This window comes from Leptolyngbya sp. CALU 1928 (assembly GCF_056784215.1).
The window spans coordinates 2,132,941-2,190,611 of record NZ_JBXBCE010000001.1; the positions used below are offsets into that span (position 1 = coordinate 2,132,941).

Below are 57,671 nucleotides of genomic sequence, written 5' to 3' on the forward strand. Positions count from 1 at the left end.
TCGCTAGTTTGAGGAGTGACTAACGTGGTAAGCAAGATTCCGATAGCACCAGGTAATCAGTAGCGCCCTATTTTGCAGTATCACCGTTTTTGTAAAAACTTGGACAGGTGAGCGTTTGATCATTGAGTTCAATAGAGCGATCGCTCTTCTCTTTGACAACAGTTATGTCATCAGACATTATCCTCATTGGTCCTATTGGTACTGGGAAATCCACCATTGGAGCGGTTTTAGCCGCTGGGCTTGGTCTTCCACAATGCTCGATGGATGAATTTCGATGGGGCTATTATCAAGAAATTGGCTACGACGAAGAATTAGCAAAACATAAACGGGAAACAAAAGGTTTCTGGGAAATTTACCAATACTGGAAACCTTTTGAAGCCTATGCAGTAGAAAGGTTGCTATCTGAGTGTAAAAACTGTGTCATTGATTTTGGGGCTGGTCACTCTGTATACGAAGACATTTCCCTATTTCAAAGAGTTCAGCAAGTTTTAGCTGATTATCCTAATGTTGTTCTTTTACTGCCTTCATCCGATTTAGATGAATCCGTGCAAATTTTGAATGAACGCAATGAATATGTGCCTGATGGCAGCCTGAATATTAATGAACATTTCGTCAGGCATCCTTCAAATTATGAACTGGCGAAATTTACGGTATATACCAAAGCAATGACACCGGAGGAAACTTGCAATGAGATTTTGCAATTAGTAGGCGCGCCATAATAACTTAGTCGCAGCCGACTTCCATAAGATGTTAGTGTGGACGCGAAAAAGTTGCAGCCGCGATTCAGAGCTTTAGATTGTCAGATTGCAAGCCAAAGTTAGATTGTAGGGGCGATCGCACAGCGACTCCCCTACTTACAGAATCATTACGCACTATCAGATTCAGTATTGGGAAGTGGGATGGCAATCAGCGTTTCGATTTTTTCGTTTTGATCCAAGTCAAGAATGCGATCGCCCGTTGTATCTCGTCCTTGCATGGGCACCGCATCCAAATCAAGGCGTACCATGCGGTCTTGGTTGGTCAGTAACATCACCTCGGTTTCAGAGGGCGCTGCCGCTAGTCCAGCCAAGGCATCTGTTTTTACTTTAAATTTCATTCCATAGGCACCTAGTTCTCCCGGCGTAGACAGTCGCAACATTGCAACTGGCATCCGTTTGGCATAGCCTCTTTCGGTCATCAGCAATAAGATGCCACCCTGAGACGCGATCGCCGCACCGACCAATCGTTCTCGCTTACCCAATCGCATCACCAATTGCCCTTGAGCCGTGCGGCTTTGCATCGGCAAATGGTCGTCATTCACCTCCACGCGCACCATCCGACCGCTGGATGCGGCAATCACCAGTTGTTCACCGGGTTGAGCGATCGCAATGCTGGCAATCTGATCCGCTTCCTTGAGTTTGAGGGCAGTTAACCCTCTGCCCGTCAAGCCCATAAAATCTTCCAAGGGCAAGCGCTTGACCCGCCCTTGCTGCGTCACGATCAGCAGGTTCTTCCCGTTGCAATCATCTGGCAAGATAAAACTGTCCACAATTCCAGCCGGATCGCTTTGGGCAGCCGCAGGCAACAGCGTGATCAAGGGTGCGCCTTTAGAGCGGGCTGTTGCTGGCGGGATATTTTCTACCCGTGTAGTGTAGGCTTTGCCGCTGCGAGTCAGGGCGATCAACTCTTTGGCAGTAGTCGTGAACTGAGTTTGCACAGTGAAATCGTCTAGTTCTGTCAACGTGGCAAAGGGTTTTTCGTCATTGCGATTGCGGGATTGCCGCTGAAAGGCTTTGGGTGTAATTCGTCTGGCGTAACCGCGTTGGGTCAGTTCCAGGACGGTTTCGGTGACTTCAACGTCCTCGAATGAAGGCATTGAAGTCAGAAGTGAGGACTCGATCGCTTGAGATTTTTTAGTTCTCGGTGCTTGGCTTTTAGTGTCTGGCTCTGGTTCAACGGGGGGCTGATTGCCGATCGCCAAAATTTTTGTGCGACGCGGATCACCAAATTTTTTCTTCAGCGATCGCAGGTCCTTTTTCAGCGCTTTTAGTAGTTCGTGGCGATCGCCCAACAGCGTTTGCAATCTTGACATTTCAGCCGTCAGTTCCTTGGCTTCGGTTTGCAACTTTTCGCGCTCAATCCCAGTGAGGCGGCGCAGCGGCATAGCGAGGATAGCATCGGATTGGCGATCGCTGAGGTCAAACCGCTGCTGAAACTCAGCTTTTGCGGTAGTGCCATCGGGCGCACTGCGAAGAATATCGATCACTGCATCCAGATTGTCGAGCGCCGTCAGCAAGCCTTGCAAAATGTGGTGGCGGTTTTCGGCTTCGTTCAGTTGATGCTGATAGCGCCGCGTTAGGGTTTCTTCCCGAAAGGCGATGAAACACTGGAGCATCTCTCGCAGCGGCATTTGGCGAGGCAAGCCGTGATCTAATGCCAGCATGGTGATGCCAAAGTTGCTTTGCAGAGCCGTTTGACGATAGAGGGCGTTGAGAATTCTTTGGGGATGGGTGTCTCGCTTCAGTTCGATCACGACCCGAATGCCATCGCGATCGCTCTCATCGCGCAAGTCAGCAATGCCCTCTAGCTTTCCCTGGTTCACCAAGTCTGCCATTTTCTCAATCCAGCCTGCCTTGTTCACCTGAAACGGCAGTTCCGTCACGATGATCGCCGTGCGGCGATTTCGTCCTCGCCCAAAGGGAACCTCTTCAAACCGCGACACCCCCCGCACCGGAACGCTGCCTTTTCCGGTGGTGTAAGCCTCCCAAATGCCCTGGGTGTCAATAATTTCACCGCCCGTAGGAAAGTCAGGTCCAGGAATCAGTTGCACCAGTTTCTCATCGGGCAAAGCAGGATTGTCAATTAGGGCAATCAGTCCATCCACCACTTCACCAAGGTTGTGGGGTGGAATATTGGTTGCCATGCCGACGGCAATCCCCGAACTGCCGTTGAGCAGCAGGATCGGCAGTTGGGCAGGCAACACTGTCGGTTCTTGTTGGGAGTTGTCAAAATTGCCAATAAAATCAACGGTGGCATCGCCAATCTCCGTCAGCAGTGCCTCATTGCCAATCGGGGCTAGCCGCGTCTCGGTGTAGCGCATGGCGGCGGGTGGATCGTCATCTACAGAACCAAAGTTGCCATGACCGCCCAATAAAGGATAGCGGCTAGAAAAATCCTGTACCAGGCGAACCAATGCGTCATACACCGATTGATCGCCATGGGGATGATATTTGCCCAACACGTCTCCCACCACCCGCGCACATTTTCGGTAGGGGCGATCGGGTACTAACCCTAATTCATGCATGGCATATAAAATGCGACGATGCACGGGTTTGAGTCCATCGCGCACGTCTGGCAAAGCGCGCCCGACAATGACACTCATGGCATATTCGAGATAGGACTGCTGCATTTCGGTATGCAAAGCGGTCGCAATCACCTGTCCACCAGAAAACACATCTAATTGTTTAGCCATGAGCTTTTCCTACTATCTGCACTTCTCACGCTCGTTGTGTAATCTAGAACTGACATCATTTAGCATAATGGCAACTTGAGAACTGATCGCCCTAATTCCTAGATATCAGGTCTTATTTGCTGTTTTGCCAACTTTCTGATGCTGGAGCCTATTAGTAAAGGACATATATGAAGACAGTTTTGATTGTGGAAGATGATTTGATGAATGCCAAGGTTTTCTCAAAGATTTTGCAGAAGCGTGGCGGTTTAGACGTAAAGCATACGGAGAATGTGGATGAGGTGATGCAGATTGCCCAAGGCGGCGAAGTAGATATTATTTTGATGGATGTGTCGTTGTCGCGCAGTGTGTATCAAGGAAAGTCGGTGGATGGTATTAAGATTACCCAAATGTTGAAAAGTGACCCCAACACGGCTACATTGCCGATAATTTTGGTGACTGCCCACGCCATGGAGGGCGATCGCGAAAATTTTCTGAAGCAAAGCGGGGCAGATGGCTATATTTCCAAGCCTGTGATTGACCATCAGGCATTTGTCGATCAGGTATTGGCACTACTGCCGTGAGGGTGGAGGGGTAAAGAAGGGAAGGAATAGAGGCGTTTGCAACATAAGAACGCGAGCAAATTAGGGGCATCACCAACAAAACTCTTCAAAGAACATAAGTACTACCTTAAACCTAATTAGTCAAGCGTTTCAAAAGTTTTCAGGGATAGATTTGATAAAAGAACGGGTGATGTGTAATTGGTTGCACATCGCATTAGCTTAAGTAGACAGCAGATCAACGATCGCCCTGACTAACGTTTCGGGTTCCACGGGTTTGCTGATATGCTGCTGAAAACCAGCCGCGATCGCCTGCTGTTGATTGACTTCCCCAGCATAGGCAGTCAGGGCAATGGCGGGAACTTGGCAATGTTGCTTTGATAAGCGGATTTGCTGCATTACCATATAGCCGTCCATCTCTGGCATTCCGATGTCGCTGACCATCAAATCAAAAGTAAACTGATCTAGCTTCTGAAGTGCCTCGATGCCCGATGGAAAACTCGTGACGATCGCACCTGCCTGTTCTAGGACAAAAGCCACGAAATCGCGGGAATCGGGTTCATCATCCACCACTAGGATTTGCAGACCGCTTAGATTGGGTGGGAAGGCGATGGATTGCTCTAGAGCAGAGATCTGAGTGGATGCGGAGGCAAGGGGAATTTGCACGATAAACGTAGCTCCCTGTCCTTCACCCAAACTTTCGACGCTGATTTGTCCCCCGTGCAGTTCCACAATTTGCCGCGCGATCGCCAGTCCTAGTCCTAATCCGCCAAACTTGCGGGTAGTGGCTCCATCTTCCTGACGGAAATGCTCAAACACGTAGGGCAGAAACTCAGGCTTAATGCCTTTACCGCTGTCTTTCACTTGAATCTGGGCATTCGTTCCTGCTTGAAATACCTCAACTTCAATCTGTCCGCCAGAGGGAGTGAATTTAACGGCATTGGATAAGAGATTCCAGACGACTTGCTGTAATCGTCCCGCATCTCCGTTAACCACGGGCGCTGAGGGCGAAAAAATGGGCTGAATGACGATCGCTTTAGCGTCTGCCGCCAGCCGAACGGTTTCGATCGCAGCCGAAATGACGCGACTGAGATCGACGGGCGCATTGTTTAAACTGAGCTTGCCTTGCAGAATGCGCGAAATATCGAGTAGGTCATCGATTAACTGCATTTGTAGCTGGGCATTGCGATCGATCACTTCTAGTGCCTGAGTTGCTTTGGCTGCATCGAGCTTGCCGTTGCGCAGCAGCTTTGACCAACCCAAAATTGGGTTCATCGGGGTACGGAGTTCATGGGATAGCACCGCCAAAAACTCATCTTTAATCCGGTTGGCTTGTTCGGCGGTTGCTCGTGCCGCTTGTTCCTGTTCTAGCAGCCGCAGACGGGCTTGCTCAATTTGCTTTTGCGGTTCAATATCAGTACAGGTGCCAAACCACTGATGGATGCGACCTTGCTCATCTTTGAGGGGAATGCTTTGTCCTAAGAACCAGCGATACGCGCCATCCGCTCGACGGAGGCGATACTCAACTTCGTAAAATTGACCGCTATTGACTGCTTCTAACCAACAGTTGTGCGTCATCTCCAGATCGTCTGGATGGATAATCGAGAGCCATCCTGAATCCAGCATTTCCTCAGACGTTAATCCGGTGTAATCATAAAACCGTTGACTGACGTATTCGTTTTGTCCTGCCGCATTTGTAATCCAAGTGAATTGAGGAATCGCTTCAGTTAATAGCCGATAACGAGCTTCGCTGTTGCGCAAATCAGTTTCGGCTTGTTTGCGATCGTGAAGGTCAGTTAAGGTGCCATACCACTGGGTGATCTGCCCGTGCTGATTCTGAATCGGCACTGCTCGACACAAAACCCAGCGATAAGCTTGATCCGACGGCTCCACTTCCGCCCGTTTCAGGCGAAATTCTGTTTGATACAAAGTCCCCGTTTCCAGACAGCCCTGCCAAATCTCATAGGTTGTTTCCAGGTCGTCGGGGTGAATGACCTGAGCCAGGTGGTGCTGCTTTGCCGTTTGTGCCAGCGTTAGCCCGGTACAGTCAACCCACCGTTGGTTAACATACTCCGGCTTGCCCTCAGCATCGGCAATCCACACCACTTGGGGCATCGCATCCGCCAGCCGCCGAAACTGTTGTTCACTTTGGCGGAGGGCTTGCTCACTGCGCAGTTTTTCCACTGCCAGCCAAGTGCGTTCGGCAATGGTGCTGAGCAGCGCAATCTCGGTTTCAGTCCAACGGTGGGGCTTCGTATCGTTAATAAAGAGAGTACCAACCCAAACCTGGTTGCGTAAGACGGGCTGTGCGGCGTAGGCGCGATACCCAAACGGTTGATAGTGCGTTTCATAGAGGGCAGCGGCTTGAGGATGTGTGGCGGTATCGTCGATCGTCACGGGCTGTCCGGCGCGATGTGCGGCAATGATCTCTGAGGGGTAATCGGAAAGCCGAAGGGTGCCGAGAAGGGAAGCCACCGTTTCAGCGCGATATTCGTGACTATTGATGCAAAGATCACGCTCCAGGTCAATCTGACCGAACACGCAATGAGACACACTATAGTGTTTGGCAGTCATTTCGCAAACAGTCATTAAGAGTTCGTCTACATCATTGGCATGGCGAATAATCTCACCCAGGTCGGACAGTAGAACCGCGTTCAGTTCGGCAGTTTTGCGATCGCTAATATCGTAGTTGATGCCATCGAAGAGAATGGGTGTTCCGTCCGGTGCGTAGGTTGCTTTTCCAGATGATCTGATCCAGCGAATCTCCCCGGTCTCTGGATTGACAGCCCGGTGGTCAATTTCGTATAACGTGCGATCGCGTAGGGCAGCTTCAACGGCAAGGCGGGTTGGTTCATGATCGTCCAGGTGGAGGCGGCTCCAGAACAGTTCAACCGTGGGTTCAGCTTCAGGCGGCACAAAAAACAGTTCTCTCGTGCGGCTGTCCCAATTTAGAGTGTTTAACGGCAATGCATTGAGCCATAGCCCAATGCCCGTTGACTGCAACACAAAGGAGAGGCGAGCGCGGCTCAGACGGAGGTCTTCTTCTGTTTGTTTGCGATCGCTGATATCTACAACCACTCCGATCATGCGATAGGGTTGCCCGTCTGCATCTAAATCAAAGCGTCCTCTGCCCTCGATCCAAAGGATGGAGCCATCCCGTTGAATAATGCGATACTCCGCCCGATAGTCGCTTTGTTGCCTCCAGGCTTGCTCGAACGCGGCTTCGGTAGCGGCGCGATCGTGTGGATGAAGATGACTTGCCCAAAGGTCATAGCTCGGCTCACACTCCTTAGAGTCAAGTCCTAGCAAGAGAAAATGTCCCTCTGACCAAATCAACGTGTTGGTGTGCAGATTCCAGTCCCAGGTGCCCATGCGCCCAGCGGTGAGGGCAAGCTGCAATCGAGCTTCACGTTCGGACAGCGCTACTTGCGTGGTTTGCAGTTCGGTCAGTTGGGACTCTAAGTTGCGGTTGAGGATGGCGATCTGCTGGTCTCGCTGTTCGAGCGCGTCTGCCATGTCGTTCACCGATCGTGCCAATTGCCCCAGTTCTCCAGCATCGTTTGCCAGGGTGGTGCGGGCGGTCAACTCTCCCTGGCGGAGTTTTTGCGTCGTGTTCAGCAATGACTTTACCTTGCGAACTAGAAATACGTCTCCCAAAACCCAGGCAGCGGCTAATGCCAACAGCGTCACTACCCCCAGATTCGTCAGGTTTTGGGCTAACAGTCGGTTGGCATTAGCGACAACAACGCTTTTAGGCACCCCAATGCGGATGGAAATCGCCCCATTCACTGGATCATCCCCCAGCCGAGTAAAGGCAAAGAGCCGCTCAATCCCATCCAACCCTCGCGCTTCGACCGTACCCTCAGCTTGAGCCAAAACAATTTGATTAATTTGCGCTTCGGGAATCGATTTTCCGAGCCATTGTTGCGAATCAGGATACCGGAGCAAAACTGCACTGTTGCGATCGACGACCGTGAGCGCTGCTCCTTCCGGTAGCTGTAGAGTCAAAATTGAGCGATTGATCTGCTCAAGATCCAATCCAGCCGATAGGACGGCTTGCAACTGTCCGGTGTCATCCAAGATGGGATAGCCAAACCCAAGCGTTGGCCGACGGCTCAACGTGTCAATCTGATAGCCGCCAACGGCAAAGCGTTTCGTCTCTCGAACCAATCGAAAAAACAACAGATCACTGGTATTAACGGGTTGAGTAAACGGCAGGGAACTGCACCATAAATTGCCGTTTGGATCGCTCACCCCAAAGCCCACATAGTTGGAGGATTGTTTTTGGATATCTGCAAGCAAGCGAGTGCAATCTTCCCGGTTGCCGCCGCGCAATTCTGGCAGTCGAGCCAGGGTCGTGAGCAGTTGCCGAGTGCTTTCAGTCAACTGTTTTTGATTGGCAGCCGCCAGCTTGGTTAAGCGTAGGAGATTTTCCTGAGTGTCGATCGCAGCCTCGCGCCGTTGTTCGGCTGCGGTGTACAAAATCAACCCCAATGCCGGAATCACCGCCAGCAGGACAAGCCCGATCAGCCGAGTCCGCAAGCTCGATAAAAATGTCGGTACGGGCTTATCGCTCATTCATCTGACCTTCTTCTACACTGCTGATCAAGTTGGCGATCTCGGAATCGTTACGCCTTGATCGAGTGGGCGCGAATTGCTTCGCAACGCCTCACGACTACGAATTTGTTAGGTCAGCATATAGCCATCCATGTTTGCCATGTTGACATCACTAACTAACAGAAGTAAAGGCAAGGCAAGTAATGCATCAGGTGAGTTTGCCTCTTGCGCGTCCGTCACTGGATTCAGCCGCACGGTTTGCCCCACGTTGCTGATAGAGAAATCAGTTGGAATACTGGACTAGAAACCACTTTAAGACTGAGACAAGCGCTTTACAACCTGTCCACCCAGCAATTCATGGGTTTGTTGCAGGATGGCAGGAATTTTATCCGCATGAGGGCTATTTTTTAGGTAAGGCTTTAGCGAGTTGAGATCGACTTGATCCACTTTGGCACCGGGGAACCAATGGCTTGCCTCACCTAGCAGGTTGTAGCGCATGGCAGCGTATTCAGTCATGTCGAAGGCGATCGCCAGGTTCCACAGCCACAGCACCACCGGAATATTCAACCGTCCCGGCGTTTGATCAAACGTGGGCAATCCTACATGCCAGGTTTTGTACCAATCTTCGCCCAGTCGAGCGATCGCGGCATCTTCTAGCCGCTGCAAAATGGGTGGCAGCACTTCATCGGCGCGATCTAGCAACTCCAAGGTTTTCAAATGTTCATCAAAATCTTGAGGTCGCGCTGCACCCACACTCAGCGTATGAATTTGGGGATGACTCAGACAAAATAAATCATTAAACACAATTGGGCTAAGCGGCGCACAGAGATCCACCAAGCGCTGAGGCGGACTGTACAGCATTCCGCCTTTGTCAGATGGGCTAATGATGAACACGCCCATATCTTGACGAGTGGCGGCAGCGACAGCCTCCCAGTTGCGCTGATTGATGTAGTACCAGTGCAGGTTCACATAGTCAAATTGCCCGGTTTCGCAAGCACGGACAATCACTTGCGGGTCGGCGGCGTGAGTCGAAAACCCCACATGACGAATTTTGCCCTGCCGCTGCAAGTCGTGAACCACCTCCATGCAGCCGCCGGGACGCACTGCCCAGTGTAAAATCTCATCGGTATTAATCCCATGCATTCCAAATAGATCAATGTGATCTAGCTTCAGGTTTGACAGGGATTGCTCAATCGTTTTGCGAAACTCTTTAACGTTCTCTTTGGGCGACGTTTTGGTTTGAATAATCAGTTTTTCGCGAGGAAACTGAGGCAGCACTTGCCCAAGCTGTAGTTCTGAACTGCCGTAGCCCCGCGCCGTTTCAATGTGATTAATGCCGACATTCAGCGATCGCGCGATCGTTGCCGCCAAATTTGCCTGATTGTCCGCTGGAATAGTCTTCAGTGCCACATCCTGCCATTTATATTGATATCGCATTCCCCCACAAGAGAACACAGGCATTTGCAGTTCAGTTCGTCCAAAACGTCGATAAAGCATGGGGAGGAGTGCTAGGGGCTAAGGATTTGTCTGGTTGATCAAGTCTTTCCTAATGTAGTGAATTTTTGCCTTTAACATCGGGTTTTGTTTAAAGTTTGGACTACCAAACTGGCAAGAAAGACATAAAGCCAAAATCAAGGGGATATAATTTTCTCCAATTACCATCCTTCCCAAGGCTGGTAATTTCAGGCTGCTTCACGCTAATTCGTCACTTTTTGCATTTACAATAAGTCCTTTAAATGATGCTTTCATCTCCTACGGTCGGGCTGATAATAAGGAGCTTGCTAAAAAGTTACACGATCGCTTAGCGCAAGAAGACCTAAAAGTTTGGTTTGATTTTAACGATATTCCCCTCGGTGTGGATTACCAAAATCAAATAGACGAGGGGATTGAGCAAGCCGATAATTTTTTGTATATTATTGCGCCCCATTCGGTCAACTCGCCTTATTGCGGCAAAGAAGTTGACCTCGCGCTAAAGCGAAATAAACGGATTACTCCCTTACTGCACGTTGAGCAAATTAGCCGAGAAGTCTGGCAGCAGCGCTTTCCGGCTAAGGGGGATGCCGAGTGGCAAGACTATACGGCTCAAGGCAAGCATTCCAGCTTTCCCAATATGCATCCCGAAATTGCCAAGATTAACCGGGTCTATTGTCGCGAAGGCCTTGATGATTTTGAGCAGGCATTTCAGGGATTGTAAGCGCTTCTACAACGACAGCAATCTTACGTGCGGCAACATACTTTATTTTTATCTAGAGCGCTGGAGTGGGAGCGGCAGCAAAAACAATCGCGCTATCTGCTAGTCGGGGACGATCTCAAACAGGCAGAGTCGTGGCTCAAACTGCGGTTCCAAGACGAACAGCTGCCCTGCATTCCCACCGATTTGCACTGCGAGTTTATTACGGAGAGTATTAAAAATAGTCAAAACCTGATGACTCAGGTGTTTCTCTCCTATGCAGGGGAAGAGCTTGCGGTCATGGAAAAGGTGCGCCGGAGTTTGCGGCGGGAGGGCTTCACGGTTTGGACGAATAAAACAGATATTCAAACCGGGGTAGATTTTCAGGAGGCGATTAATCGAGGCGTTGAAGAGGCAGATAATCTGGTGTACTTGCTCTCGCCAGCGTCTCTGCGATCGCCCTATTGTCATCGGGAAATAGACTATGCTCTGTCGCTGAATAAGCGGATTATTCCCCTATTGGTGCAGCCCACCGACCCAGAGCAGATGCCGCCCGTCCTGCGCGGATTGCAATTCACAGCATGAATCGACTTGGGGAAGCGAGTTGATAATCCGTGTAGGCGTGCCCGCGTAGATTTCACTGTTCACGGGCAGAGATAAGGGTAAGGCATAGAGTCCTCGGACATTATTGGCTTTGCCTGGGAGAAAGGCAAATTCGAGCGGAATGCGATCGCTTAATCCCAGTTCCTCAGGGACGACTAAATAAATAAGCGTGCTTGCACATACACACAATGCCACAGAAAATCTAAGCTCTAGGTACCAAGTGAATTTTAGAAAGAACTTGATACGGCACCTATATTCAACCTAATTCTTGCATTAAGGGCAACTGCTAACTGTCATCCCTTAGAAATGAACTGATTTACCCCACAGACCTTTTCAGGCTAGTCCAAGCTTCTCGCAGTTTCCAAAACTTACTATTTTCCATTGCGCTTACTTTATTCTGGTAAACCTCTAAAACTGCTTGGATATGAGAAATCTGAGCCTTATCCTGCTGAATTCTCTGCAAACTTTCCTGGTAGTCTGCGTTTATTTTCTCCAGATGTGCCTGCAATTGGGCGATTTCCGCCTCTTTTTCTTTGACTGCGCCTTCACCAGGATTCAAATTATTACGGGCAATGCCATGCCCATGGGGAATAAAGTACTTGGTTTTCCAGTTACCAGCAACTAGGGTTGGTTTAGCTAACTGATAGTAAGAACCATCACTAGCGGACTGGTAAATGATCTGCATCAATGGGCGATCGCTTTCAACTAAAGCTGCTTCCGAGTAATGCCACGTTAAAAAGTCCATAAACAACATATCTCCCACTTCTAGAGAAGGCGCAACTACCTCCATTTCTGGAAATTCTTCTGGGAAAATTGTGCCCTGGATGCCAAGGTTTCCGTATCGATGAGATCCTTTAATGACCTTTAAACCACCGGTCATGGCAGTATGAGATTGGAGTGGAACAAAAGCAGACAGCTTTCGTAGCCCTCCATGAAATGAAGTAATGTCCTGGTGAGTCTCCACACCTCCATTCCATTTTTCATCTTTCAACAGCATACGGTTCCCATAAAGCGCAATGTCATTATCTGCAAGAAGGGATTGGGCAGCAGAAACCAAGCGCTCGTTACTATATAACCCACCAAGGTTGCCGCTCAAAATGCCTACAAGAAAACGGTCTAACCGTTGAAGATCTCCACCGCCAAACTTAATTGTTGAAGAAGCGTCCTTCCAATGTTGATGCAGGAGGGCAGCTTGGGGAAGATCAAAAAAATTGTGAACAACTAAAAAACCATCTTCTTGAAACTTACGAATATCAGATTCTTCAAACATTTGCCTATACTACACAATCTGCACGAACCAAAAGCTGCACTTGTTTTGCAAACTATTTAGGACAACAAGTATCATAACAGAATCAATCATTGCAACGATAAATCCCCTACTTACGTTTAGCTCGTTTATTAGAGGATCGTCTTTAAGCAGATAAGGTTTAAGCAGATAAGGCTAAAAGGGCAACACTAAACAAGAAGCAACAATAAACACCTTAAGGAATTTCACCTGTCCTTCAAACCCATCTCTATCAACTTAGCCTTTCGTTTCTGGTAGTTGACATTAGCACCATTACCAGAGAACTTAGATCAGCGAATCTAAGCAAGATCAGCGAATCTAAGCAAATCCCCTACCTAACTCTCATACCCAATGACCGCTTTCCCACAGCCAAAACTGTCCTTATCCCAGGCACAAAGATATGGGGATCTGCTTCGCGTTTTGGTAAGGCGTAACCTCAAAGTGCGCTACCGTGGCTCATTTCTGGGCGCTTACTGGTCACTGCTCAATCCTTTACTCATGACTGGGCTGTACACTGCAATTTTTGGCAAAGCATTTGCGTCTTATTACGACAATTCCCTGCTGAGATATATTCTTGCAGCATTCACTGGTTTGATTATTATCAACTTTTTTTCTGCTTCCACCACTCAAGCGCTAACGAGTGTGGTCGCCAATGGGTCGCTGCTTAATAAAGTACAATTGCCAGCCAGTATTTTCCCGGTTTCGGTTTTAACCGCCAATGTTGTTCAGTTTGCCATCAGTTCCCTACCGTTATTAATGCTGGTCGCACTCATCACTTCTGGCAATCCGCTGTTTATGCTGTTGCTGCTGATTCCTGTTTTTTCGCTGATTCTGGTCTGTACGGGCATTGGGTTTCTCGCAAGTGCGCTATATGTTTTTTTCCGAGATTTACCTTATTTTTATGAGTTAGTGGTGTTTGTTTTATGGTTAAGTAGTCCGATTTTTTACCCTGAAGACATTGTTCCAGTGCAACTCAAGCCGTTTTTGGCGCTCAATCCACTTTTCCCAATTATTGCAAGTATTCGCCACATTGCTGTGTTGGGTCAACTGCCTGATTTTCACTTGCTATTAGGGTCGCTTTTAAGCGGAATGATTATGTTAGGGCTTGGGCTAGGTTGTTTTCGGTGGTGGCGATCGCAGTTCATGGATTTACTTTAGATGGAAGCCATTCGCTTAGACAACGTGTCCCTCATCCGGCGAACTCAGGAAGAATTTTCATATGACCTGAAAAAAACGCTGTTGTCTTTTTTGGAAGGAAAGTATCGCAAACCTTCTAAAAGATGCGTCTTGGATAATATTTCACTGGTCATCGAAGCGGGCGAAAAGGTCGGAATCATCGGCTCAAATGGATCTGGAAAGTCTACCCTGCTCAAAGTCATTTGCAAGATCTTGGAGCCGACCAGTGGAAAGATACGAGTGAAAGGCAATATTGCACCTTTGATTGAGCTAGGTGCTGGGTTTGATAGCGATATGTCTGTCGTAGACAATATCATTTTGTATGGAGTGATGTTGGGCTTTCCGGAGCGGGAAATGCGGCGCAGAGTTCCCGAAATATTGGAGTTTGCAGAACTAGAAGATTACATCTCCGTGCCGGTTAAAGCCTTATCATCTGGCATGGTTGCACGATTGGGGTTTGCGATCGCAACCGATGTTCAACCGGATATTTTGATTTTAGATGAAGTCCTCTCTGTGGGGGACGAAAGATTCAAGAACAAATCTAAACAGCGGATTGAAAAGTTTTGGCAAGATCACGCCACAATTCTGTTAGTTTCACACGACCTCAATTTCTTGCAAAAATCCTGTGAGCGGGTTATTTGGCTAGAAAAAGGAAAAGTCAAACAGATTGGTGATGCAGAAGAGATCATCCAAGCCTATCTAGAGAGTGTCAAATTGGCTGAGCCACTTACTTCCGAAATTAGCCCCACTCAAATCCAAGACAGTAGTGATTTTAACGATAGTGAAGACGCAATAACTCAAGAGCCTTTTGAAATTTTCTCGTGTACTGGGGAGATCATCTTACCTCCATCAGAAACTGTTGGAGGAGTATCCGTTTCTCGCATAAGCTTAACAAACCATGCTAAACAGCCTATTAATGTAGTGCCGTTCCGCTCTCCGTTTTATGTCGGCATTGAATATACCGTTACGGCTCCAATCGAAAAGGTTCAATTTGGTTTTTACATAACCGATGAGCAAGATCGAATAATTCTAGAGCCAGCCTCTCATAATTGGCTTCCACTTACAGGCAAAATTTGCGAACTGGGTGATCACTGTGTTTATGCTAAAGTTCCGGCTCCATTACTTGTGCCCGGTCGATATCATGTTTTTGGCATTGGCGTTTATGAGCCAGGATTTGGGCATCACTACTCCTTGCCGAAAAAATTGCTGAGGTTTGATGTGGAGTTGACTGAAAATGACCATGGCGAGTGGTTTGGTCAAGAGATCGTACATCCTATTATCGAATGGAATTTAGATTAGAGGAGTCCCAGTATCCGCCGTATATTCCGTTCTATTGTTAATCCTCTTTGACCTGAAGTTAGAGATAAAGTATGTCAATTGATATTGCTAGTTATGAAGTTTTTCTAACCACAAATCCTCTGAGAATTAATGCTGCGCGCATGGAACATCTGGCATCTCTCAAGTTAAAGATTGCTGGCAAACGGGTTTTAGAAGTAGGTGCAGGAATTGGACTGCTCACTGGCTTTTTTGAAGAATTGGGCTGTTCTGTTCTAACGACCGATGGAAGATCAGACAATATTGCCGAGATTCGGAGGAAATACCCGCACCGTCAAGCAGAAGTGCTTGATCTAGACACGACTACCGATATTACTCATCTTGGTGAATTTGACATTATTTTCTGCTACGGCACCCTTTATCATCTTTCAAATCCTGAACAGGCAATTAGGGTGCTTGGGGCTGTTTGTCGAGAAATGATTTTGTTGGAGACTTGCGTCACCCCTGGGCAGGAATTAGAAATTCATCCCGTTTACGAAGACAAAGATAATCCGAATCAGGCGGTGTCGGGAACGGGGTGCCGCCCAACCCGTGCATGGGTTGTAGAAACCTTGAAAAAATATTTTGAGTTTGTTTATCTGTCCACCCATCAACCCGCCCACCCTGATTTTGATTTGCAATGGGAACCTGGGCTAGAAAAAAAACTTCATCGTGCAGTGTTTGTTGGGTCTAGACAACCGTTAAGTAATGAAAAATTGACCGAAACGATCGCAACTCATCAAACCTATGATCCTGATAGCTATCAGATTGTTCTTGACGTAGGCGCACATCAAGGACAATCAACCTTGAATCAGGCTATTTCTGATCCTGCGGTGACGGTGTATGCGTTTGAGCCGAATCTGAAACTGGCGGCAGAATTATCTGGTGTGGCACCTAACTATGTGGTAGTTCCGACGGCGATCGCGAAGCAAGATGGGGTAAGCGAGTTCTATCTCAATCAAGAAGATGCTGCTAGTTCTTTAAGACCGTTCGATCCGCAGGCTGTCCAGGAATGGATCGGTGGGGAAAATCTATGCGTTGAAACGACCACTATTGTGCCGACGATTCGCCTAGATACGTTCTTAAATCAAATGCAGATTGATGAAGTTGATTACTTAAAGATTGACGCTCAGGGTTCTGATTTTGATGTTGTGCTCTCCTTGGGCGATCGCCTACGAGATTGCCGCAAAGTTAAGTTAGAAGTTGCAACGACTCCAATCCAACTCTACTCTGGAGCCGCAACCAAAACAGAAGTAATTAGCTATTTTATCCAGCATGATTTTGTTTTGATTCATATCGATCAGCAGAGTCATGAACAGGAAGAAAATCTTACGTTTGTTCGCAAAGATCAGCTTCACGTAATGCCTGATCTAGATCAGTATATTCATACATTAGAGTCTGAATTATTAATCGATTTAGCAGAAAAAGTTGCAGATCATGAGCCACTTGAGTTAGTTCCTGGATGGCGTTTTGATAGTGGCTGGGATAGCCAAAAAATGACCGTTCAATTGCGAAGAGTGATATGGGATGAGATTAAGCAACGCAGCCTAGAGGCACGCATTTCGTTAACTTGGTATGATGATTTAAAGATTTTTCTACATCTAGGCAACGACCTTAGCAGTCAACTATTCGTTGAGGGACGGTATGATCCCAATGAATTTTACTTTTTAGATCAACTACTGTCGTCTGGTATGACAGTGATTGACTTGGGCGCAAACGAGGGTTTGTACACGTTGTTTGCGGCAAAACAAGTGGGTGGTTCAGGTAGGGTCTTATCGTTTGAACCCAGTTTGCGAGAGTTTCAACGTTTACAAGATAACTTGGCTCTTAACAAAGAAATTACCAATGTTCAAACCTTTCAAATTGCATTGTCTAATACCTCAAGCACCCAATTGTTGAAAGTAGCGGCAGACGATCATTCTGGTCAAAATACGTTGGGTGATTTCGCCTATGAAGGCATTGCTTGCTTGAATACTGAAACCGTTACCGTACGTCGATTAGATGATGTGCTTGAAGAACAGGCGGTTGAGGCGGTTGATGTGATTAAAATTGATGTGGAAGGGGCAGAGCATTTAGTGTTTGAAGGGGCTAGAAAAACATTAGAACGCGATCGCCCTCTAATTTTGTTTGAGTTAGTTGACCAAGCGCTACAAAAACAGGGCAGTTCGACCCATGAATTGCTGAGTGATTTGCGAGGCTTGGGCTACGAAATTTTTGCTTGGGGCAACTTTACAGGATTGCCGATCAAAACGATGCGAGACAGTCTTCCTGATGGCAATTTAATTGCGGCTCATCCTGATAGATCTTGGAATTTAATTGACGACGTAGAGCAAGTTCGACTCATGCAAATAGAATTTGAAAAAACCCAGGCAACGTTAGAACAGACAAAAGACACATTACAAGCCTCACAACAGGAAGTTTTACAACTTCAAATTCAACTGTCTCAGCTTCAAAATGAGTTGCAATTTACGAAGGATAGGTTTGAGGAAGCTAAAGTTGAATTACAACAAAACAAGGAGATGAAAGAGCAGGTTCAGACAGTATTGGGAAATCAAATTGCGGCGATGGAAAGTAGTAAGTTTTGGCAGGTGAGAAATCAATGGATTGCTTTGAGAAAGCGGTTGAGGTTGCCGGGATAATAATAAAGCGAACAAGATTATGGTTGATAGGATGAGCGCGATCGCCCTGGGTAGCAACTTGGGCAACTCCTTAGAAACCCTAGAAAGTGCTATTGCTGTGTTGGCAAAAACACCAGGGATTTTGGTGAAAGCGCGATCGCATTGGTATCAAACTAAAGCGATCGGTCCTCCGCAGCCCGATTATCTAAACGGCTGTGCAATTCTTCAAACAACGCAGCCGCCGCTTGCTCTATTGAATACTCTGCTAGAAATTGAGCAGCAGTTTGGCAGAGTTCGGCAGGGACGTAATGCTCCTAGAACATTAGATCTAGATTTGTTGTTGTTTGATGATATTGTCCTGAATGAACCTAAGCTTGAAATTCCTCACCCTCGAATGGTGGAACGGGCGTTCGTCTTGGTGCCGCTGGCAGAAATTGCCCCGAATTGGATTGAACCAATTTCAGGAAAAGCGATCGCAGAATTAGCCAAAGCAGTAGACTGGTCAGAAGTCAAAAAGCTTGACTAGTGTTTTTATCCTTTTCATCTGTATCTCCTATGCTCTTTGGTCACGAGCCTCCCCAACTGCTGAAACAGCGAATGCTCTACAAAGGGCGCAAATTTTCGTTTGAAGTCAATCGCTTTAAACTGCCCAATGCAGCGGAAAGTGATCTAGAATGCATCCGTCATCCTGGAGGAGCCTTAGCCGTCCCCATTACGTCAGATGGGAAATTTGTGCTGGTACGGCAATATCGCTTTACTGCAAAAGGGCGATTGCTAGAGTTTCCAGCCGGAACCGTTGAACCGAACGAAACCCCAGCAGAAACGATTCAGCGTGAAATTGAGGAAGAAACAGGTTATCGCGCCCATCAATGGCAGCCAATTGGCAGTTTTTTTGTGGCTCCCGGCTACTCGGATGAAGTGCTTCATGCTTTTTTGGCTCAGGACTTGGAGTTGCTGGATACTCCGTCTGAGAAAGATGTTGACGAAGATTTGGTTACTGTTTTAATGAGTGCCGATGAAGTTGAAAAAGCAATTTACAGCGGAGATATTGTTGACGCTAAATCCATTTCTAGCTTTTTTCTAGCGCGTCCTTTTCTCAATTGAAAAGCCTAAGTGTGCCTTCTTTGGTTAGTGGTGCTACTGATCTTGGCAGTTGCAAACGAGTGAGTGCGACTCCTATCTTTTGACAGTTTCTACTCTAGCTATCCCAATTTTTAATAATGATATGGATGATCTAATTTTATTTTGGCATCGTCGCGATTTGCGCCATGGGGATAATGTCGGTTTGGCGGCGGCTCGTGAACGCAGTCAAAAGGTTGTAGGTATATTTTGCCTTGATCCGGGCATTTTGCAGAGGGATGATGTGGCACCTGCACGGGTCACCTATATGGTGGGTTGCCTGGAGGTGTTGCAGGAGCAATATGCTAAGGCGGGTAGCCAACTGCTGATTTTGCAGGCGAACCCAGTGAAGGGAGTTGTTGAGTTGGCGATCGCCCTGAATGCAAAAGCGGTTTTTTGGAATAAGGATGTAGAACCCTATTCTAGGGAACGCGATCGCACGGTTGCTTCAGCGTTGCGAGAACAGGGGATTGAAGTCATCGCCTTTTGGGATCAGATTTTGCATCAGCCAAAGGATATCATCACTGGGACAGGCAACCCCTACACGGTATATGGACCATTTTGGCGAAATTGGAGCGGCAAGCCAAAAAGTGATCCTGTAATGCCATTGCAAAATGCCGTGGGGTTATCGGAAGCAGAGCAAGAAACGGCGAAACAAGCCGGGGCGATCGCGTTGCCCTCCGCTCAAGATTTGGGGTTTGTCTGGTCGAATCCGTTAGCGATCGAACCGGGTGAAGCCTCTGCGAAAGAAAGGCTGGAAAAATTTTGCGATCGCGCGATTTCAAGCTACGACGAACAGCGGAATTTTCCCGCCCATCCTGGCACCTCTCAATTAAGTGCTGCGCTTAAATTTGGGGCGATCGGCATTCGTACCGTTTGGGCAGCCACGCTTGAAGTAGAGAAATACGCCAGCAGCGATGAAGCCCGTAATGGCATTCGAGTCTGGCAGCAAGAGTTAGCATGGCGCGAGTTTTATCAACATGCGCTTTATGCCTTTCCTGAACTGGCAGAGGGTCCTTACCGCACTCCATTTAAAGAATTTCCTTGGGAGAATAACCAGGAGCATTTTCAAGCGTGGTGTGACGGGAGAACCGGGTATCCAATTGTGGATGCGGCAATGCGGCAGATGAATCAAACGAGTTGGATGCATAATCGTTGCCGGATGATTGTGGCTAGTTTTTTAACCAAAGATTTGATCCTCAACTGGCAATTCGGCGAAAAGTACTTCATGCAGCGGCTGATTGATGGCGATTTGTCTGCCAATAACGGCGGTTGGCAATGGAGTGCTTCCAGCGGCATGGACCCGAAACCGCTGCGAATTTTTAACCCGGCGAGTCAAGCTAAAAAGTTTGATCCTGACGCAGAATACATTCGTTATTGGCTACCAGAACTGAGGAGCATGGATACCGCAGATTTGATCAGTGGTAACCTGAACCCTAGAGATCGCGATCGCGCCAACTATCCCTCCCCCATCGTCGATCACAGTCAACAACAGCGACGATTCAAAGCACTTTATCAGCAACAAAAAGCAGGTATTGAGCAGACGAATACCCCCCTAAATTGAACCCCATAAATTGACTTGTGACATCGCCCAGACCTACGCTTGAGGAAGCTTGCAAAAAACCAGACTTATCATTGGGCAAACTGCAAGGCTGCTGGACTGTGATCTAAGGAATGTGCGAATGAAAACCCCGGCTCCTAGCGAATATCGAACCGTATTGCCCAAGGTAAACTGGCAAAAATATGAAGAGTTATTAGCAGAAATGGCAGGCACTCGCACTGCCCGATTCGCGTTTGATCGCGGGCGTTTAGAAATGATGAACCCCCTCGAAGAACACGATCGCTGCTACAAACTGATCGAATCTTTGCTGCTAGTCGTGACCGATGAAATCGATCAACCAATTACCAGCTATAAAACACCGACGCTGAAGCGAGAAGACTTGCAAATTGGCGCTGAACCAGACGCAGGCTACTATATTCAAAATTGCGATCGCATGGATGGAAAATCTGCGGTTGATCTAACCGTTGACCCACCGCCCGATTTAATCTTAGAAGTAGAGCTTTCTCGCAGTTCGTTTAACAAGTTTGCAATCTACGCCCAGTTGGGTATTCCAGAAGTATGGCGCTACATCAGTAAACCGGGCGAGACCTTTTTGAAGGGAAAGTTGTTTATTCACTATTTGCAGGGCGATCGCTATGTGGAAGAAGATCATGGGCTTGCCTTTCCGTTTCTCTCAGCAGGCAGAATCCTACAGTTTATCGACCAAAGCGATGTGGAAGGATTGCCCAAAGCCCTGCGTGATTTGCGGCTGTGGGTGGAGACAACTGTTTAATAGCGATCGCGTTCCACTTAACAATCTACTAAACCTTCAACGGCTCATCTTGCAGCTCGGCATCGACAACTTTTCCCAAGAATTTTGTCGATAATCCAGCGGCTTGCATCTATGGATTGAGTAACCTTTTTTCCATAACAAAATTCAGGAAGAATTGACCTCGACGCTCAACGGTTTGTGGATTAATCACATGAAATCCTTTTGCTTCAAAAAACGATCGCGCTGTAATGCTGGCTTCCGTCTTTAGGATTTCAATGTTTTGCGATCGCGCTGTGGCTTCAAGGGTTGCAAGTAACTGGCTACCGATACCCATTCGCTGAAAATCTTTGTGACAGTAAAAACAGTCCAGATGACCGTTAGATTCCAAATTTCCAAAGCCGACAATCTGCTGCTTTTCCTCAGCCACGAAGGTGATTGATTGACTCAATCGCTTCACCCAAAAGTCAATGTTGAGAGTGGTATCTGCCCACGCCTTGATCTGTTCTAGAGTGTAGTCGTGAATATTGACGTGATGCACCGTGTCGTAAAATAGGGTCGAGATCGCAGCAGTATCGGCGATCTCGTAAGGGCGAATATTCATATGCCATTAACTTTCTAGCAGCACAGGAGTTGGCGATATTTGCGATCGCTGTAACACTGCCATATCTTCCTCGTCCAGTTCTGCCGGAATCCCGCTGCGAATCAGTTCAGCAAAATCTTCATTGGGGATCATGATGCATAGGGCATATAGTCGCCCCGCACCCGTATTGTGAATTTCATGAATACCGGTAGGTGGCACCAAAATGCTATCCCCCGATCGCAGCGGAATTAGCTTCCCATCACAGATTGCCGTGCCTTCGCCCTTCAGCACAAAAAACATTTCTACTGCAAGCTGATGACGATTTGGCGGCGTTTTTCCTCCCTCATCAAAAATCTCAACGCAAAAAGTCAGAGACATATTGGCAATTTGGGGATCAAACACGATCGCCAATCGATTTGTATCCTCTGGGCTAATCCGAAACGCCTGATAATCACTGGGAGATTTAACCACCGGAATTACACAGCTTGTAGAACTCATAGAGTTACTCCTAGAAAAACTGGAAGTTATTAATTTTGAGCTTTGAACGTTTTAACTTAAAACTTAGAACTCAACCCTCAAAACTATTGATCCACTGCCTGCAAAATTTCCGTTGAGTTTGTCACAAAGCCGAAGCATTGTTTGACATTGTATAGAGTCGCTAACCAGCAATAGTCGGGGGATGTTGTCGCAGAGCAATCTTTCAACAAAATGCAGTCATATCCTAAAAAGTTTGCATCTTGCAGGGTCGCCATCACGCATTGATCAACATTTACTCCTGCAAATAACACTGTAGTTCGACCCAAGTTCTTCAGAATACTATCGAGCGGAGTATCCCAAAATCCGCTCATGCGGTACTTATCCACACAAATATCGGCGGGCTTTTGCTCTAGTTCATCCACGACTGCGGCTGCCCAACTATCTTTCATCAGTACGGGTGCCCCGTTGGTCGGCAGAGGATCACCTAGCCCAATGCCATCGCCAGTAGGGTTATAGACATGCAACGCTGCTGCACTAATATTCAACAAATCGGGACGGTTGCCCCAGTTGACCCAAATAATTGGAACGTGGGCTTGCCGCAGTACGGGCAATAATTTTTGTAAGGGCGCGATCGCGGCTTGAGTTGGAGTCACATCTACGCCAATGTGCGACAGCCAACCATCGGCATGACAGAAGTCATTTTGCATATCGATGATCAAAATAGCAGTCTTTGCTAAATCGAGTCGCAGGGTTTTGGTCTCGGTCGGCAAAGTGATGGGATGGGGTTTTAGGGGCGATCGCGTAATATCGGCGATCGTTGCATCCACCAACCAAGCATTGGGTTGAACTCCTAAAGGACGAAGCGGTGTAGTCATAATGGAGATTATTGCAACAACTTAAAACAATGGACTTAAAAATAGACTTAAAAAAACAAATAATTTGCTCTATCAGCACATGCCAAGTTTAGGGATTATATTCTCCTGCACAGATGAATTCATGTCAAAAAGCAGCATCCTTCGCTACCATTGTTTCGATCCCCTGACTAATTTGCCTTCGATCACTTCACAATGCCCCGTTTGATTGCATCTCCAACCCCAACCCCAACCTTCCGGCGACATTCCGATCCGCCTAAACTGTGGCGATGGGTGTTAGCAGGTTCTTTTTTGTTTCACCTAATTGCATGGGTAACCGTTCAAAATTTTTTGGCAGCTTCAGTTGTGCCGCAAAACTCTACCGCGATCGCCGTTGAATTTTTGGAACCGCTGGGGGAAGATGACGGCGTATCTTCCAGCCCGACTGCCCTTGCTCCGTCAAACAGTTCTCAACCAAGCCGACCAGTTGAAGAAACCACTATACAGCCGACGCGCTCCACGCTAGCGATTTCCCCAGACGGCATTTCACAGATTGCCCCAACTCAGTCCATTACAGAACCAGCGACACCTATTCCCACCCCGAACGCCCCCACTCAACCGATCTCACCCAAAAAGACAGTTCCATCTTCTCCTGCGAATACTCCCCGCCTCACAACCCAACCGAAGCGCACTGGCATCCAGACTGTGCCTGTTTCTGACGATTCCACCCTAAAAGAACCTCTGCCTGCTGTTTCTAACACTCGTCTGCCAGATGTGCCCATAGTGCCGAATCCGACCGATGCCAAGGACGATTCAAACAGAGCGATCGCGTCTATTCCGGTTCCTTCGAGTCCCGCTCCTGCTCAATTTATGGCACAATTCCGCGTGATCAACTCAACGCTTGATCCTTCAAATAGCGACCCTGATGCAACAATTTCTGCCCAGATTCTCGATGAACCCACTAAACTTTTCTCCTCAGATTCATCTAACTGCTCCCTTACGCCTAAAGCTTTCCATGGGTTTGGTCAGCCCGTAACGCTTCAGCTTCCTCTCAATGAAATAGGAGTTTTTGATCCTCAAAAGCTGGTTACTGTCCAACAATCCAGTGGCAACACTCAGTACGATGAACTGGCAACCTGCGTCACGAAAATTTCTCGCTTTATTCCTGCTTATAAGCAAACAGGCGATCGCAAACAGGCTGTATCAAGTGATTTAGAAATACAAGTTACTTTAATTCAATAGCCGGAATCATCCACAATATGCTAATTTAGTTAATGCCTAGTGAGTTCTCGGCAAAAAGCAATGCTCTGTTGGCAAACCTGCGGGTGTAGTTTAGTGGTAAAACCTTAGCCTTCCAAGCTAATGATGGGGATTCGATTCCCCCCACCCGCTTTGAAAGATAAACCCCTGAAGCCATTATATTGCAGTGGTTTTAAAGTTTTAAGGAGCCGTGCATTTTCTAGGACTCATATATTAATGATGAGACCAGTAGTAACGGATTTGATGCTACTTTAGTACAATTTAAGCCCATCTGGTAGTTCAAATGCACTATGACTGATCGCGAGTCTACAGCCTAATTCACAACCGCTTAAGGTCAAGCTAGAAAGGGTTATCTTTGGGTAGTTTCTTTTCCAGAAATCTCCTAAGAACGATCGGTTTCCTTTGCGGTTGAGTATTCTCTGGCAATGATGAAATTATCTAGGTGCCCAATGCCTTCGATCTCTACCCTCACGCGATCGCCAACTTGCATCGCCCCAATGCCTTCTGGCGTACCGGTTAGCACTACATCTCCTGGTAGCAGGGTCATCACCTGACTGATATAAGACACCAGCATGTCAGGCGAAAACACCATCTCGTCAATGTGGGCAGACTGAACCGGATTAGGATCGTTGTTCAAAAAGGTTTGCAGTCGGGCACTGGAGTTGATTTCTCGGACGATCCAGGGACCTAACGGACAAAAGGTATCAAAGCCTTTCGCACGAGTCCACTGGTGATCTTTTTTTTGCAGATCGCGGGCGGTTACGTCATTGGCAATGGTGTAACCCCAGATTTTGGTATGCGCTTCTTCGGGCGTACAGTGAGCACAGCGATCGCCAATGATTAGCGCCAATTCTCCTTCATAGTCCACCCGCTCAGTCTGAAAGGGATACTGAATTGCCGCTTCTGCGGCAATTACGGAGGTAGGCGGTTTAAGAAACAAGAGTGGCTCTTGCGGCACAGGTGTTCCCATTTCTGCGGCATGGCTTGCATAGTTTTTTCCAACCGCTACTATCTTAGATGGATAGCAGGGCGCGAGAATTTGATAGCTATCTGGAGCGAGTTCTAAGTCCGCAGGTTGTCCTTCCAACCAAGGGGGCGCATCTAAAGTGCGAACTTGACGATCAACCTGTAGCAATCCGTAATGAATTTGCCCGTCTTCGGTTTGAACGCGGACATAGCGCTGTGCCATAGGTTACCTTGAGTCTTGATTTCCATAATTTGCATAATAGAGATTATCTATCCAGAAGATTCTTATTTGCCTATGTGAAGAGAAATCACGAAAACTTTTGCCAGTGCCATCTCAGTTAATTGACTGATTGACCTTAGGATTAACTAGATTTTTGAATCGGGCAAAGGAGCTATTCCTCTCCGTTCTGCGGCGAGGCTTTGGGATTGCCATCTGAATCGGCATTCGGGGGCAAATCCACTTTCATACCCCGTCCGTAAGCGAGCAGAGTTTTTGATTCTAGAATTGTTCTTTTGAATGAGTACTAGCAGTAACAAGAGACTTCTGTTATGATGCTTATCCGTGCCTAATTAGCATAATTGGGCGGTTAGCTCAGTTGGTAGAGCGCCTGCCTTACAAGCAGGATGTCGCGGGTTCGAGTCCCTCACTGCCCATTAGTCTGTTGCCTGTTCAATTTATCTAGACAGCCAGTCTTTAATTTAGTCTCTTAGTCGTTGATGGTTCGTGTGATTATGTCAAAACGTGTTCAGTTGGTTCTCAACAAAGATGTTAGTAAGCTAGGTCGGTCTGGTGACTTGGTAGAAGTTGCTCCTGGCTATGCTCGGAATTATTTGTTGCCGTTGGGGTTGGCGGTTCACACTAGCCCTGGTGTGCTGAAGCAATTTGAGCGCCGTAAAGAGCATGAGCGCATCCGTCTTGCAGAGTTGAAAGAGCAGTCTGAATTAATCAAAAAATCGATTGAATCGGTGCAAACAATTAGCATTGCCAAGCAAGTGGGTGAGAACGATGCAATTTTTGGAACCGTTACTACTCAAGAAGTGGCAGATGCAATTCTAGCGTTGACAAAACAAGAAGTTGATCGCCGCACGATTACATTGCCTGATGTTCATCAATTAGGCGCATACACAGCAGAAATTAAGCTGCACCCTGAAGTATCTGCTACGGTAGTCATTCAAGTGGTGCCTGCTTAGGCGATCGCGTTTATCAGCATAAATCAAATTAGGGTTGGGCAGTGGCTCAGCCCTTTTTAATTACTGTTATTCATACTTACTTGTGCCACTTCAGCTTTTTCAAAGTGATCCTTGCGATCCTTTACGCTCACTCTCCGGTCATATAGAATAGTACATGAGTATTGAATGAGGAGGGTTGAATAAGGGTTTTGGCAGTCTTCAATAATGAATATAATTTGTCTCTATAGGTAGCGTTTAAGTATTCTAAAGATTGGCTATAAACTCTAAATGTAGTTAGGGCTTTCTGTCATCCAACGGTATAGTAATGGGGCTGAATCCTGCTAGTGATGTTTGGCTCAGTCAATATGGTGATCACCCTCCTTTAGGCTACTCGTGATGGTTCAGGAATTAAGCTTTCAGACTTTTAACGATCGCATTCCACCTCAAAATATTGATGCTGAAGAAGCTATTTTGGGAGGGATTTTTCTCGATCCTGAAGCATTGGGTCGAGTCGCTGATTTAATTCGTCCAGAAGCGTTTTACCTGACAGCCCATCAAGAGATTTTTCGGGCAACACTAGCGCTGCAAAGTAAAGGGATGCCCACCGATTTGATGAGTGTTTCGGCATGGTTGCGCGATCGCAATCTGCTAGAAAAAGTAGGCGGACAAAACAAGCTGATTCAGTTAATTGATCGAACCGTAAGCGCAGTCAACATTGACCAGTACGCAGCTTTGGTAGTGGATAAGCACATGCGCCGCAAGCTGATTCAGATTGGTGGCGAAATTTCCCAGTTGGGCTACGACGCTTCTCAGGATTTGCCCAAAGTTTTAGATCAAGCTGAGCAAAAAGTTTTTAGTATCACTCAAGATCGCCCCCAAGCGGGTTTAACAGCAACCGCAGACATTTTAACTAGTACCTTTACAGATATCGAAAGTCGATCGCTAGGGATGGTGCTACCAGGATTATCTTGTGGCTATTATGATCTCGATGCCATGACGCAAGGGTTCCAGAGATCGGACTTAGTCATCGTGGCAGGCAGACCCTCCATGGGGAAAACCAGCTTCGTAATGAACATTGCGCGAAATATTGCAGCGTTTCATAAGCTACCTGTGGCGATCTACAGTTTGGAAATGTCGAAAGAACAGCTTGTCCAGCGGCTATTAGCAAGCGAAGTAAGGATTGAGAGCGGTCGTCTGAGATCAGGGCGAGTCAGCCAGCAGGAATGGGAGCCGTTGGGACATGCGATTAGCTCTTTGTCTCAAGTGCCAATTTTTATTGATGATACGCCCAACATTAGCGTCACAGAAATTCGCTCGAAGGCGCGTAGGCTCCAGGCAGAGCAAGGAGGCGCACTGGGGCTGATCGTGCTGGACTATTTGCAGTTGATGGATGGCGGTGGCGAGAATCGAGTGCAAGAGTTGTCTAAAATTACGCGATCGCTGAAGTCGTTAGCGCGAGAATTAAGTGTGCCTGTGATTGCCCTATCCCAGTTAAGTCGCGGCGTAGAAGCACGCACCAATAAACGCCCCATGATGAGTGATTTGAGGGAATCGGGGGCGATTGAGCAGGATGCAGACTTAATTATGATGCTGTATCGTGACGAGTACTATAACCCTGACACCCCAGATCGTGGCATTGCGGAGGTAATCATCTCCAAGCATCGGAATGGTCCGACGGGGACAGTGAAACTGCTGTTTGAGTCACAGTTTACCCAGTTCCGCAACTTGGCAGCGCCTAGCCGGATGTAAAGATTGTGAAGTAGGATTGTGATCTAAGAAAGGAGGACAATCACTGCCCTCCTTTCTTAGATCAACGAATCACTGAACGGTGTTGAGTGCCCATATCTCTTTGAGTGCCTATACGGTGATGGTAATGGCATCAGCCGTAACGTTATTTGAAGTGCCGCCGTCAACTTCAAATAACGTTATGCTTGGATCAACGACCATCAGCACATAATAAGTTCCGCTACCCTGGTAGCCTGCCCAAGTTGAAGGTAATACGACAGAACCCTCAAAGGAAGGTCGCAGTATTGGATCAATATTGGTCGTGCTATTGAAAAAGGTTTGACCACTTGCTGCGATCGCGGCAAACGTTGCAGAGGTCAACCGAATATCATCAGAAACACCGTTATTATCAGCATCGTCGTCAAAAATGGTGTTTCTCGACAAGTAGAAACCTACCTCAAACTCGCTACCAATCGGATTCTGCGCGTCGGAGGCACCTTTGCCAATGTTCTGAACACTACCCGATACCGTGATAGTTCTGGTTAAGGCATTACTACCGGGGAGCGCTACCGAATTTTGGACTACATTGAATCCACTACCAATCAGATCCGGCAGACGAGAATCTTTGACAAGGATAGAGGTTCCTAATGCATTGTCGTTTTCCTTAGGGTTTCCTTGAGCATCCAGTTCCACAATCTCATTGCCTGGATCAACAATGACACCAATGTAGTAAGTTGAATCTCCCTTTGCATCCCAGAATGCATCATCTTTGCCGGGTAGTGTCAAGCGTTGGATACGGTTGCCATTAGTATCAGGGGCTAAGCCTGCGATCGTAGCAACATCGTTAGCATTTCTCTGTCCATCATTGTTGGTATCCAACCGATAATCGCCAGTGGTAATCGTCGCGTCAGTGGACAAGAAGAATCCAACCTTAAACGAGTTAGTTGGGCTACCTGTATACTTAACGATGTAGTCTAAATCAAACGCGAATGGAGTTCTCACACTAACAGACTGAGTGGCGGGGATAGATGTGCCATTTGTATTTTTCAGTGCCAGCGGTGCAACCGGAAATAGGTTTACGGGTAGCTGGGCTGCTCCTCTTGCAATGCTGATGGAATAATCAATCGAGCTTGTTGATGTGGACTGTAGCCGAACAAAGTAGGTGCCTGGGTTGAGGGTGACAGCCGTTAGCTCTTGTTGGTCAGCACCGTTTGCCGTAGAAACAAGTGAAACAGCCGTACCATTGGCTCTTATGATCTGGAAATTTGTTGTTGCAGCAAGCGCTGAGCCGATCGCAGTAATGTCTACTTTAGAAGCAACATCAAGCGTAAAGGAGTAAAAATCAGTTTTATCCTTTCCGCCAATTTGATCGTTGTATTGGGCAGTTCCATTCAACTTCCCAATACTAAATGCCGTAGTGGTCGTATTACCCGCTAGATCTACGGGAATAGGATTGGTTAAGACTGAAGCAATTTGTAAATTGGTGGCAATAGTTGGGAGGGCAGCAGTCGACACACGCTGTGTTTGATCCATGTACCAAATTATATTTTGACCAGTCGCTCTATTACGCCAAAGCAGATCTAACTCGTCATCGCCATTGAAATCTGCCATCCCATACATCCACCAATTTTTATCTGCTACTGGAGGAAATCTTATTTCTGAACGCAAACCACCTTGATTATTTAACAGCCGAATTGAGTTGTTTCCAGTCGTAAAATCGCGATAAAAAATATCTGGCATACCATCTTTGTCAAAGTCTTGCACAGACTGGACAGAAATCCCCGGCTTTTTCAGACTATCAATCTCTATAGATCCCGTTCGTTGCGCCTTATCATTCATCAACCAAGCTAATGTTCGATTGGTAGGAATGTACTCCCACAAAATGTCCGTATTGCCATCTTGATTAAAGTCTGCAGCTCCTGCAATACGCCAATTCGCGTCGTTAACAGCAGGTAAGACAACAGAGCCAATTCGGTTGACTCCCGCTGCATCCATAAACCAAATGCTGTTGTATCCACTAGCACGATCCCTCCAAACGTAGTCGAGGTTTCCGTCTCCATTGAAGTCTGCAACAGCTTCCATGCGAAAGTTTGGAGTGACACGTTCAGGGGAGGCGCTTGAAATACGCTTGGCGTTGTCCATTTTCCAGAGATAATTATCCCCAGAGGTATAGTCGCGCCACAGGATATCACTGCGAGAGGTGGTTAGGGTGTCAATGGTGAGAGTGTAGTTGATCGTGGTGGTTGGGCTAGAGGCATCCACCCGAATGTAGTAGGTTTCACCTGCTTCGAGGGGAGCTAAGGAATCGCTGATGATGACATCTGTCAGACCAGTGGAATTGTTATTGCTTGATCCCACCCTATCACTTTGATTTATGCCGTCAGCGTCGAGCAAAGAGACATTGGCATTGCCGCCTTGAGATTCAAGCTTAATGATGACATTGCTACTGCGGCTGACGGTTAGTTTGAAGTAGTCAGCGGTGTCATTTGCATCAAGAGAATAGCTGGCATTTTGGGCGCTGGAAAGGGTTATTTTTCCTGAGGTAGCCTTGATCCAGCGAGCATCAATACCTGCGATCGCCGCCGCATTATTATCAAAAATAGTGTCAGCCATAGGTAGTCCCCTTTTTAATAGCCCTTTATAATCGCGAGACTATCCTTCCCAGTTATGAAGAATAACCCTGCACTTTCGGCAGAACTTTATATAAATTTTGCATTTGCTATCCGGATCTAGGCTCAGCTAGTATTTCTACGCAGAAGATTTTTGAATACATTACCTTTTAGTAAATAGGAGGTCTCAGTGATGACAAAAGAAATATGGACAACAAACTGTCATCAGTTATTTCCTACACCGCTGTTTGTTTTTAAATTGCACGAACACGAGCTACTCGACCAAGCGCTGTTGCAGGTTATTTCACAGCAACGATCGCACGATGGCAATGGGCAAGCAGTTTCCAATGTATTAGGTTGGCATAGCCAGGGTAACCTGTTTGCCTTAGATGAGGTAAAACCATTTCGGGAATTGGTCGATTTGGCGATCGCGGAATCTGCTAGGGCAATGGGCTACGAAAATGTGCGGATAAAAGCGGCAAACTGCTGGGCAAATGTGAATCCGAAGCACGCTAGTAATAAGATTCACGACCACGCAAATTGTTTGTTTAGTGGTGTTTATTATGTGAAAGCACCGAAAGAGTCGGGCAATTTGATGTTTTATGATCCTCGATCAGCGCGAACATTTTATAAACCGACAGTGCAAAGTTACACCGCATTTACGGCTGACGCGATCGCCCATGTTGCGGAAGCAGGACTACTGCTGATCTTTCCAAGTTGGCTTAAACATGGGGTAGAACCCAACATGAGTGATGAAGAGCGAATTAGCGTTAGCTTTAATTACATTTTTGGCTGATTGAGAAAACAGATAATTGATTCAATTGAACGATCTCAGGCTCCACAAGTTGAGTGAATTATTAGCAGAATGGGTAAGCTTAGTTATCCGGATAAGTCTTAGTTCTGGACGATAAAGTATCAATAGATATCGTCTATATTTCATCAGGGTGCAGCCACAATTAACCCTATTTCCTCAAAAATTGAGGAGGTTCTATGGATCTTTCCCGTTTGGCAGTACAGTTGGTCATTGCGGCAGTGTGTGGTTTACTTGGAAATTTCCTGATTCCTCGACAAGTTCCAGGAAAATTCTTTGGTTTAGTGGTGGTTGGGTTTATTGGGGTTTGGTTGGGTGTCTGGGTTTATCATTTATTGAAAACTCAATACGGTGTTGCGGCTCCGTTTTTGAGTTGGAATGTGGTCAATGTGCCAATTATTCCGTCCGTTTTGGGAAGTGCCGTTGTGATTTATGCACTCACTACGGTCTTAAGGTGGGGGCGCTATAACCCATAGGGATTTTTCCTGATCTGTCTTATTGCGCTGAAGACATAAATAGGAGGGGCGCATCCTAGTTTTGCAAGTTTGCCCTCATCCCCTAGCCTTTTCTTCTAAAGTGAAAGAAGGGGAATTAGATTCAAACTCCCTCTCTCGCTCTGGAGAGCAGGACTGGTTCATCGGCGGTAGAAAAATGATAACGGGGATATCCTTTCTTGCCCAGTTAGCCACGAGCCTGATTGATTCCCTCAAACAAGTGCGAGACTATCAGACTCAACCGCAGTATCCCTTGTGGGTTATTTTGTTGCGGGTAGTGATGGCACCGATGAGTGTGTGTGTGGTATCGAGCGATAGAGTCCTTTGTGGTGCGCCATCAAACCCAATTGCCAACGGTACTCGAAGTGCCCTATGAGCGGTTACCCTGCTACTCGACCATTCGTCGCGCCTTAGTGCGAGTTGACTTTGAGTTGTTAACTGAGGTCTTCAACCAGTGGGCACAGGAGACGATTGAACTTGAAGACCAGGCTTCTTGCGCGGTGAATGGCAAGAACATCCGAGTCAGTCTGAGAGATTACGACTCGGCGTATCAAGATTTTACCCGGCGTATCAAGATTTTCTCAGTATGGTATCGGTGCTGAGTAGTTGGTTGAGAATGGTCGTCGGACTTCAATCTATGCACAACAAAACCAGTAGTGAAATCGCCACGGTACAAACCTTGTTGGAGCATATCGAGTTACAAGGCGTGGTTTTTAGTTTTGATGTACTGCACGCCAAAAAAATAATCGGGCAAATCATTGTCAGTCAAAACCACTACCTGATTGCCATCAAAGCCAACCAGACGGTGTTTTACATTAGTTCGCTGGTGACTGATGTCGCTGAGTTTGCGCGGCGTATCCGGGAGCATGGGCACATTGAAAATCGTCTGCATTGGTGAAGATGGGGGCTTGAAGAAAGATACGCCCCCGCTGTGTGAGGGTCATGCTTTGATGAATATGGCAACTGTGCGAACCTTTGCCCTTAACCTCTTCCGGCACCATGGGTTCGACTCTTTGCCTAAAGCGATTCGACAGGTCGCTCATCATATCCCTTGCCTATTTTCTTTCTGCCAATGAATCAGCCCTGCCTTGCCCGTTGGGCTAGGGCTAGGGCTAGGGTGAGGGCAGATTTTGCAATTCATCGCGCTATTCAGCAACGCCAAAAATCATTCAACAAATGCCCGATACTTGATAAAAGCTTACTGTTAAAGCTTCAGCCAAAGTTAATTCGGAGCAGGGATAGATCATCATCCAGTGATTCATTGGGACTAAGGGTTTTAACGTGGTCTAACACATAGTTGAGTCCCTGGTCGGCGATCGCCCGACGATGATCACTCAGCAGCGCAATAAATCCATCTAATCCCCAAATATTCCCATCGGGCTGGATAATTTCATAGATGCCATCGCTAAAAATGTAGAGCGTGCTAGCCAAAGCGATATCACACCGTTGATTACTAAATTTTGTATCCGGCATCATGCCAATCGGCAAACTAATTGTTTTAAGCTGCTTCACCTCAGTATCATCCGGGTTCGTGTTGCAAACTAGCAATGCCGGAGGATGCCCCGCGCTGGAGTAAACCAGTTGGCGTTTTGCTTGGTTATAGACCCCATACCAAATCGTAAAATATTTATCGTTCTGGTCATCCATCTGAAACGCTTCGTTGAGGGCGCGCAAGACATGACTGGGCTGATAAAAATTAACCCCATCCATCGATTGCGATCGCAGCAAATTTAAGACCGAAATCGATGGTAATGCCGCCCCCAATCCATGCCCCGATACATCCAATAAGTAAATCGCTAGATAATCTGGATCGAGCCAGTAATAATCGAAACAGTCCCCGCCCAACTGCCGAGAAGGAATAAAGCGCGAGTCAATGTTGACAGTGCCCACTAGAGGAGCCGGAAGCAGCGATCGCACATACCCCGCCGCTTCCACCAACTCCGCCTCCAGCATTTGTTTCTGCTCTTGCAGGGCTTGATAGACTCGATTCAGCCGCAATCCTGCCCGCACCCGTGCCCTTAATTCATCTGGATCGACGGGTTTTGACAAAAAATCATCAGCCCCGCTATCTAACCCTAAAATCCGATCTTCGACGCTTCCCCGAGCCGTGAGCAAAATAAGAAAAACCATCGAAAGTTCTGGGTCGGCTTTCAGTTTGCGGCACACCTCCAGCCCATTCATGCGGGGCATCATCCAATCGCAAATAATCAGCGCCGGACGAAATGACTCCGCGTACCTTATCCCCTCTTCACCGTCGTTGGCAGTCATCACTTCATATCCTTGCTCTTCAAGGATTCTTCTTAAAAAGACCTGAGCGGTGGAATCGTCTTCAATAATGAGAATTCTTGTTACAAAATTAGACATAGAAACACAAATACCGTGCAGGATAGTCAGGGAATACTTGTCTTCAAAGGAATGACTAAGTAGTTTTAACTTAGTGAAGCGATTAAATCATCAAAGATTAACCATACACTAGGATGGAAGGCTAGAGAGTCAGGGGCTATAGTTCAGATATCTGCCATTTTCTGACTATTTCATCAAACCATTCTTCCAGTTTATTAGGACTACACTGGTGACACTTTTCAGAGCCTCAACATTGCAACCACCCCACCGAGCATTCCTTCAAGTTAATACAGATCTTGACGCGCTTGCTCAAGTGCTTGAGTGGTTTGACCAATTTAATCATCCTCCAATTCATTCCCAAGCTTGGATGCAGTGCCAATTGGCAGTAGCCGAAGGATTTACGAATGCAGTGCGTCATGCTCATCGTAATTTATCTGCGGAAACTTTGATTGATTTAGAAGTACAAGTGTTTGAAGACCGCATTGAAATTCGGATTTGGGATCAAGGCGCACCCTTTGATCTGGAAAAGCGGCTCCAAGAGATGCCCCATGAATGGGACACAGAGGCAGAAGGCGGACGGGGACTAAGATTGATGCAGCGAATCTCAGATATTCTCACCTATACCCGAATGCCAGATGGTCGCAACTGTTTGTTGATTCTAAAGAAGACATGAAGGAGTTAAAACCAAGAGAATGAGCTTACTTGATCGCTAGAAATACTTGCAGTATTTTAAGGTGGTTTTCAGCAACCCTACCTGTGGGGCTGAATTGCCAAGCTGATGCCTACAACTCGAATTTTAAGATTGAGGCGGCAGGGCGCGTCTGCCTAAGCCCTACGTTGGCACTAGAGCCTTTAAGTTTATTAAGACTACACTGGTGACATTTTTCAGAGCCTCAACATTGCAACCACTCCACCGAGCATTCCTTCAGGTTAATACAGATCTTGACGCGCTTGCTCAAGTGCTTGAGTGGTTTGACCAATTTAATCATCCTCCGATTCCTCCCAAAGCTTGGATGGAGTGCCAATTGGCAGTAGCCGAAGGATTTACGAATGCAGTGCGCCATGCTCATCGTAATTTATCTGCGGGAACTTTGATTGATCGGGAACTTTGATTGATTTAGAAGTACAAGTGTTTGAAGATAGGATTGAAATTCGGATTTGGGATCAGGGCGCACCTTTTGATCTGGAAAAGCGACTGCAAGGCATGCCCCACGAACGGGATACGGAGGCAGAAGGCGGATGGGGGCTAGGATTAATGCAGCGCATTTCAGATATTTTTAGTTATACCCGGATGCCGGATGAGCGCAACTGTTTGTTGATTTTGAAGAAAGTGTAGGAGCAATGGCAGGCACAAGACCTAATAGTATCAAGCTAATAGGCTTTTAAAATTGCAGAAACAAGGGGCTTAGGTTCCTTGTTCATAGCACTTTTTGAATTTTTCAAGACTGTAGTTTAGACGATTAGACTGCAAATCTAGCAATTTGAAGCAGCCTTTAAAATCAAGCGTGTGCGATGGATTTTGAGAAGATAGAATTGTTGATCTGCGACTTGTTCCAGCATCTGCAGCAGCCCATCGGGACGGAGAAGAGTCCCATCATTGCGGCAGCTACCGACATATTTTAAGGAGAAGTGAGCAGGGAGAAGGGAGGAAGCAGACCGAGGAATGAGTTCTAGATGGAACAGGCGATCGCGCAAATTTACGGCACGAGTTTTCCCAGATTTAGTCGTCTGCTCTATCCAAATCTCTTGGCTATCCAGCACCGCTTTAACCCAAGTTTGATAGGTTTCCAAATTGCCAGGAGTTCCCTCATCAGCCAGACCAACCGTGATTTCATATTCCGCTTGTTCAAGTAACTGCGTTGCAGCAGGCGCACTCAAGCTAATTTGCTCCACGCGATAAATCGGCATGTTTGCTGGAAGTTGGGCAGCTAACTTTGCTTGAAACACCTCAAGATCCATGGACTGAGTTAACTCAAAATCTACAATTTCGCCGGAACTGGTTACCCCCAACGGCAGGGCACTTGCAGGAATAATTCGAGGACCGGGATGAAAACCGCCGGTAAATGTGATGGGTAAAGCGGCTCGGCGGGCGGCTCGATCATAAAGCCGCATTAAATCTAAATGGCTGACTAATGCCATATCGCCCTGCTTGCCCAACCACACCCGTACTCGTTGAACGCGCTGCTGATTGGGCACAAACTGCCCAACAAATTCAGGAATGGCAGGCGGCGGCACAACCACGTTATGTCCAAAATCGACGCTGCACACGCCGCAGTGAGAACAGCCTTCAAAGGAACAATCCGGCACGGTTGCGGCGGCTAATGCGCGTTGCAAATCATCAATTAACCACTGTTTGTCGATGCCTGTATCGAGGTGATCCCACGGTAGAGGAGCGGTGTAAAAGGAAGGAGAATCTAAAGGGTGGGATATAGGGTGAGCTGTAGGAACAGGCTGAGGTTCGGATTGATCAAAAATGTTCCATTCTCCATTTTCAACTTGGCGATATTTCCACGTTAATCCCGATTCTGCGATCGCCTGCGACCAAGCTCCATAGGCACGCTCCAAGCTTTCCCACCAGGCATCCATGCCAGCGCCCAGTTGCCATGCCCGAAGAATTACAGGCGCTAAACGGCGATCGCCCCGCCCTACAAAGTCTTCCATTGCCGAAATGCGAACATCGGTAAAATTGACTTTCAATCCCCGATTATGGCGAAATTCTGATTTTAGGAGTGCCTGCTTCCGCGCAAATTCCGCTGCAGAAACCGAGTGCCACTGGAAAGGCGTATGGGGTTTAGGCGTAAAGTTAGAAATCGTGATGTTGAAATTAAGCGACTTTCTTCCGTGCGATCGGCACTCTTGTTGAAGCCAGCGCACCGTTTCCGCAATTCCCACCACATCTACATCGGTTTCGCCGGGTAGCCCAATCATGAAGTAAAGTTTGACCCGATCCCATCCTTGCTCGTGAGCCGTTTTGATGCCCCGCAGCAATTCTTCATTGGTCAGCCCTTTATTCACAATGTCTCGTAGGCGTTGGGTGCCTGCTTCGGGGGCAAAGGTGAGTCCTCCTTGGCGAGTGCCACCTAAGATGTTGGCAATATTTTCGTCAAAGCGATCGACCCGCTGACTGGGCAACGCAAGGGAAATATTTTCATCTTTGAGCCGATTTTTAATTTCTACGCCCACAGCAGGCAGCGCCAGATAGTCAGAACAACTCAGGGACAGCAAAGAAAATTCGTTATATCCCGTTGCCCGCATTCCTTGTTCGATCGCGTCAATCACGGCTTCCGGCTCCACGTCTCGCGCTGGACGGGTGAGCATTCCGGGCTGACAAAAGCGGCAGCCCCGTGTGCAACCGCGCCGAATTTCAATCACGAGGCGATCGTGCACCGTTTCCACATAAGGCACTAGCCCAATGGAGTAAGCTGGCAGCGGGGTTGCCACTCGTCGCAAAATTCGGGTAGGCACATCCGCCCGGTTTGGCTGCACCGAACCATCCGCTGCCAAGTCATAAAACTGCGGAACGTAGACTCCAGGCACTTGGGCAAGATCCAGCAGTAACTCTTCGCGGCTGAGCTTGGCGAGTTTGCCTTCTTCAATCACTAAGCCAATTTCAGGTAGAAGTTCTTCGCCATCGCCGAGGGCAATAAAGTCAAAGAAATCTGCATAGGGTTCAGGATTTGAAGTGGCGGTCTGCCCCCCGGCAAAAATGAGCGGATAGCTACCCGTTTCAACATTCCACACGCCCGGAGCATTGCGTTCCTTTGCAGTGAGAGGAATGGTCGCCAAATCCAGCATTTCCAGAATGTTGGTTGCGCCTAACTCATAGCTGAGGCTGAATCCTAAAATATCAAACTGAGTTAATGCTTGGCGCGATTCGACGGCAAATAATGAAGTATTCGTGGTGCGAAGTTTGGCAACAAAATCAGCGGCAGGCAAATAGGCGCGATCGCATAACTGACGAGGCTGAGCATTCAAAATGCTATATAAAATGATGTGCCCTAGGTTAGAAGCACCTACTTCGTAAACTTCGGGATAGGTCAATGCCCAGCGCACTGAAGCTTCATCCCATGCTTTATGCACTGCACCAAGCTCATTGCCCAGATAGCGCGCGGGTCGAAGAATCTCTGGAGTTAATAACGTTTCGACTGCGATCGCCACAAGCAACACCCTTTTCTTTGAGCTAACAACCAACCATAGACTTCAGTATACTGAACCCTTGCTTAGCAGAAGCTTAAAGCAGACCTATTCGTCACTCCAGTCCATAATCGATTCGATCAGGGTTTAACTCTCAGTAGTCTGTTCTAAATATGAGCGGAGCCAGACCCTACCCCAAACGCTTTTTAGGCAGCTATTTCAAGATTCAAGTTGAATGCAGAAGGATCTTCAAAAATTTCGAGTACGCGATCAAGCTGAGTCAGTTCAAGCACCATATAAATGGCGCGAGAGACGGAACATAAGCAAAATCGCTTATTTGCGCCTTGAGCTAACTTCAACGCATGGGCGATCGCCATTAGTCCGCTGCTGTCTATCAAATCAACCTGACTCATATCAATTACTACGCTAGAAAGCTTTTCAGACATCACAACCGCGTTAACCTGATGAAGAAACCAAGTAACGCTATCACCGCTTAATGAGCCTTGCGGTTGCAGGACAGCAGTTTCAAAGTGAGCTTTCTGAGGGCGAATCAATAGCGTCTGCATAAACGAACCTTGTGATGAGGGATTAATGAGCTTTGTTCCATTACCCTAATTGCACTCAGTTGAAGTTGCCTATCAAAACACTGAGTATTCGTTGAATCTTTACCCGGTTTACTGCTCTTTAAAGATTTAATCAGTATTTTCCGCAAATGTGTTTTTGGGTACTTAATTTTCCCAGTAGAAACACTTATAGTAGAGCGCCATTACGCTCATCCTATTCATAGTGCTAGAGGCTACGCTCCAACATTCAACTAAGGCGCATCGCTCAAGGTATCTTTTAATACAGTACGAGCCGCCAAATGGTTACGAGTTGAAGTTAAAATTTCTACTTCTCGTTCTAGGCGGACAGCCGTATCTTGAATTTCTAAGAGGGCTTGTTGCTCCTCGGCAACTCCATACAAATTACTCGCAATCCAATAAGACAACTCCAAGGGGGATTGAGGCATTGTCTCTGGCAATTCAATCGGTTCGCCCGTTAGCTTAGCAGACAGCCGGACAACATCTTGCAAAAGCTGCGAAACGCTCTCTGCCATTGGGTTTAGGTTTTGCTCCGGGGGAATATCTTCAATCCATTCAACTAAGCCAACTCGATAGGGCTTTTCTCTCACATATTCTAGAACCCGAAAACGCTGTTGTCCGAGAGTACGAATTTTCATGCGATCGTCTGGCAATCGTTGGAATTGAATGATTTCAGCACAACACCCCACCGCAGCGGGTTTGCCTTGGGCTTGATCCCACATTAATACGCCAAAACGGCGATCGCTTTCCAAGACCGTATTCATCATGATCCGATAGCGAAACTCGAAAACGTGTAGAGGAAGGGGTCTTCCTGGAAATAACACAACTTCGGGCAATGGGAAAAGGGGCAGTTCTCGAACCGCGATCGACGAGGAAGAAGCCATTAGTCTCCTATTTAAAGATGACTGTATTTTTTCTACTGTAGCCCATCTCGACAAAGGATTGGGAAGTATGCCCACACCCTGTTTTGAGAAGGCGCGTCCTTTGATAGTCTAGGTTAGAAAATAAGAGTCTAAATCGGAGTCGGCTAATATATTCCTTGGTTCCGTTTCTCTGTCCAGGCATTTGCAGAATGGCTGTTATGATTAGTCCACATTGTGAAGATAAGTCTATATTGTGAAGCTAATCTCACTAGCTAGGCAACAAAGACCACCGGGTTAAGACAGGAAAACGCATTGACCATTCCTTAAGTCGCTATCTTTCTTTTAAGCATCTCCTTCAGTTGTGATATGAGTTCTCCCCAACCTCAAATTTATTGTCCCAATCTACAGTGTGCAGCGCCTCTCAATGATTTTGGAAGTAGCGTTTGCAAAAGCTGTCAAACTCCTTTGGTGTATCGCTATCTTTGGGCAATGGGAGAAACGGTGTTACAGTTTCCGGTCGATAGTCTGGTGGAGGGACGATATGTAGTCAAAGCGCCACAAATTTGGCTAGATACCCAACCCGGTCTACAGCCCGATTTTCCGACGGAAGAGTTACCCGATGCTTTGCTGCCGTATTTATATCTTTATCCTTATCGGCTCCATATTCCTGAAGTTCATGGTCTATGTTCTCAAGGGGGCGATCGCCCAACGGATGAAATTTTCTTATTAGAAAATGTGCCCTTAGATAAGCAAGGAACCCTATTTCCAGCGATCGCTCAAGCGTGGGCACAGGCAACCGCAGCCCGTCAGGTTTATTGGTTATGGCAATTGCTGCACCTGTGGAGTCCCTTAGCTGAGCAAGGAGTTAGCGCTAGTTTGCTTTCTGCGGATAATATTCGAGTAGAAGGATGGCGGGTGCGCTTGTGCCAGCTTTTTATCGATGAGGCATTATTTGCCCCAGAATTTGCCCCAGAATTTGCCGCAGATAATGAGGCACCGTTAGACAGCCCTATGTTGGGGTTAGCAGACCTCGCCAATGTATGGCTAGGGTGGATCGATCAGGCAAAGCCAGAAATTGCCGCGCCTCTGCAAAAAATATGTCAAGAAATGCATGACGTTGGGGCTGAGTTAGGGGCGATCGCGGCACAGCTTAACCAATTACTGCTCCAACAGACGGCTCAACTTCCTTTGCGGTTGCAAATTGCCAGCGCCACCGATCCAGGACCCCAGCAGGATCACAATGAAGATACTTGTTATCCCGATCTAACCAAGGCAGGCGGCATGAAACCAAGCGACGAAGTGTTTCCTCGCTTGGTAGCCGTGTGTGATGGCATCGGTGGGCATGAAGGTGGAGAGGTTGCCAGCCAGCTTGCAGTTCAATCCCTCAGCCTACAAATTCAGGCACTATTGGCAGAAGTGAAAACGTCAGAAAGCCTGGTTCTTCCTGAGATTGTCGCTGAACAAATTGAGGCGATCGTTCGGGTGATGAATGACATGATTGCTGCCCAAAACGATATACAGGGGCGCGAAGCAAGGCGGCGAATGGGCACAACGTTAGTGATGGCACTCCAACTACCTCAAAAAGTTTTGCTGTCTACCGGGCAATCCGCAGAAAACAGCCATGAATTGTACCTTGTTAATGTCGGGGATAGTCGCGCCTATTGGCTGACTCCCCGCTATTGCCATCAGTTGACGGTGGATGATGACGTGGCAGCAAGAGAAGTGCGGATGGGGCGATCGCTCTATCGAGAAGCCTTAAAGCGACCTGATTCAGGCTCACTGATTCAGGCGTTGGGCACCCGAAATTCAGAATTTTTGCGCCCTAGCATTCAACGTTTTTTGCTAGAAGAAGACGGTATTTTACTGCTTTGTTCCGACGGGCTAAGTGATAACGGCTGGGTAGAGTCTGCCTGGCTAGACATTATGGGTGAGGTTTTCCGGGGCAAAAAAACGTTGAGTGAAGCCGCCCAGGGTTGGGTTGATTTAGCGAATCAAAATAATGGACATGATAATGTATCCGTCGTGTTATTGGATTGTCATGTTTCTACTCCGCAGCCGGATGTGTCATTCCCTGGCGTTCGATCCTCATTGAATTCAGATTGGTCAGAATCTTCACGTAGGCTTTTACAAGAGACGGGCAGCGCTGATCAACCAGGTGACAGGCAAGGAGAAAAGGGGCAAAAAACAAACAAGCTACTGTGGATTGGGCTGATTTTGGCAATGCTGTTGATTGGGAGCGGTGTGGCGATTTGGGTGCAAACACATCTTGGTAGCCAACCTCGCCAAGAACAGTTACCGCCAAAGTCATAATGACCTTTATGTAGAATGGTACGCTCTTATGCAAAGATAAAAAAGCTGTCTCTGTGTGGCAGTAATAACCGCTATGAGCAGCGGCGATTCGTAAAACATTAGCGAAGCTTTCCACCGGAATCCCACAGGAATCGCGGTTGTGCAGGAATTTTTGAATTATGCAAATTGATACAGAGTCTTTTTCAGTGGGCGATCGCGTTCGAGTCGCTCAGCCTATTGTGGTTTACCATCATCCAGACCATCGTAGTCAAGAGTTTAATCTGCAAGGGCAGGAAGGCGAGGTCGTGCAAATCGTCAAAGAGTATAAAGGGCGACCCGTTAGCGCAAATTTTCCTTATTTAGTCAAGTTTGGAGCCAAATTCAAAGTTCATTTGCAAGCATTTGAGCTAGAAAAAGTCTGAGAGTTAAGCGGTGATGGTCATTATCGCCGCTGCCCTCGACGAAACCAACCCAACAGATTGAAGTCATTCTGCATTTTTTGGACTTCGCAGCGATGTTTGTGCACCATGGCGTAGTACCACTGGCAGTAGCGATCGAATTCATAGCGATGCTGAATTTCTTCATGAAATTCGTGGGTCAGTTGATGAACTGCCAACATCGCAAAATCTGGTTCGGGCGGAGTGGGTGCAATCCAGCGTAAATCGTGCGACATGGTAATGATGATGGAAGGGTTTAGCTATTGTTCAGCAGGCGTTCGCCCTTTAGCATGCGCTGCGCTGCATCCAGCAAGGCTTCTTCTAGATAGGGCTTGGTAAAATAGCCACTGGCTCCTAAAGTCGCTGCCATTTGACGGTGGCGATCAGCACCCCGTGAAGTTAGCATCGCGATCGGTAGGAGTTTCAAGTTCGGATCTTTCTGAATTCGGGAAAGCAACTCTAGCCCATCCATGCGGGGCATCTCAATATCACAGAAGACAATATCGCAGGGTAAACCAGAGCGGAGTTTCTCCCAGGCTTCTTGTCCATCGCGTGCTTGTTCAACTCGATAGCCCACTTTGTTAAAAGTCATAGAGAGCAGTTCCCGAACGGTAATGGAGTCATCCACAATCAGCACCATTGGCTCAGTTTTGGTAACCGGAGCTTCTGGAGCCATACCGTCGTCGCTTTGCTCCCAGAGTGAGCCACCAGCATCGCGGCGAATCCGACCCATCGAGAGATCAATCAATTCCAGGACATCGGCGATCGGCATAATGCGCCCATCCCCCAGAACTGTTGCACCTGCTACCCCAATTGGCTTAGGAACAGGACCTTCAAGCTGCTTGATAACAATTTCCTGTTCGCCTAAAACTTGATCCACTTGCAGCGCTAAAAAGTTGCCAGCACTACGGAGCACCACGACAGAGACAATATCGTCTTCTTGGTTGCCACCGTAAACGTTACCACGTCCCAGATGGCGATTGTAGCCCAGCAGTTCAGCCAAGGGTCTTACGGGGAGAGTAGTATCCCGCCAAGCAATAGAAGACTGACCCTCTGCGTCGGTGTGAAGGCGCTCTTTCGGCATATCGAGCATATCTTCCACTCCATCCATGGGGAAGGCAATCCGAGCGCGATCGCTGATACAGCAAAGCGCCTTAGAAATACTGAGTGTTAGCGGTAACCGAATGGTAAAAGTAGTGCCTTTTCCGGGGGTGGAATCGGTATTAATCACTCCGCGAATTTCACTTAAACTAGTCTGAACGACATCCATACCCACACCCCGACCAGAGTAATCATCTGCCTGATCTTTGGTGCTAAACCCAGGATGGAAGAGAATATCGTAAACGTCTAACCGAGAAATGCTTCTGGCTTCAGTTTGGCTGATCAACCGTTTTTCAATTGCCTTAGCCTTAACCCGCTCTACATCAATGCCAGCGCCGTCGTCTGAAACGGAAAGAATGGTTTGGTTGCCTTGGTGAAATGCCCGGATGACAATCCGTCCGGCGGCAGGTTTTCCAGCCGCTTTACGAACCTCTGGAGACTCAATACCATGAGTGATAGCGTTATTAACTAAGTGAGTCATTGGATCATAGAGTTGCTCCAAGATCATCTTGTCAATCAAAGTCTCGCGTCCTTCAATCACCAACTCAGCTTGTTTGCCAACTTTCATCGAAATATCGCGAACTGCACGGGGCAGGCGATCAGCGGTTTGGGCGAACGGCACCATGCGAGACCGGGTTAGCCCTTCCTGAAGCTGAGTCGTTACTTGACGAAACATGCGCGTGACCTGTTCCGTTTCGTCAACGATGAACTCAATATCAGAAGATGATTCTCGGACTCGCACAATCAACTCAATCATTTCCTGAGAAAGGGAATGAAAGCCAGTGAATCGATCCATTTCAAGCGGGTCATATTCTACTTCGTTGGAACGAGTAGCGGCATTTTCAACCATTTCTGCTCGACGAAAGCTGGATTGAAACGGCTCAGACCGATAGCCTTGACGACTTGCAAGCAGGGAGCTTTCAAGCAGCGATCGCTCATATAAATCCTGCATTCGCTGTCCAACATCGCTCAACTGCTGCACCTGATAGAGCAAGTTATCCAAAGATTGCCGTAAGCGCTCTTGGTCTTGCTCTAAGCTGTTGCGGTTGACTACCAATTCCCCAACTAAGTTACTGAGGTTATCCAAATGCTTGACCGGCACCCGCATCGTTTGTTCACTAAATCCACGAGTGGGGCGATTGGTGCGTCGGGGCTGAGAAGCACTACCCCGAGCAACCTTAACAGATGGGACTCCGCCTAACTTCTCCTCGGTGTCCTTCAGTAAATCATCAAGGTCATCAAACTCAGAGTTACTTTCTGCGACATCGCCAATAGCTGAGTCAGCAGCAAAGTTCAGGTCAATGTCATTTTCTAACAAAGACTCTAGATCAGAAAAATCATCAAGCGCGGGTAGGCGATCGCCCCCATCAACCAGTTCTCCACTGTCGGCAAGATCTCCATTTGTAAAAGCGATCGCGCCAGCCGCACCAAGAACAGCACCGCCACCTAGCAAAGCTTCTAATCCATCAAATTCGTTATCCTCAGATTCGTCATTCTCAGAAAAAGCAACTTCATCCTCAAGCAGACTATCCAAATCAGCAAAGTCATCTGATGGAGCGGATGATGTAAAAGCGATCGCATCCTGTAGAGGCTCATCATTTAGCAACTCGTCGCCAAAAAAATCATCGCTATCTAGAAGATTATCTAAATCAGAGAAAGCACCGGTCTCTCCAAAATCAGCATTAGGAAAGTCATCCGGTGTTACAGACGAGATCTCATCATCTCGAAGCTCATTACTTGAAAGATCATCAGTGTTTAGAAGATTATCTAAATTGGAAAAGGTGTCAGGTGCTAAAGCTAAATCATCTTGAAGCAGTTCATCGGCGGTCACACTTTCCAAATCCAAGAGATTGTTTTCAGAAGAGTTTAATTCATCCAAACTCAACTCTTCCAGTTCCTGATCAGGCTCCAAAAGATTAACAGTCTCATCCTCGCCTTGAATAGGCTCAAACAAAAGCTCATCTCCCAGCAAATTGTTCAATTCACTGTCAGAATCTTGCTCCACCGAAAAAACATTTTCACCAAATAGGTCGTCTAATTCAGATGACTCTTCAGTAAAAGGATTTCCGCTCTCCAATAGATTATCCAAACTTGAACTATTCTCAATGTCTAGACTATCTGATAGAGAAAGATCCTCAAAGTCTAAAAGAGTATCTGCTGCAAGTTCATCTTCAATTTCGAGCTCTGCAATAACTAGACTAGTCTCAAAAACAAGACCGTCCTCAGATTGTCCTTCATTCTCCAAAAGAACCACTTCCTCAGGCTCAAACTCAAGCTCTAAAAGCTGATCACTTGCCGATTCTGTCAGAGGCTCATCAAGCCCATCAAACAGAAGTTCAGACTCATCAAACTGGCTAGTTTCGCCAGTGAAATTGAGCAAGTTGGCTGAATCTTCAAAGGGACTAGTTTCTCCAAATAAATCATCTGTGAAATCGTTAGAATTATCAGCCTGCTCAGATAAAATATCGTCTGATAGCCCTAGTAAATCTTGCGAATTTTCTTCAGCCGCTATTTCACCCAGCAGATCATCTAAATCACTGTTCTCATCGGTAAGAATCGGGTTCATTTGATCGAGGGGTGACTCAAATAAATCTTCATCTTCTATCGGATTTGTAGAAGGTTGATCAAACTGAATCAGGTTTTCTGTGAAACTGAGTGAATCTGTCGAGTCATCAAAGGGATTAGTATCACCAAATAAATCATCTAAATCATCTGTGGAATCGTCAGAACTATCAGGTTGTTCAGATGATAGCTCTAGGAAATCTTGCGAATTTTCTTCAGCCGCTATTTCACCAAACAGCTTATCTAAATCACCGGATTCATCGGTAAGAATCGGGTCTGTTTGGTCAAGTGTTAACTCAAACAAATCTTCATCTTCTATCGAATTTGTAGAAGGTTGATCAAACTGAATTAGGTCCTCTGTGAGACTGAGCGAGTCTGTCGAACCTCTGAAGGAATTAGTTTCACCAAACAAATCATCTAAATCGTCTGTGGAGTCGTTAGAACTATCAGGCTGCTCAGATAAAATATCGTCTGATAGCTCTAGAAAATCTGCTAAATTTTCCTCGGAGGATTCTCCAAATAGATCGTCTAAATTGCTCGTCTCATCGACAGAAGCAGTTTCCGTTTGATCAGGCGTTAATTCAAAGGAATCTTCATTTTCTGTCGTATCAGATTCCATCTCAAGCTCAAAAAGATCGCTCTCTATAGCATCTGCAATAGGATTGATAGCTAGAGGCGCTTCATTAAGATCAGCCTCTCTCAAAGATGTGTTTTCAAACAGATCAAAATTCAGTGGGTTTTCATCCTCTGTTAGCGACTCAGAAATTGACTCTTCGGGTAAAGATGTATTTTCTGGAGTGCTTAGGGACGAGAAGTCATTAAAGTCTAGCGTGGATAAATCTGGAGCATTGGTAGACTCAATGGTTTGACTTTCTACATCCTCTGAAAGTTCAAATGATAAATCACCGAAAAAGTCATTCAAGACTTGATTGCTGCTTTCTCCAAAACCATTTTCGTCAAGTTCTTCAAATTGAGAAGATGACGCTGTTGCCTCTGAAGTTGATTCAACCTGATCAAAATTGAACTCTTCGAGATCTAGGTCAAAATCGCCTAGAGAACCCATAGAAATCTCATCTGTCACAGATGAGATCGCCAATTCAGGTGCTTCTGGCAATTCACCCCATGGGTCGGGAATCGCCTCTTCCGATGAAACCAATGGCTCAGGGCTTTCAGGCTGTAGTTCATCAAATGATTGATTGATCTCTAAGTTTGGTTCACTATCCAGAATAGATTCGTCAGGCAAGCTTTCTAGAAAATTGTCTAGACTATTTTCCTCTAGAATCAGTTCTTCTAAAGACAATTCTTCTAAGGAGATACTTGCGGCTTCAGGGGCTTCTAGTTCTCCCCAAGGATCAGGAAAAACAGTAGACTCAGGCAGATTGGTTGGATCAGAGTCAGATAGCTCTAGATTTAAATCATCGCTATAAAATTCGTTCAACCTGCGATCATCTGTAATCTGTAGAGTGTCTAAATCTAAATCTAGAGCCGATGAGAAACCGTCGCTATCGGTTAGGTCTTCCTCTAAAATCAAATCTTCAAAGACATCATCTAAATCGCCAGATGATGGGTCGGATGAATTAGACGGGCTGATGGTTAGCAAATCATCAAAGTCATCTAAGTCAATCGAGCTATTTTCATCTGAAGGAAATGCAGCGGATTCTTGGGCAGTTCCCGTAGGGGGCGTTTCACGAATCGCGTTATCTAACGCCAAGCTGTCTGAGAAATCATCGCCGAATAAATCATTTAATTCATCATCTGAAGCAGCAAATGAGAGAGTTTGAGGGGATTCTTCATCAAATAGAAGATCGGAAAAGTCGCTGGAATCAAACACTTGAGTAGTATCAGCGGGCGCAAACAACCCAGAATCATCAGTGAGAATTTCTTCTTTTTGCCAGGTCAAGCCTAAATCTGGCATTTCTCCTTCAAATAAATCGGCTAACGTATTGAGTTCTGCCATGCCCACCTCAGGACCTTGATGAGTGTCAAAGACATCATCCGTCAGTTGAGTAGTCAGATCGCCGCCTAAATCCAACCCAATTTCTGTCGCTTCTAGACCGCTTAAGGAAAAATCAGTGGAGGAAGACAGGTCTTGATCAAAGTCAAGATCGGTTTCGTCAAAATTATTAAAATCTAGAGGAGAAGATTCTGCCAAATCTATTGGGTCTGCTTCTGCCAGTAAATCTGCAAAATCGACTTGAACCACTGTATCGATCAAATCAATAGGCAGCAGTGCTTGCAGTTGATCGCAAGGAGTAATATCGCCAGCGCGACCTGCTATCACCATTTCTTGTGCTTGCTTAATGTCTTTGATGACAATGGGAGCCAGTACGCGATAGCTATTTTCAGGATGAGCGATCGCCTGACGAGCAGTCTCAATTAAATGACACCACGCAGACAAGCCATATTGTTCGCCCATACTGCCTAAACTGTGGCAAATTTCTTGAAGCTGCTGCCGAGGGGCTGTCTCTGTATCAGGCTGTTTGAATAGTTGCAGCATTTCCCGCAACCGAGACGGAACATTTCCTTTGAATAATTCTTCGACTGCATTTTCTGAGTGATGTGAAAAGACGAAAGCAGTCGTAGAGACGGGTTCACGAGATACAGATGGAGCATTACTGGCAAGCTGAGATAGGTGCTGTTCTAGCTCACCAAATATCGGCTCAACGGCTGAGATCACGACCCTGGCATTTTCTTCAGTTAAGCCAAAAGAACCTTGGAGTTGCCCGACTAATTCCTGAAGAGCATCAAAGACCTTTAAGAAAAGAGATTCCAGCTTTTGGTCGATGCGGATGGATGTTTCCTTCAGCAGTTTAAAGTAATCTTCTAAGCGATGGGCGACTTGCTGAATACTTTCCAACCCCAACATGGCAGCACCGCCTTTGATGGAGTGAGCCGCCCGAAAAACCTCATTTACTGTTTCTGAATCTTCGATGGTTGCTTGTAGATTTAGCAAACCCTGCTCGATTGTATTGAGGTGGTCTTTTGCCTCCTCAATGAAATAGCCCATGATTCGCTGCTGTTGATCAGGCTGCATGGCAGTACTCCATTCCTTCGGAGAGGGTTATTTCTAGCAAAACACATTGCCGTCGGCAATTGGAACAATTGATGCACTGGGTAAATGCGAGCTTTTGCTGAGTAGAATTTTGGCTGAACAGGGTCGCTATCCAAGAAAACGAGTTGGAAATGTACTCGTTAATTTCATGATTTTTGTAAAACCATGCTCTAGATTGCTTTAATGTACTCGATCTACTAAAAATTGACATCAATTAAAGTCTGATGAGGAATAAGCGATCGCCCCTGAACCTATCTTACTTACGATCCACCGTTTCTACCCGGAATCGTTCCACGGAGGTAAGCAGATCGCGGGCAACACCTACTAGGCTTTGCAACGATCCGGATACCCGCTGGGCTTCCTGAGAGGTTTCTTGAGCCGTGAGTTCTACCGATTGCATGACTTGCGCCACTGCCCTAGATGTTTCAGTTTGTTCAACGGTATCGGCAGTAATTGATCTCACCAGCACATCAATGCGATTGGATACGGTAATAATGTCCTCTAGCGATCGCTTCGCCTGCTCCGCCAGCTTTGTTCCCTCAATCACCTGTTGAGTTCCTTCTTCCATTGCCGTCATAACCGAGCCAGTTTCACCTTGAATCTGGAGGACAATTTGTTCAATTTCCTTAGACGCTTTGGCTGCGCGATCGGCTAGCTGTCTCACTTCATCTGCCACAATTGCAAATCCTCGACCTGCTTCTCCAGCACGAGCCGCCTCAATACTGGCGTTGAGCGCTAGTAAATTGGTTCGAGAAGCAATTTGTGAAATCAAAGCAACGATCTTAGAAATTTCCTGAGAGGATTCGGCAAGACGTTTTACCTTGCGAGTAGTTTCTGCCACCGTTTCCCGAATTTGCAAGATCCCCGCGACCGTTCTTTCTACCGCTTCGCCGCCCCTTAATGCGGTTTCAGATGCCGAACGCGCCACTTGTTCTGCTTCACGAGCGCTTTCCGCCACCCGCTGAATCGATTCGGTCATCACCTGCACCGAATTTAAGGTGACTGCTAACTCCTCCGCCTGCCGTAATGCATCAGAGGACAAACTACGAGCAAACATTTCGTTATCGGTGGAGCCTTTGCTGACCTGTCGCGCTGCTACTTTGACCTGTTGCACGATTTCCCGCAGATTTTGAATCGTTAGGTTGAAGGAGTCGGCAACCGCCCCCAATACGTCGGCAGTCACTTCTGCTTGCACCGTCAAATCGCCTCTTGCTGCGCCTTCTACGTCGTCTAGCAAGCGAATCACCTGGCGTTGCAAATCTTCTTTTGCTTGCTCCTGCTCTTCTGCTTTCCGCTGAGCTTCACTGGTGGTCGTTAAAATGACTCGTGCCATCTGATTAAAGCCAGTTGCCAACTGCCCAAATTCATCTTCGGCATAAACGGTGGCACGAGCGTTTAAGTTTCCTTGGCAAACGGAATTGAACTGAGCTTGCAAGTCATCAGTGGAGCGCTTCATTTGTTTCGCGGCAACTTGCCCCAAAGCAAATGTTGCCACAAAACTCGCCAATCCTGCGGTTCCTGTCATCAGCCAACCCGTGTTGCGTAGCTGGGAAACCACAGCCGGATTTTCTTGAGAAACGCTAGAAGAGACAGCGTAGTTCACGCCAGCAACCCCGATCGCCGAACAAATTCCAGCCGCCAAGGCAATAATCAGGTGTTTAGCCGCAATGGATGCATTTTCCATCGGGGCAAGAATTCCTTGCTCCACGGTGACTGCTGGATCAAGGTTTTGTGGATCTGCCTGGGTAAATGCAGGAACCTGATCCGTGCTGCTGGTCAGGCTAAAAACTTCATCGTCGTTGACGAAGGAGCGATCGCCGGACGCAGTAAAATCCATGGCTGAATCTTGCGAATCTGTAGCAGAAGGAATGCCAAAGTCAGACCCAACTGCTGGGCGGGTGAACCCTGCTGAATTTTCTGACAAATCAAAATCAGACAGATTACCCAAATCGTCAAATTCGTCGAATTCTTCCAAGAAATCGACATTATTTTGACCTGTTGATCCACTTGATCCGCCAATGGAATCATTGAACGAATTGCTATAGGCAGCGCCAGAACTGCCCATTCTGTAGTCAGCATTCAGCGGAATTGATTCATCTGGTCGATCAAATGAAGATTCTCCATCCTCATAAGCGTTGGCAGATCCCATAAATAGAGTGTCGTCTTCCCCAACCGGATGCGGTAGACCGCTGCGAATACCACTTGGAGCCTCAGGGGGGCGATCGCTCAACCCTCCACCCGACAAAGGCGGGGAATAGGGAACATCTTCTTGCAGATCCAAAGGAGCAAATGCATCATCGAATTCGTCAAAGGTTGACGGGAAATCACGTTGATCACTGAAAGCGTCAAGGCCATAGTCATCGCCCGGCATATCAGTAGGAGCCGTGAACGCATCTAGATCTGTTGTGCCAAAAGCATTGGAGCTTTGCCCAGAGTTGTTCACTTCAACCGCAAATGGATCAGAAAAGGCAGGGGCAGAGTCACCCGTACTGGCAAAGCTGCCTTCTCTAAAAGGATCATCAAATTGGATGCCGCTATTGTAGGGAGAATCTACTGGAGCGTTGAAACTATTATCGTCAAAAGCATTGTCAAAAGCGGCAAAATCTATCTCATCTGTGAGGCTATCAAATGAGTCAGGGCTGTGGGAATCCTGTAGGTTTGTAGGAGTATTGAAGGAGCCAGCAAATCCTTCATCATCTAAAGCATCATGAAACGTTGCATCGGGGCTGACATTGAATTCATCAAATGTCTGCTGTGGAGCGCCCGCTTGATCACCCAAATGCTCCAAGCCTTGGTTTGCATAATTAGTGAAATCGGGATCGTCCGTCAAGTGCAGTACAGACTCATATTGCTCTTTGGCAACGTCGTATTGCTGCAAGCCGTAGCAGTAAATGTGCCCTCGCAACAAATTGGCGCTTGGATCATCTGGGAAGTCTTGAATTAAGCGATCAATAATTTGAGCAGCGTCGTCATAGCTGCCGTTCATGTAGGCAATTTGAGCTCGCTGATAGTCTTGCGCGTACTCAGTACCTGTTCCCATGTGCCCTCTCCCAGTTGATTATTGAGTACGATAACCTCGGCTTCCCAGAGTGATGGCTCGAAATGAAATGAATAGCATCTATACTATCCTCGATTGGTAAGACCGAACATCCAATTTCATAATGCTGTGCTGCCATCATGTGATCGCCCTCCTTTATGCTGCCCACCGTGCTGACCGTAAAATTGCAATCTGGTCGAGCAACCAAAGATATTTACTCGCTAGATTATCTAGAGCCCATTCTCCTCGCAAAAATGGGGCAACGCTATCAGGGACATTTTGAGGCATTTGCACCTCGTCTAGATCCAGCCATTCCATGCCCACAATCCGATCCACCGCTAGACCGAGCATTAGATCTTGATCCTCTACCGCAATCACAGAGACTTCGGGTCTATCAGTATTGAGTGGCACAGAGTCTCCGAGGAATTGCCCCAAATCGGCAACCCAGACCACTCGACCCCGAACATTTAGCGTACCCAAAAGTAAGGGAGAAACATTTGGAATGGGCGTAATGCGATCGGGAGGAGGGGAAAGAACTTCTTTGATCCCCATGGCGGGCAATGCGAACTCAGTTCCCGAAGAGACATAAAACCGTAAATGCAGTTCACCTTCAGGACTCTCAAGCTCCTGAAATTCGGGTGCTTGGTCGTGTCCTCTGCCCGTTAGAAAGTCTGGAATTCCTACCATTTGCTCATTACCTATCCTCGTAATAATTGCTTAACGGTTCCAACCAACTCGGTGGGTTGAAAGGGTTTAGCAATGTATGCATCGGCTCCTTGCTTCATGCCCCAATAGCGATCGAATTCTTCACCCTTGGAAGAACACATGACGACCGGAACGTTCTGGGTTTTAGGATCAGCTTTGAGGCGACGGCATACTTCATACCCGTTCATCCGAGGCATGACAATATCTAAAACAACCAAATCGGGACAACTCCCTTCAATTTGCTCTAGCGCTTCCACGCCATCGCTAGCAACAGCGACATCCAAACCGCTTCCTCTGAGGAGGTCTTTGATCATTTCCCGTTGAGTGACGCTATCTTCGACAACCAGAACTATACTCATGCTTTCTACCTGCTTGCCTTTGAAGGTGAACGGAACCGAATTGCCGCTTACCTTAACTGCTACTAACTAAAGTACCCCCATTTACGATTTAAGTGGCGTTGATGGTGTTGAAATTACGTTTGTTCTTTCAAGTTGTACTTCATCTTTTGGGTTGATTGGTGCTTGAGTTGATGATTGTTGACGTTCAACTTTCGCTGAACCAATGTAGCTCTCGACTAGCATTAGTAGCTCACTTTCGCCAAATGGCTTCGTTAAATAGTCTGTGGCTCCAATGAGTTTCGCTCTGACGCGATCAATGAATCCATCTTTGCCCGTAAGCATAATAATGGGTGTTTGGCGAAATAGGGTAGAGGTGCGTAACATGGCACACACTTCGTACCCATCTAGCTCAGGCATGGTGATGTCGCACAAAATTAGGTCGGGGATAATTTGGAAGACGCTACTCAAAGCTTCTAGGGGATTACCGATCGCGATCGTCTCATAGCCCTGCTGAGTCAAAATTTGTTTCACCGTCTCCCGAACGGTCAATCCGTCATCAATGCAAACAATTTTAGGGGGACGTATTTTAGAATGTGCATAGTCATTGGATTGCTGAGTTAACTCGTTTGTTTTTTGGTCATGTTGAGTTGCTCCCTCAGGGCTAATGAGTTGAATAACCCCCTGCTGAATATAGGGATAAATTGCCTGAGCCACTGTCAAAATATCACGGTTCAGATATCTGCCGATCTGCCGCAGAGTGGTTCTTCCATCCGCAAACTTAGCGAGTTTATCAAAGGTGCGGTTGGATAGGGCATTTTGCAAAACACTAACATTTGTAATGACAGGACACTGCTCAGTGGAATAGATATAGGGGTAAAACTGTTTCCAGCGTTGCACCTGTTTCATGGTGTGGGTCAGCAAGGGGGCTACTTCAAAGCTGGTGAGTTGGGGAGATAAGGGCTGTCCGATTTCAAATATAAAAGTGCCGTGGTGCAGGCTTAATAAATCAAATAAGGTTTCGTGTACCATGCTTTGAATAATGCTGCGCCCTTGAGCGGGCGTGAGCGTATGATTTTCCATCAGTGCCCAAAGATAGCTATATTCAGGCGCATTGGCAGTGGCGATCGCTCCTTTTATTAGGGGATGAAGGGCTGCTTCTGCCCGGTAGCGCTGAAGATAATCTCGTAGCCGCCGCAATCGAACATCGGGGTCAGCCGCATAAATAATTTGTCCATTTAAAAAGAAAACAAACCAAAATTGCTCACTGGAAACGGCATTTTGAGTCCCCATTGTCTGAGCAACTTCCGAATCTACCGCAGCAGACTGGGAGGGATAAGCTTCTACGAAAAGTTCCCCGGTTCGCTGCCCCAATTCAATCAGTTGGAGAATACTGCGAATATCAATTTCAGTGAGTTTGCCCTGCATAAATACTTGGCTATTTTCTTAAAAGATTCACCTAGAAACAGACAAACAGAGCGATCGCGGCTCTACCTGTTACATTTCTTTAGCAAATCTAACAAGCAATGTTAAGTTAGGGGCACAAGCTTAGGGGCACAAGCTGAGGGATCAACTATCAACAATGCCTTGAATGAAACCCTAGGGTGAGTCGCTAGATTCAGCAAAATCTTGGCAAATCTTTCTGGAATAGTCCATGATTTAGCTGTTCATTCAGTTTGTACCTGTTAGGATATTATTTTTTCCTAGGTACGAATCAAGCACAAAAGATGCTCATGTTGCCATAATTCTGCCACCAATAGTGGTTTCTGTGTTTCAACTGGATGAGTCAAATAAATCTTTCTTGATTGACTAGATATGAATACTTTCAAATTAGAGGTGTTGGGCACAAGTGCACATTTAATCCTCTTCAACCAGCGGCAAACTGCGTTAGGAAGACTAGATTGGATACGCTAGTTTAATCAGGCAACATTGTTTTATGGTTTATGACTCCAGACGATCATCCGGGTGAATTTGCTGTATGAGGCTCTAGATACATCTTGCCTAGTGCGTCAAGTTGCTAAAGCAATCTATGACATAGGCTGAACTTAGCGAGTTTAACTAGCATATTTGTTGATTTTGGTTGGGCAAAGACAAAGAAGGGGATTAGTGGCGTGCTGTATCTAGCGGAAGTACAAAAGAAAAGCGGTGGGTTGCTGGGTGGTGGTGGTAAAGCCGAACTGAGACTACTTGCCTGTCAACGATCCGAGCAAAACTGGTCGTCAGTTTCGGGAGACGAGGTGATTCCGTCTGATGAGGCGAACAGCTATGGATCGGGTGCCTTAGTGCTGGTTGATCTGTCCGCTAATCGGCAAGTGCAGCGGCTGCAAGAAGCGGGTCGTCCTTTAGTCAGCATTTTGCAAAACTTTTCTCGCTTGCAGGAAAAATTCAAAACTCAAGAAGAAGAAATTGAGCAGTGGAAGCAATCGCTCACCTATCAAAGTCAAGAGCTAAACCGTCGAGAAATGGAAATGGAAGCGCGGCGGGAACAGCTTCAGCAGATGGAGGAAGACTTTGAGCAGATGGAGCAGCAGCGCCAAGAAATTACTGCCTCGCAAGAAGAAATCAACCAGCAAAAAGAAGCTTATGAGCGCAATCGCCAAGAGCTAGAAGGGGCTTGGGATCATCTGCGGGGTGAGACGCGCCGCATGGAGGAACAACAGGCGACGATGCAGCAGTCTACGGTGCTAGACGAAGATAAGGCACGCGCCTTGAATGAGGCGCTAAATCGGTTAATCGGGATATTGCCAGTGGAGCCTGTTCGAGAATCGCTGAATGCTTCTTTTGAAATTTTATCTCAGCATCAAGAGCGGCTGAACCAGTATTGGCAAACTTTAGAGCAGCAGCGATCGCAGATTGATCAAAACAATCATGACATTGAACAGCAGGCGCAAACCATTCGCGATCGCTGGCAAGAGTGGCACCAAGCTCAAACTGCGTTAGAACAAGCCAAAGCCGAATTGAAAGCTCAGCAAACCACACTGATCGGGAAGCAAGATTATGTAAGACTGCTTTCTAGCCAGCTTCAAAGCCATGATGAACTGCATCAGCAAGTCTATCGCTTGGCAGCCACTTCTGACCATGTAAAGATTGGGTTTCAGGTGGATGTGGCAGCACTAGAAACCATGCCCATGGATGACCTGCAAAAGGTGGTTCAGGATCTAGAAAACGAACTGTTGAAGCTGGAAAGCTTTGTGGAAAGTCAAGAGGAAGAGTTGCGATCAAAGCAACAAGAAATTGATGATATCAAAGCCAAAATTGAAGCGGCAAATGAGTACGATCGCCTCAATCTAGAAAATGAGATGTCAGATGAGCAAGATGGCTATCAAATGCTGTATGAAACCTTGGTTGGGCAGCGCCGCAGCCTCCAAGAACGAAAAGCGTTTCTCAATCAACATCAGTCCATTCTTCGCCGTCGCCAGGGTCTCGCTGAACCAAAAGGCGGGGAGAACGTGATTGATCTTGAACCGATCTTGACTCAAATTGATGCCCAGCGCCAGCAACAAGCCGATGAGCTACAGGCAATCGAAGCCCAGATCACGCAGATGCAAGCGGCAATTCAACAGACGGAAAATATTGTCAATAATCAATCAACGGAGCAGGAGGCTAAGCGCAATGAAATCAAGCGGCTTGAAGATGAACTCCTAAACCGACGCAAAGCCGATTCTGAAGGCATTGGTAAGGTTTCAACCTATCAAGAAGTGCTTCAGCCCGTACAGGATACTACAGACGGAATGCGCCAAAAGCTGGAGGCGATCGCCTCCAGCATGGCACAAGGGCAAGAAGCCGCCGACTCTCAACAGCAGGCAATTACTGAAATTCGTCAGGTGATTAGCAGTTTGACTAATCCGTAATATGAATAGCACTCCGTAGCCAGATCCAATCTCCTTCTACCTGAGCGATCGCACCTCCTGGGAACGGATCAGTTTGCGATCGATTCGGGGCGGAAATCAGGGCAACCAATTTTTCAATGTGTTCAAAATTAGGCGCTTCAGGCAAACTCTGGTGCAAGAGTTGGCGAACTGCACGGCGTTGTAGGGCGATCGCTGCCGTCTGTAAAATTCGCCGATTGAATCGATAAGATTGACCCTCAACGCTCCACTCTGCTCGTTCAACTAAGTGATTAGCTGCTGCTTCCAGGTATTCCACCT

The 57,671-nt window shown here is 47.0% G+C and carries 48 protein-coding genes and 2 tRNA genes (2 of these 50 only partly in view); 29 read left to right on the plus strand and 21 right to left on the minus strand.

Annotated features, from left to right (window positions below):
- A protein-coding gene (locus tag AC1S5B_RS09925; protein WP_482035515.1) for a pentapeptide repeat-containing protein crosses the window boundary here: on the plus strand, positions 1–7 show its final stretch. The gene continues 428 nt to the left of window position 1, outside the view; 7 of the gene's 435 nt are visible here — the last part of the coding sequence; its start codon lies off the left edge, out of view; the stop codon is at positions 5–7.
- A gap of 157 nt (positions 8–164) precedes the next feature.
- Positions 165–719, plus strand: coding sequence for a shikimate kinase (locus tag AC1S5B_RS09930; RefSeq protein ID WP_482035516.1), 555 nt, complete (start codon positions 165–167; stop codon positions 717–719).
- Positions 720–865: 146 nt separating this feature from the next.
- On the opposite strand, the gene AC1S5B_RS09935 is transcribed toward AC1S5B_RS09930, so the two are convergent.
- Positions 866–3,451 carry a DNA gyrase/topoisomerase IV subunit A gene (locus tag AC1S5B_RS09935; RefSeq protein ID WP_482035517.1) on the minus strand — a complete coding sequence of 862 codons (2,586 nt, stop codon included), beginning with the start codon at positions 3,449–3,451 and terminating at the stop codon, positions 866–868.
- A 167-nt stretch (positions 3,452–3,618) separates the two neighbouring features.
- Here AC1S5B_RS09935 and AC1S5B_RS09940 point away from each other — a divergent pair, with 167 nt between their 5' ends.
- Entirely contained in the window at positions 3,619–4,011 is a 393-nt protein-coding gene (locus AC1S5B_RS09940; RefSeq protein ID WP_482035518.1) for a response regulator, read from the plus strand.
- Between the two features lie 198 nt (positions 4,012–4,209).
- On the opposite strand, the gene AC1S5B_RS09945 is transcribed toward AC1S5B_RS09940, so the two are convergent.
- From AC1S5B_RS09945 to AC1S5B_RS09955, 3 genes are all read right to left on the minus strand, one after another.
- The gene (locus AC1S5B_RS09945) at positions 4,210–8,565 is read right to left on the minus strand and encodes a PAS domain-containing protein (RefSeq protein WP_482035519.1); all 4,356 of its coding nucleotides are present in this window, start codon (positions 8,563–8,565) and stop codon (positions 4,210–4,212) included.
- Positions 8,566–8,673: 108 nt separating this feature from the next.
- Entirely contained in the window at positions 8,674–8,811 is a 138-nt protein-coding gene (locus AC1S5B_RS09950) for a hypothetical protein (RefSeq protein WP_482035520.1), read from the minus strand.
- A 45-nt stretch (positions 8,812–8,856) separates the two neighbouring features.
- Entirely contained in the window at positions 8,857–10,041 is a 1,185-nt protein-coding gene (locus tag AC1S5B_RS09955) for an aldo/keto reductase (protein WP_482035521.1), read from the minus strand.
- Between the two features lie 250 nt (positions 10,042–10,291).
- On the opposite strand from AC1S5B_RS09955, the gene AC1S5B_RS09960 reads away from it, so the two are divergent.
- Positions 10,292–10,738 carry a toll/interleukin-1 receptor domain-containing protein gene (locus AC1S5B_RS09960; RefSeq protein WP_482036615.1) on the plus strand — a complete coding sequence of 149 codons (447 nt, stop codon included), beginning with the start codon at positions 10,292–10,294 and terminating at the stop codon, positions 10,736–10,738.
- Positions 10,739–10,765: 27 nt separating this feature from the next.
- Positions 10,766–11,299, plus strand: a complete 534-nt coding sequence (locus AC1S5B_RS09965) for a toll/interleukin-1 receptor domain-containing protein (protein ID WP_482035522.1) — start codon at positions 10,766–10,768, stop codon at positions 11,297–11,299.
- A 334-nt stretch (positions 11,300–11,633) separates the two neighbouring features.
- Here AC1S5B_RS09965 and AC1S5B_RS09970 read toward each other — a convergent pair whose 3' ends face one another.
- On the minus strand, positions 11,634–12,587 hold the full coding sequence (locus AC1S5B_RS09970; protein WP_482035523.1) for a phytanoyl-CoA dioxygenase family protein: 954 nt from the start codon (positions 12,585–12,587) through the stop codon (positions 11,634–11,636).
- 366 nt (positions 12,588–12,953) lie between these two features.
- Between AC1S5B_RS09970 and AC1S5B_RS09975 the strand changes: the two genes are divergently transcribed.
- The 7 genes from AC1S5B_RS09975 (at position 12,954) to AC1S5B_RS10005 (ending at position 21,162) form a co-directional block, all read left to right on the plus strand.
- Positions 12,954–13,760: an ABC transporter permease gene (locus AC1S5B_RS09975; RefSeq protein ID WP_482035524.1), complete on the plus strand. Its 807-nt coding sequence runs from the start codon at positions 12,954–12,956 to the stop codon at positions 13,758–13,760.
- Positions 13,761–15,077, plus strand: coding sequence for an ABC transporter ATP-binding protein (locus AC1S5B_RS09980; protein ID WP_482035525.1), 1,317 nt, complete (start codon positions 13,761–13,763; stop codon positions 15,075–15,077).
- A gap of 71 nt (positions 15,078–15,148) precedes the next feature.
- Positions 15,149–17,731 carry an FkbM family methyltransferase gene (locus AC1S5B_RS09985; protein WP_482035526.1) on the plus strand — a complete coding sequence of 861 codons (2,583 nt, stop codon included), beginning with the start codon at positions 15,149–15,151 and terminating at the stop codon, positions 17,729–17,731.
- A 19-nt stretch (positions 17,732–17,750) separates the two neighbouring features.
- A complete protein-coding gene (folK, locus tag AC1S5B_RS09990; protein WP_482035527.1) occupies positions 17,751–18,236 on the plus strand; it encodes a 2-amino-4-hydroxy-6-hydroxymethyldihydropteridine diphosphokinase in 486 nt (161 codons plus the stop codon).
- Between the two features lie 29 nt (positions 18,237–18,265).
- Positions 18,266–18,814: an NUDIX hydrolase gene (locus AC1S5B_RS09995; RefSeq protein ID WP_482035528.1), complete on the plus strand. Its 549-nt coding sequence runs from the start codon at positions 18,266–18,268 to the stop codon at positions 18,812–18,814.
- 121 nt (positions 18,815–18,935) lie between these two features.
- Positions 18,936–20,393, plus strand: coding sequence for an FAD-binding domain-containing protein (locus AC1S5B_RS10000; protein ID WP_482035529.1), 1,458 nt, complete (start codon positions 18,936–18,938; stop codon positions 20,391–20,393).
- Between the two features lie 118 nt (positions 20,394–20,511).
- Positions 20,512–21,162: a Uma2 family endonuclease gene (locus tag AC1S5B_RS10005; protein WP_482035530.1), complete on the plus strand. Its 651-nt coding sequence runs from the start codon at positions 20,512–20,514 to the stop codon at positions 21,160–21,162.
- A 109-nt stretch (positions 21,163–21,271) separates the two neighbouring features.
- Here AC1S5B_RS10005 and AC1S5B_RS10010 read toward each other — a convergent pair whose 3' ends face one another.
- The 3 genes from AC1S5B_RS10010 to AC1S5B_RS10020 all read right to left on the minus strand — a co-directional run bounded on the left by AC1S5B_RS10010 (position 21,272) and on the right by AC1S5B_RS10020 (position 23,073).
- Entirely contained in the window at positions 21,272–21,742 is a 471-nt protein-coding gene (locus AC1S5B_RS10010; protein ID WP_482035531.1) for a GNAT family N-acetyltransferase, read from the minus strand.
- A gap of 6 nt (positions 21,743–21,748) precedes the next feature.
- On the minus strand, positions 21,749–22,219 hold the full coding sequence (locus AC1S5B_RS10015; RefSeq protein ID WP_482035532.1) for a cupin domain-containing protein: 471 nt from the start codon (positions 22,217–22,219) through the stop codon (positions 21,749–21,751).
- Between the two features lie 83 nt (positions 22,220–22,302).
- A complete protein-coding gene (locus tag AC1S5B_RS10020; RefSeq protein WP_482035533.1) occupies positions 22,303–23,073 on the minus strand; it encodes a cysteine hydrolase family protein in 771 nt (256 codons plus the stop codon).
- Positions 23,074–23,265: 192 nt separating this feature from the next.
- Here AC1S5B_RS10020 and AC1S5B_RS10025 point away from each other — a divergent pair, with 192 nt between their 5' ends.
- Together AC1S5B_RS10025 and AC1S5B_RS10030 are read left to right on the plus strand one after the other, a co-directional pair.
- Positions 23,266–24,291 carry a hypothetical protein gene (locus AC1S5B_RS10025; protein WP_482035534.1) on the plus strand — a complete coding sequence of 342 codons (1,026 nt, stop codon included), beginning with the start codon at positions 23,266–23,268 and terminating at the stop codon, positions 24,289–24,291.
- Between the two features lie 79 nt (positions 24,292–24,370).
- Positions 24,371–24,441, plus strand: a tRNA-Gly gene (locus AC1S5B_RS10030).
- 250 nt (positions 24,442–24,691) lie between these two features.
- Here the strand turns inward: AC1S5B_RS10030 and AC1S5B_RS10035 are convergent.
- Positions 24,692–25,498, minus strand: a complete 807-nt coding sequence (locus AC1S5B_RS10035) for a fumarylacetoacetate hydrolase family protein (protein ID WP_482035535.1) — start codon at positions 25,496–25,498, stop codon at positions 24,692–24,694.
- A gap of 358 nt (positions 25,499–25,856) precedes the next feature.
- On the opposite strand from AC1S5B_RS10035, the gene AC1S5B_RS10040 reads away from it, so the two are divergent.
- From AC1S5B_RS10040 to dnaB, 3 genes are all read left to right on the plus strand, one after another.
- Positions 25,857–25,929, plus strand: a tRNA-Val gene (locus AC1S5B_RS10040).
- A gap of 78 nt (positions 25,930–26,007) precedes the next feature.
- A complete protein-coding gene (gene rplI / locus AC1S5B_RS10045) occupies positions 26,008–26,466 on the plus strand; it encodes a 50S ribosomal protein L9 (RefSeq protein ID WP_482035536.1) in 459 nt (152 codons plus the stop codon).
- 375 nt (positions 26,467–26,841) lie between these two features.
- Entirely contained in the window at positions 26,842–28,194 is a 1,353-nt protein-coding gene (gene dnaB / locus AC1S5B_RS10050) for a replicative DNA helicase (protein WP_482035537.1), read from the plus strand.
- 108 nt (positions 28,195–28,302) lie between these two features.
- Here the strand turns inward: dnaB and AC1S5B_RS10055 are convergent, their stop codons facing one another.
- Positions 28,303–30,783: an FG-GAP-like repeat-containing protein gene (locus tag AC1S5B_RS10055; RefSeq protein ID WP_482035538.1), complete on the minus strand. Its 2,481-nt coding sequence runs from the start codon at positions 30,781–30,783 to the stop codon at positions 28,303–28,305.
- A gap of 189 nt (positions 30,784–30,972) precedes the next feature.
- Between AC1S5B_RS10055 and AC1S5B_RS10060 the strand changes: the two genes are divergently transcribed.
- The 6 genes from AC1S5B_RS10060 to AC1S5B_RS10085 all read left to right on the plus strand — a co-directional run bounded on the left by AC1S5B_RS10060 (position 30,973) and on the right by AC1S5B_RS10085 (position 33,160).
- Entirely contained in the window at positions 30,973–31,575 is a 603-nt protein-coding gene (locus AC1S5B_RS10060) for a TIGR02466 family protein (RefSeq protein WP_482035539.1), read from the plus strand.
- A 194-nt stretch (positions 31,576–31,769) separates the two neighbouring features.
- The gene (locus tag AC1S5B_RS10065) at positions 31,770–32,066 is read left to right on the plus strand and encodes a hypothetical protein (RefSeq protein ID WP_482035540.1); all 297 of its coding nucleotides are present in this window, start codon (positions 31,770–31,772) and stop codon (positions 32,064–32,066) included.
- Positions 32,067–32,241: 175 nt separating this feature from the next.
- Positions 32,242–32,460 carry a hypothetical protein gene (locus AC1S5B_RS10070; protein ID WP_482035541.1) on the plus strand — a complete coding sequence of 73 codons (219 nt, stop codon included), beginning with the start codon at positions 32,242–32,244 and terminating at the stop codon, positions 32,458–32,460.
- Positions 32,411–32,686, plus strand: coding sequence for a hypothetical protein (locus tag AC1S5B_RS10075; protein WP_482035542.1), 276 nt, complete (start codon positions 32,411–32,413; stop codon positions 32,684–32,686). The genes AC1S5B_RS10070 and AC1S5B_RS10075 overlap by 50 nt, the downstream gene beginning before the upstream one ends.
- A gap of 35 nt (positions 32,687–32,721) precedes the next feature.
- Positions 32,722–32,982: a hypothetical protein gene (locus AC1S5B_RS10080; protein ID WP_482035543.1), complete on the plus strand. Its 261-nt coding sequence runs from the start codon at positions 32,722–32,724 to the stop codon at positions 32,980–32,982.
- Positions 32,951–33,160: a hypothetical protein gene (locus AC1S5B_RS10085; RefSeq protein ID WP_482035544.1), complete on the plus strand. Its 210-nt coding sequence runs from the start codon at positions 32,951–32,953 to the stop codon at positions 33,158–33,160. The genes AC1S5B_RS10080 and AC1S5B_RS10085 overlap by 32 nt, the downstream gene beginning before the upstream one ends.
- A gap of 136 nt (positions 33,161–33,296) precedes the next feature.
- On the opposite strand, the gene AC1S5B_RS10090 is transcribed toward AC1S5B_RS10085, so the two are convergent.
- Complete coding sequence (locus AC1S5B_RS10090; protein WP_482035545.1) at positions 33,297–34,448, minus strand: PP2C family protein-serine/threonine phosphatase; 1,152 nt, start codon at positions 34,446–34,448, stop codon at positions 33,297–33,299.
- Positions 34,449–34,656: 208 nt separating this feature from the next.
- Between AC1S5B_RS10090 and AC1S5B_RS10095 the strand changes: the two genes are divergently transcribed.
- From AC1S5B_RS10095 to AC1S5B_RS10105, 3 genes are all read left to right on the plus strand, one after another.
- The gene (locus tag AC1S5B_RS10095; protein ID WP_482035546.1) at positions 34,657–35,100 is read left to right on the plus strand and encodes an ATP-binding protein; all 444 of its coding nucleotides are present in this window, start codon (positions 34,657–34,659) and stop codon (positions 35,098–35,100) included.
- Between the two features lie 226 nt (positions 35,101–35,326).
- Positions 35,327–35,539: an ATP-binding protein gene (locus AC1S5B_RS10100; RefSeq protein WP_482035547.1), complete on the plus strand. Its 213-nt coding sequence runs from the start codon at positions 35,327–35,329 to the stop codon at positions 35,537–35,539.
- Complete coding sequence (locus AC1S5B_RS10105) at positions 35,536–35,763, plus strand: ATP-binding protein (RefSeq protein ID WP_482035548.1); 228 nt, start codon at positions 35,536–35,538, stop codon at positions 35,761–35,763. The genes AC1S5B_RS10100 and AC1S5B_RS10105 overlap by 4 nt, the downstream gene beginning before the upstream one ends.
- A gap of 137 nt (positions 35,764–35,900) precedes the next feature.
- Here the strand turns inward: AC1S5B_RS10105 and AC1S5B_RS10110 are convergent, their stop codons facing one another.
- The 3 genes from AC1S5B_RS10110 to AC1S5B_RS10120 form a co-directional block, all read right to left on the minus strand.
- Positions 35,901–38,618: a TIGR03960 family B12-binding radical SAM protein gene (locus AC1S5B_RS10110; protein ID WP_482035549.1), complete on the minus strand. Its 2,718-nt coding sequence runs from the start codon at positions 38,616–38,618 to the stop codon at positions 35,901–35,903.
- Positions 38,619–38,767: 149 nt separating this feature from the next.
- Positions 38,768–39,127 carry an STAS domain-containing protein gene (locus AC1S5B_RS10115; protein WP_482035550.1) on the minus strand — a complete coding sequence of 120 codons (360 nt, stop codon included), beginning with the start codon at positions 39,125–39,127 and terminating at the stop codon, positions 38,768–38,770.
- Positions 39,128–39,375: 248 nt separating this feature from the next.
- Positions 39,376–40,026, minus strand: a complete 651-nt coding sequence (locus AC1S5B_RS10120) for an LON peptidase substrate-binding domain-containing protein (RefSeq protein WP_482035551.1) — start codon at positions 40,024–40,026, stop codon at positions 39,376–39,378.
- A 345-nt stretch (positions 40,027–40,371) separates the two neighbouring features.
- On the opposite strand from AC1S5B_RS10120, the gene AC1S5B_RS10125 reads away from it, so the two are divergent.
- Complete coding sequence (locus AC1S5B_RS10125; protein ID WP_482035552.1) at positions 40,372–42,315, plus strand: PP2C family protein-serine/threonine phosphatase; 1,944 nt, start codon at positions 40,372–40,374, stop codon at positions 42,313–42,315.
- Positions 42,316–42,473: 158 nt separating this feature from the next.
- Complete coding sequence (locus tag AC1S5B_RS10130; RefSeq protein WP_482035553.1) at positions 42,474–42,716, plus strand: ferredoxin-thioredoxin reductase variable chain; 243 nt, start codon at positions 42,474–42,476, stop codon at positions 42,714–42,716.
- A gap of 20 nt (positions 42,717–42,736) precedes the next feature.
- On the opposite strand, the gene AC1S5B_RS10135 is transcribed toward AC1S5B_RS10130, so the two are convergent.
- The 6 genes from AC1S5B_RS10135 to AC1S5B_RS10160 form a co-directional block, all read right to left on the minus strand.
- A complete protein-coding gene (locus AC1S5B_RS10135; protein ID WP_482035554.1) occupies positions 42,737–42,967 on the minus strand; it encodes a hypothetical protein in 231 nt (76 codons plus the stop codon).
- A 20-nt stretch (positions 42,968–42,987) separates the two neighbouring features.
- Positions 42,988–49,428, minus strand: coding sequence for a hybrid sensor histidine kinase/response regulator (locus tag AC1S5B_RS10140; protein ID WP_482035555.1), 6,441 nt, complete (start codon positions 49,426–49,428; stop codon positions 42,988–42,990).
- A 274-nt stretch (positions 49,429–49,702) separates the two neighbouring features.
- The gene (locus AC1S5B_RS10145) at positions 49,703–52,486 is read right to left on the minus strand and encodes a methyl-accepting chemotaxis protein (protein ID WP_482035556.1); all 2,784 of its coding nucleotides are present in this window, start codon (positions 52,484–52,486) and stop codon (positions 49,703–49,705) included.
- 153 nt (positions 52,487–52,639) lie between these two features.
- Positions 52,640–53,170: a chemotaxis protein CheW gene (locus AC1S5B_RS10150; protein WP_482035557.1), complete on the minus strand. Its 531-nt coding sequence runs from the start codon at positions 53,168–53,170 to the stop codon at positions 52,640–52,642.
- Positions 53,171–53,181: 11 nt separating this feature from the next.
- Complete coding sequence (locus AC1S5B_RS10155) at positions 53,182–53,547, minus strand: response regulator transcription factor (RefSeq protein ID WP_482035558.1); 366 nt, start codon at positions 53,545–53,547, stop codon at positions 53,182–53,184.
- A gap of 81 nt (positions 53,548–53,628) precedes the next feature.
- Positions 53,629–54,951: a response regulator gene (locus AC1S5B_RS10160; RefSeq protein WP_482035559.1), complete on the minus strand. Its 1,323-nt coding sequence runs from the start codon at positions 54,949–54,951 to the stop codon at positions 53,629–53,631.
- A gap of 683 nt (positions 54,952–55,634) precedes the next feature.
- On the opposite strand from AC1S5B_RS10160, the gene hmpF reads away from it, so the two are divergent.
- Positions 55,635–57,374 carry a pilus motility taxis protein HmpF gene (gene hmpF / locus AC1S5B_RS10165; RefSeq protein ID WP_482035560.1) on the plus strand — a complete coding sequence of 580 codons (1,740 nt, stop codon included), beginning with the start codon at positions 55,635–55,637 and terminating at the stop codon, positions 57,372–57,374.
- Here the strand turns inward: hmpF and tilS are convergent.
- Positions 57,364–57,671: the end of a tRNA lysidine(34) synthetase TilS gene (tilS, locus tag AC1S5B_RS10170; protein WP_482035561.1), read on the minus strand. 718 nt of this gene lie beyond the right edge of the window; the window shows 308 of its 1,026 coding nt (coding positions 719–1,026); its start codon lies beyond the right edge, outside the window — the gene reads right to left on this strand; it ends in the stop codon at positions 57,364–57,366. The genes hmpF and tilS overlap by 11 nt on opposite strands.

What these genes read in the sequence shown, in the direction of transcription:
- AC1S5B_RS09930 (WP_482035516.1), top strand. Translation starts at nt 165, where the DNA reads ATGTCATCAGACATTATCCTCATTGGTCCTATTGGTACTGGGAAATCC.
- AC1S5B_RS09935 (WP_482035517.1), bottom strand. Translation starts at nt 3,451, where the DNA reads ATGGCTAAACAATTAGATGTGTTTTCTGGTGGACAGGTGATTGCGACC.
- AC1S5B_RS09940 (WP_482035518.1), top strand. Translation starts at nt 3,619, where the DNA reads ATGAAGACAGTTTTGATTGTGGAAGATGATTTGATGAATGCCAAGGTT.
- AC1S5B_RS09945 (WP_482035519.1), bottom strand. Translation starts at nt 8,565, where the DNA reads ATGAGCGATAAGCCCGTACCGACATTTTTATCGAGCTTGCGGACTCGG.
- AC1S5B_RS09955 (WP_482035521.1), bottom strand. Translation starts at nt 10,041, where the DNA reads ATGCTTTATCGACGTTTTGGACGAACTGAACTGCAAATGCCTGTGTTC.
- AC1S5B_RS09970 (WP_482035523.1), bottom strand. Translation starts at nt 12,587, where the DNA reads ATGTTTGAAGAATCTGATATTCGTAAGTTTCAAGAAGATGGTTTTTTA.
- AC1S5B_RS09975 (WP_482035524.1), top strand. Translation starts at nt 12,954, where the DNA reads ATGACCGCTTTCCCACAGCCAAAACTGTCCTTATCCCAGGCACAAAGA.
- AC1S5B_RS09980 (WP_482035525.1), top strand. Translation starts at nt 13,761, where the DNA reads ATGGAAGCCATTCGCTTAGACAACGTGTCCCTCATCCGGCGAACTCAG.
- AC1S5B_RS09985 (WP_482035526.1), top strand. Translation starts at nt 15,149, where the DNA reads ATGTCAATTGATATTGCTAGTTATGAAGTTTTTCTAACCACAAATCCT.
- folK (WP_482035527.1), top strand. Translation starts at nt 17,751, where the DNA reads ATGGTTGATAGGATGAGCGCGATCGCCCTGGGTAGCAACTTGGGCAAC.
- AC1S5B_RS09995 (WP_482035528.1), top strand. Translation starts at nt 18,266, where the DNA reads ATGCTCTTTGGTCACGAGCCTCCCCAACTGCTGAAACAGCGAATGCTC.
- AC1S5B_RS10000 (WP_482035529.1), top strand. Translation starts at nt 18,936, where the DNA reads ATGGATGATCTAATTTTATTTTGGCATCGTCGCGATTTGCGCCATGGG.
- AC1S5B_RS10005 (WP_482035530.1), top strand. Translation starts at nt 20,512, where the DNA reads ATGAAAACCCCGGCTCCTAGCGAATATCGAACCGTATTGCCCAAGGTA.
- AC1S5B_RS10010 (WP_482035531.1), bottom strand. Translation starts at nt 21,742, where the DNA reads ATGAATATTCGCCCTTACGAGATCGCCGATACTGCTGCGATCTCGACC.
- AC1S5B_RS10015 (WP_482035532.1), bottom strand. Translation starts at nt 22,219, where the DNA reads ATGAGTTCTACAAGCTGTGTAATTCCGGTGGTTAAATCTCCCAGTGAT.
- AC1S5B_RS10020 (WP_482035533.1), bottom strand. Translation starts at nt 23,073, where the DNA reads ATGACTACACCGCTTCGTCCTTTAGGAGTTCAACCCAATGCTTGGTTG.
- AC1S5B_RS10025 (WP_482035534.1), top strand. Translation starts at nt 23,266, where the DNA reads ATGCCCCGTTTGATTGCATCTCCAACCCCAACCCCAACCTTCCGGCGA.
- AC1S5B_RS10035 (WP_482035535.1), bottom strand. Translation starts at nt 25,498, where the DNA reads ATGGCACAGCGCTATGTCCGCGTTCAAACCGAAGACGGGCAAATTCAT.
- rplI (WP_482035536.1), top strand. Translation starts at nt 26,008, where the DNA reads ATGTCAAAACGTGTTCAGTTGGTTCTCAACAAAGATGTTAGTAAGCTA.
- dnaB (WP_482035537.1), top strand. Translation starts at nt 26,842, where the DNA reads ATGGTTCAGGAATTAAGCTTTCAGACTTTTAACGATCGCATTCCACCT.
- AC1S5B_RS10055 (WP_482035538.1), bottom strand. Translation starts at nt 30,783, where the DNA reads ATGGCTGACACTATTTTTGATAATAATGCGGCGGCGATCGCAGGTATT.
- AC1S5B_RS10060 (WP_482035539.1), top strand. Translation starts at nt 30,973, where the DNA reads ATGACAAAAGAAATATGGACAACAAACTGTCATCAGTTATTTCCTACA.
- AC1S5B_RS10065 (WP_482035540.1), top strand. Translation starts at nt 31,770, where the DNA reads ATGGATCTTTCCCGTTTGGCAGTACAGTTGGTCATTGCGGCAGTGTGT.
- AC1S5B_RS10070 (WP_482035541.1), top strand. Translation starts at nt 32,242, where the DNA reads ATGATAACGGGGATATCCTTTCTTGCCCAGTTAGCCACGAGCCTGATT.
- AC1S5B_RS10080 (WP_482035543.1), top strand. Translation starts at nt 32,722, where the DNA reads ATGCACAACAAAACCAGTAGTGAAATCGCCACGGTACAAACCTTGTTG.
- AC1S5B_RS10085 (WP_482035544.1), top strand. Translation starts at nt 32,951, where the DNA reads ATGGGCACATTGAAAATCGTCTGCATTGGTGAAGATGGGGGCTTGAAG.
- AC1S5B_RS10090 (WP_482035545.1), bottom strand. Translation starts at nt 34,448, where the DNA reads ATGTCTAATTTTGTAACAAGAATTCTCATTATTGAAGACGATTCCACC.
- AC1S5B_RS10115 (WP_482035550.1), bottom strand. Translation starts at nt 39,127, where the DNA reads ATGCAGACGCTATTGATTCGCCCTCAGAAAGCTCACTTTGAAACTGCT.
- AC1S5B_RS10120 (WP_482035551.1), bottom strand. Translation starts at nt 40,026, where the DNA reads ATGGCTTCTTCCTCGTCGATCGCGGTTCGAGAACTGCCCCTTTTCCCA.
- AC1S5B_RS10125 (WP_482035552.1), top strand. Translation starts at nt 40,372, where the DNA reads ATGAGTTCTCCCCAACCTCAAATTTATTGTCCCAATCTACAGTGTGCA.
- AC1S5B_RS10130 (WP_482035553.1), top strand. Translation starts at nt 42,474, where the DNA reads ATGCAAATTGATACAGAGTCTTTTTCAGTGGGCGATCGCGTTCGAGTC.
- AC1S5B_RS10135 (WP_482035554.1), bottom strand. Translation starts at nt 42,967, where the DNA reads ATGTCGCACGATTTACGCTGGATTGCACCCACTCCGCCCGAACCAGAT.
- AC1S5B_RS10140 (WP_482035555.1), bottom strand. Translation starts at nt 49,428, where the DNA reads ATGCAGCCTGATCAACAGCAGCGAATCATGGGCTATTTCATTGAGGAG.
- AC1S5B_RS10145 (WP_482035556.1), bottom strand. Translation starts at nt 52,486, where the DNA reads ATGGGAACAGGTACTGAGTACGCGCAAGACTATCAGCGAGCTCAAATT.
- AC1S5B_RS10150 (WP_482035557.1), bottom strand. Translation starts at nt 53,170, where the DNA reads ATGGTAGGAATTCCAGACTTTCTAACGGGCAGAGGACACGACCAAGCA.
- AC1S5B_RS10155 (WP_482035558.1), bottom strand. Translation starts at nt 53,547, where the DNA reads ATGAGTATAGTTCTGGTTGTCGAAGATAGCGTCACTCAACGGGAAATG.
- AC1S5B_RS10160 (WP_482035559.1), bottom strand. Translation starts at nt 54,951, where the DNA reads ATGCAGGGCAAACTCACTGAAATTGATATTCGCAGTATTCTCCAACTG.